The following is a 57,671-nucleotide window of genomic DNA, read 5'->3' on the forward strand; positions in this document are numbered from 1 at the left end:
CTCGATCTGGCGCCAGGCCCCAGGGGTCAGGCAGGTCAGGTCATCCTCTTCGGGGCGCGCGAGGACACCAACTACGTGGTCGCCCCGAGCTGGACTGCGTTCCTCGAGCACGTGCTCTTCCTGCTCGAGTCCGGAAACGTCAACGTCCAGGAGCGGGACGCACACGGCTTCCGGCAGTTCGACACCTGGCATCCGGGCGCCTCTCACTTCCACGACTACATCGCCGGCCTCTACAAGCAGCCAGGAGCGGCGTCAGACGCCATCCCGCCTCCGGGTGACGTGACGGGCATGCTCCTGCCACCCCATGGCCGCCGCGCCTACCCGCTCGGCCGCGAGGAAGAGATCCGCCAGTGGGCCACCGGGCTCCAGCACTTTCGTTTCTACTCTTCGTGTGGAGGGCCGGATGAAGGGTTCGGGTTCCTCATTTCCCTGCGCTGCGCCTGGGAGTCGGAGCTGGAGCAGGTTCAGTGCTCTTTGTCGGCCATCCTGGAGGAGCTGGGGATCGAGCTGGACGAGGGCGCGCGGTTCGAGTCCGCGGACGGTGTGCTCTCCCTCATCCTCTCGGGAGCCGAGGGGGATTCCGTCCACGTCACCGAGGCGGATTATCAGAATGCCCGGCGCCTGGAGGCCGTGCTCCAACCCTATCTGGACCAGCTCATCCAACCTCCCCGGGCCAACGTGGACTGTGTCTGCCCGGAGTACTACGCCGGGTTCTGGGGGTTGACGACCCGCCCGCGCTTCCCACTGCGCAGCGCCTGAGGGCTACGTGGGCCGGTAGGTCGCCACGGAGACGACCGAATCCCGCGTCAGGCCCGCCTTGACCCGCGATTCTCCTCGGGATTCGGCTCGACGCCGTCTCCCTGACGCTCACTCACAACGCGAGGAAGTTCGCGGTCAGGAAGGCGGCGTACCAGTTGATGGGTGTGAGCCCGTTGGTCGTGTAGTCCGCCGTATGATTGTTGGTGGTGAGCTGCCAGGAGGTGAGGTCCCACGGGGACCAGCCGATCCACACGTCGCCGTTGTTATTCATGAACGTGAGCGCGTTCGTTATCTGGGGCTGCGCGAAGGACTCGTGAATCCCGATGCCCATCTCGGACAAGAACAGCTTCTTGCCGTGGGTCCTCGCCCAGTTCGTGACCGCCGTGAGCTGAGCGCCGTAGGACGACTCATCGTTGCTGCCGTAGCCTTCCGGGTAATACGAATGCATGTCGAAGGCGTAGTTGTTGGCGCTGTCCGTGATGGACAGGGCCGCGACCGAGTCGAGCGGACCTCCGCCCGGAGCCCAGGTGTTCCAGTGCCCCACGTCCGATGCGCGCGTGTTGGGGACCAGGATCAACTGGGTCGAACCCGTTGCGCGTACGGCGTTCATGACCGTCTGAATCCCGGAGAACCAGGTGGTCGAAGTCATCGGGAGGTCATGCGGCTCGTTCATGAGGTTCAAGATGACCTTGGGGTTCGTCTTCACCAGATCCGCGAGCTTCGTCCAGACGTCGGCGAGATGGGCCACGGTCAACGTCCCGTCTCCGATGATGCGTTGGACGTAGTTCGGGGTCTGGTTTCCAGCGCCATCGAACGCGCCCGTCGCATATCGGTTGTAGTTGTGCAGGTCGAGCACCAGGGTGAAGCCTTGGGCCGTCGCCAGGTTGATGTAGTTCAGCATGCCGTTCGAATAGGCCGTATTCAGCGGGCCATTGAGCGTGTGCTGGAGGCGCTCCCAGGAGATGGGCAAGCGAATCAGGTTGAAGCCCTTGCCCTTGTAGTATGCGAGCTCCGCGGAGATCTGGGTCGACGAGGGCATCTCGTAGTAGGTCTGGCCGGTCCAGCCATCCCAGTTGTTGCCGTACTCCATCCCCGCGCGGTTGATTCCGCGATAGGCCACGCCCGTGGGATAGGTCTTCCCCAGGCCGCCCGGCGGATTGGAGGGTTTCTCCAGCGCGATTCCATCGACCCCATAGACCACCGGGGAGGCGCTCTGGATCGTGAGCTTGTTGAAGGTCGTCAGCGAACCCTTGAGCGCGCTCATCGGGATTCTGACGCGCGTCCAGTGTCCCGGCGGCAAGGACCCGAGGCTCGGATTGGCGTAGGCGCTGATGGCGACACCCGCATTCCCGTCGACCCCCTCCTGGCTGACGATGACCCTGAGGGCCTGGATCGCCGTGAGGTTTGACGTGCCCGGATTGATGGCGAAGCTCACGGCGACAGAGTTGGCGACCGGAAGGCTGGATCCGGCCGCGCCCAGGGCAAGGGCACTGTTGGCTGGCGCCGTCACCTTCATGGACGTCGTGCCATAGGCCTTGCTCGCCGTGTCGGATGCGGGTGTGGTGCCGCCCCAGCTGTAGCCGGTGCTCCAACCGGACGCGACCGCGTCGTCATACAGGACCATCATGGAGGAGGGGTCGAGCGCGGGCAGCGGCGGAATTTCGATGGCGATGCCATCGATGCCGTAGGTGACCGCGGTCTCGGCCATGAGCGTGAGCTTGTTGAACGTGGTCAGCGAGCCCTTGAGCGCGCTCATCGGGATGGTGACGCGAGTCCATTCACCCGCGCCCAGGGAGTCGAAGCTCGGGTTGGCGTAGTTGCCAATGGCGACGCCCGCGTTTCCATCGGCGCCCTCCTGGCTCACGATGAGCTTGAGGCTCTTGATTGCCGCGAGATTCGCGGTGCCCCGATGGATGGCGAAGCTCACCGCCGTGTAGGTGGTTGTCGAGAACGACTGGCCATCAGCACCCAAGGCAAGGGCGCTATCGGCGGCGGAGGTGACCTGCATCGACGAGGTGCCGTAGGCCTTCGTGCTCGTCGTCGAGCTGTAGGTGATGTTGCCCCAGCTGTAGCCGGCATCCCAACCCGGCGTGACGGAATCGTCATACAGCACCGTCTGATAGGAAGTGTTCAGCGATGGCAGAAGCAACAGGCTGGCTGAGCTTGACGCGGTTGCTTCCGGGAGCAGCTCGCTCATTGTCAGGCCCGCTTCTTCGCTCGAGGGCGGTGCACATGCCGCGCCCAGGGTGAAGATGCTTCCCATCAGAACGTAAAGACACTTCCGCGAAACCGGTGGTCGTCCCATTCGAGCTCCCTGGAGATGGACGCTGATTTAACGACCGCACCTTCAGCGGCAACCGCTCGCTTCCCGTCAATGACAACTATTGCTCTCCAGCGGGCTCACCCTGCGGAACGCGTTCACATCGTCGTCGTTGTCGTTGGCCTCGCGGCAGGGGTGGGTTCCCATGGGTGTGTAAATGGCGAGCAGGGGCGAAGAAGGAAGCTCTTCGGAGGCCACCCCGAGACGCCCATCCTGGGCTCCTGCAATTGCCCGGGAGGGGTGTTCCGGTCGCCAGGATTTCAGTTCGGCGGCGAGGCCGACAGGAAGTCCTCCAGCCGCGAGGACTCGGTGTTCAGCAGGGACTTCGCGAACAGATAGAAGCGATACGCGTCCCGGAAGTTCGAACCGAGTCCGAAGGAGACGCGAACGGCTCCGCAGGTTCCCTTGCTGAGGACCTCGTCATCGAAGGTCTTGCAGTCGAGGATCTTCTTCTTCTTGTCGAGCTCGCAGTGCTCGGAGCCAGCGGTCGTGTAGGTGGCGTGCTGGACCGCGCCCAGGTTGCAGAAGCAGCCGTTGCGGAAGGTGATGCCAAACGACTCCGCGGCTTTCTTGATCAGGGCGTGCGGGAAGAGCGCGTTGTAACAGTCGAACACGTTCAACATGATCGTCGCGCCCTTGTCTTCCGGCGAGGGACCATAGACCCGGCAGAGGGGGCCCTTGGCCTTGACGTCGTGCCGCAGTTGCTGCAGCTGCGTCTCGAGCCAACGCGCCAGCGCGACCGCCCGCTCGCCGATGCGGTCGATTCCAATCCGAGAGATGAACTCGAAGCCATAGGCGATGGCGTGGAAGGACGCGTAGTTGGGCGTGCCGACCTCGAACCGCCTCCCGTTGTCGTGGTGCAACATCCGCTCCGTGGGAGACCACGGTCCGGAGAAGTAGCACACCGCTCCACCGGCGAAGGACGGAGGCGTCAGCTTGCGAAGAGACGACCTCTTCGCGATGAGGCACCCGGCCCCGGTCGGATAGCCGAATATCTTGTAGAAGGACACGGAGATGAAGTCCGGGTGGTACGCGCTGCAGTCGAACCCCGACAACGGAACGAACGCCGCCGCGTCACACAGGACCATCGCGCCGCGCTCTTGAGCGAGCTGAATCCACTTCAGGTCATGCTTCGCGCCCGTGGCGTTGGACTGAGCGGGAAAGGCGAGGAGGTGGGGACGGCTGCTGTCGAGCTTCTCGAGCGACCGCAGCAGCGAGCTCTCCATGATCAACATCTCGTTCGTCAGGGGCACGTACTTCACGGAGACGCCCTTGGACTTCGCGAACTCCCTGATGCCATGAACCGAGGTGTGGTTGTCCTTGGTGAGCAGGAGCTCCGAGCCGTCCTCGAAAGGGAACGACTCCGCGACGATCCGGATGGCGCCGCTGGCGTTCGGCGTGAAGATGATCTCGTACTCCTCCGGCGAGCAGCGGAAGAACCGGTAGATCTCCGACCGGGCCTTCTCATGGGCCGCTTCGGTGGCCTTCGAGCCGGTGTGCGGATTGCCGAGAATGGTGCGCTTCAGGACCTGGTAGTCGTGCTCGATGAGGCTCTCTGGAGCGAGCGTACCGCCCACATGGTCCAGGTAGGCCTCCTGTGAATCATCCAGGCGTGAGAACTCATCCCGCCGCAGGGCTTCGACCTCGCCATCGGGATACTCCGGATGCTCGGCCAGGAAGGCCGCCTTCATCGTTTGATAGCTTCGAACGACGCGCGCTTCGGCACGCGGGTTCAGCAGCTCGCCTCGATTCTCGACGAGCTCCGGCGCCATCGCACGGAACGAGCGCAGCTCCTCGAAGTCAGGCAGCGCGCTCACCCCGACGGTCTCTTTACTGACCTGATCGACCGACCCGCGCAGCAACCAGCTCTTCACCTCGTAGTTGCGAGATGGGACACGGGAGCGAAGCTCCTCGAGGATTGTATCGAGATATCCCTCCCGGGTGGGCGTGTCGCACTGATTGAACTCCTCCAGCAGGACACAGGAATTGAACAGGAACTCCCGCGTGTCCTCGTCGTCCAGGAAGAAGGACATGGGACACGAGCTCGCGACCTCGGCGACGCCACGACAGAGTCCCTCCTGGGTGAACGCGTTCGTGATCGGCGAGTGGTCGCTCAAGCTGAGCGCCCCGTCCAGGATGGCCGAGGGAGCACCAAAGAGCCGCTGGGTCTGTTGCCGAGCGAGGTCGAACAGCTCGTTGTACTGGAAGACGGTGCCGTAGATCTTCCCTCCCGGCCGGAGCACCCGCTTGAACTCCCGCGCGACCCGGGCCTTGTCCGGTGGGAACATCAGGCCGAAACCACAGACGATGATGTCGAAGCTGTCATTGCCGAACGGCAGGTCCGCCATGTCGACGTCGGCATGGAACGCGACGTTCTGCTTCACCTCGTCGCTGACCACGGTCTTGCACACGTCGATCGCGGCCTTGGAGAGGTCCGTCGCGACGAGCTGCAAGTTCAACGGCCTGGCCAGCTCTTCATAGAGATAGGTCGTGATCCGACCCGTCCCGCACGCGACCTCGAGGATGTTCGCGACGGGGGCCTCCGGCCGGAGGTCCTTGCGGATCTCACGGACGAGGAGTTCACCGTAGGGTTCGAAGAGCTTCGGCCCCAAGACACGGTCATAGAACTCCATGAACGTGCTCACGCTCCACTTCCGTTCCGATACCGTCTTGCAGTGACGCTTCGCCGTGTTGTTCATTCGCAGACTCCCCAAGTCAGCCAAGACACAAGCGCAACCGGGGTACACTAGAGTCGGACATGCCTCGCCAGCAATCGGTGCGGGCTCGAGCGCGAGGGCTCGACGCGGAGCGGCAAGCGAGGGATTGACGCTCCGAGTTGAGAACGACTCAAGCGCCGATCAGACCCTGTCCGCAGACTCGCAGCGTGGGCAGGCCCAACGCCGCACGGGGCCGCGCGGGGGCGCGCTACGGGGCGGTGTTCGCCGCTCGAAGCCCCCTGCCCCGGAGGCAGAAGCTCCCGGAGTCGAAAAAAGACCTCAAAGACTCCGGGAGCTTCATCGCATGTCTCGCCGGCGACGCCGCCGGAAGGACCTCCCTCAGTCGCAGCCCTGGGCGTCCTCGGTGACGAAGCCGTTCTTCGTGGAGATACGGTGGTCGTAGCAGGCACCGTTCTCGGTCAGCTGGTAGCGATGCGTGGACGTTCCCACCGCGTTCCGCTGCGCGCGCGGCACGCCCAGGTTGTAGGCGGCCTCGCCGGTGTAGACGTCGGTGAACTTCCGCTTTGCCTGCGCGGAGGACCCTCGCGTGGTGCTCGCGTCCTCCGTGTCGCTGACGGTGATTTTCGTGCTCAGCCGGTTCTCGGCGTTGATGCCGACGAGCCCATCGAGCACGAAGCGCTTCTCGGAGCGGCTCACCGTCGGAAGGCTTCCAGGGCTGTAGGCGATGACGGTGCTGGAGTCGCTCCAGGACGCCGTGAGCTCATCGGGGTTCTCCTGGTCCCCCACCCAGCGGTGCATGCTCGAGTTGGAGACGGACTGCTCCACGGAGGTCACCACCCTCCCCTTCGAGGTATTCACGTAGCCGGAGATCCGCAGGTGATGGCTGCCCCGCGTGTCCACCTGGTTCCAGCCATCCACCACCGAGTGCCCCGACGCATTGGCCACCGGGTCGACTTCGTGCGTCACCAGCCCACCGGTGACGCGCGCGCTGCTCGAGGAGCGCCAGACGAGCACGCTCGTCGGCAGATCCCACCCGGGCCGGCCCTCGGGAACGCCCAGCACCGACACCTTGATCTGGTGCGGCTGGCCGTCGGTCAGCAGACCGGTGAAGGGCGTGAGGTCATAGCGGATGGGGCGGACGTCGAAGGCGCGCGGCGCCGGCAGCGTGTACCAGAGGAACGGGTTGGACCAGCCGCCCGTGTAGACATGCGGGAAGGGCATGGCAATGCCGGCCACCCTGCCGTCCACTTCAATCTGCACCTCGCGGTACGGGCCGTCATCCGCCGGGCACGAGTACGGCACCACCGTCGGCGCGGTGATGTACCAGAACTCCTCGCAGCCTCCGCCCGAGCCCGTCGCATACACCTCGGCCACGAGCCGCTCGGTGTTCCGCGGCACCGTCACCTCACCGAGGAGCGCACTGCCCTCGCGGTGCGGGTTGGACAGCGGCAGCACGTCGCTGGCCGTGTCCGCCGGCTTGTTGCGGCCCTGCGCCTGGTAGAAGGTCAGGTAGACCTGCACGTCCAGCACGCCGGTGTAGGTCTCGTTGACCACGTTGCCAATCAGCATCCACACGGGCTGGGGCTTCGAGAGCAGCGGCGCGTAGTCCGTGACGTCCTTCTCCACCGCCCACTGGATGCCATCGCGGGAAGGCTCCGGCGTGGACGTCTTGAAGATGGCGACCCCACCCACCTCCAGGTGCCCGAGCCGGTCGTACTGCACGCCCTGCACCTTGCCCTCCATGCGCAGCACCACCTTGTTCCACGGCCCGGGGCAGTCCGCGGGCGGGGTGAAGGTGCTGGTGTATGGCGTGAAGTCGTCGAACGGCTCGTCGACGATCTTCACCGTGCACGACGGCGTGGCGGGCTTTTCCACCGGGCGGACGGCGGTGCGCGGGTCGTCCCAGTCGGAGCCGAACTCAGGGGGCGGGTCGGCGGCGTACGCAGGGGACATCGCGCCGAGCGCGAGGCCCGCCGCGGCGAAAACAGCGGTGAGACGTGTCACAGGTATCTCCAGGGAAGCGAGGAGGGCGCGCAGCCTAGCAGCCCCCCGGAGAAGTCACCGTGTCACTGTTGGAACTCGCTGGCGCGCGGCCCGCCGGGGACTCAGCGCCCCTCGAGGAATTCCGTCAGGAGGGCGCGGACTTGCGTGTTCGCGTTTTTCGCCTTCGTGGGCACGTAGCCATTGATGAACTCGAAGCCCTGGAGGCCCTTCAACACCAGGTACTCCCCGAGCTTCTTCCCGGGCCCGTCTCCCTTGTCCGCGTAGCACGTGAGGCGCTGAATCACCGCGAAGGGCTTGCCCTCCTTCAGCTGCCACTCCACCTTGTTGCCGTAGCGGGCCACCGGGCACTCCTTGTTCGTGGGGAGCAGCTGCACGGTGAATTCTGTCCGCTCGCCCTTCTTGAGTTCGATGCTCCGGTGGATGCCGTAGGCGCTGTAGTACTCGTACACCGAGTACTCGCCTCCCGGGCCCGCGCAGCGGATGGGCTCGTCGGAGCCTTCCTCCTCCGCCGCCTCCTCCCTGGCCTTCGCGGCGTCGCGAGCGCAGGTCGTCAGGTCGGTGTACTCGAAGGTGGTGGCCTGCTTCTGCTTCTGCTTCTGCGCCCGCGCCGGACGCGCGGGCAGGAGGCAGAGGGCGGACAGGGCGATGACCAGGGCATGGCGCATGGGCGGGGACTCCGGAAACGTGCGACGAGGCTCGCGGTGGTACTTCTACGCGAAGGATGCCTCGGAGACCTTCTGGGACTCCACCGCCATCAGGACTCACCGGACCTCCCAGAAATCCCGGAAGACAGACACGAGAGGGATTGAGGGACGGAGTCGGACGAGACACCGTGGATTTCAGCGGGAGGCGTCTTCCCTTGCGCCAGCCAGAAATGATGGAGTTCGCGCATGCTCGAAATCCTCGCCATCATCGCGCTGTGCAAGAAGCTCGCGGCCATCGCCAAGGAGAAGGGTCGCTCCGTGGGCTGGGCGGCGCTCGGTGCCCTCTTCTGGTTCATGGGTGAAGTCGTCGGCTTCGTCGTCGGCGAAATCATGGGCCTCGGGCTGGGCGGCTACCTGGTGGCCATTGCCTTCGCCTGCATCGGTGCCTTCGTCGCGCACACCATCGTCAAGGCGCTGCCGGAAGCGCCCGTCGCCGTCACCCCGGGCCTGTAGCCGCTTCGCTCCTCAAGGCGCCGCGGACGCGTCGGCCGCGGCGCGCATGAAGACGACGATGCCCAGCACGATTCCGACCACCGACAACCCAATCGCTATCAGGTCCAGCTTCAACCCGTGACGCCCCCGCTTGTCGTTGACGGCCATGGACACGAGGTCGATGCCCGCCAGCAGGATGGCCACCAGCCCCAGGGGCGCACACGCGAGGGAGACGAAGCTCAGGATGCCCGCGGAGACGGCCAGCCACGAGCCTCCCAGGCCCCCCTTCCGGCGCGCGCAGTCCGGGCACAGCCGCTCGTTCTCCCGAACCACCGTGCACCCCGGACACATGAACGTGCCGCAGCGCTCGCAGACAGCGTCCGCCACGCGATCCGGGTGACGAGGACACTGGGCTTCGGGCGTGGATTCGGTCGACTCGGTCAACTCAAGCTCTCCGGTGCGGCGCGATTCGGGCCATCGTAGCGCCATTGCCGTGCATTGCTTGGGGTCGACTGCTCGCACTCCAGGCCACCTTGGATGGGTGGGTCGCGCACTTCCCACCCGACGAACCCGGGGGCGGTGTTAGAAGTGGCGCATGTCGACGCCCTTCCCCTCCGTCGCCTACCTCACCGACGTGGAGGGACTCTGGAAGAAGCTGACCAGCTTCTGTCAGGACAACCCGCTCGTGTCCCTGGAGGACGGGGACCGCCTGGTGGTGCGCCCGGGCGTGACGTTCGTCTTCGGCGGAGACGCCATCGACCGGGGCCCCGACGGGCGCCGCGTGGTGCGCACGCTCCTGGAGGCCCGGCGCCGGCAGCCCTCCCAGGTGGTGCTGCTCGCGGGCAACCGAGACATCAACAAGCTCCGGCTGGTGCGTGAGCTGCGCGGCCACCCGCTCGCGCGGACGCCTCCCGAGGTGCGGAGCGCTCCCCGCCCCGTGCTCCTCCGTTGGATTTTCGAGAACACCATGGGCGCGCGCGGCGCCTTCGAGTTCCGCAAGGCGGAGCTGGTCCGCTCCGGCGACACCATCAGCGACGAGGACGTCGTCGACAGCTACCTCGAGGACCTCGGGCCCGGAGGCGCGCTGCGCGAGTACCTTTCCGCCTGCCAGCTCACCCACCGCGTCGGCAATACCCTTTTCCTCCACGGCGGGCTGCACGAGGACAGCCTCGGCATGGTGCCCTCCCGGGAGCGCGTGGATGGCGTGGACGCCTGGGGCGAGGCCCTCAACGCGTGGTACCGCGACCAGCTCGCGGCCTTCGCGGAGGAGCGCCTCGACGCGGACGGCAGGCCCGCCTGGGAGCCGGTCATCGCCTATCAGGCCCCCACGCCGGGAAAGCGCCTCAACACCGCCAGCGTCGTGTACGGGCGCATGGCCAACGAGCTCAACCACCCCGGCCTGCCCTCCCCCGCGCTCATCGAGGCTCTCACCCGCGAGGGCATCCACCGGCTCGTGGTGGGGCACACGCCCAGCGGCGACTGCCCCTCGCTGCTGCGTGACGACTCCTTCGAGCTCCTCCTCGCGGACAACTCCTATGGCCGGGTGGAGGGGGCCTCGCGCGTCCTCCTCGGTGACGACCGCGTCCTCGTGGAGGGCGACGTGAAGCTGGACGACGGACGGCTGGAGCGGCTCCGCTTCGAGCAGCCGCTCGGCGACACCTCGAGCCCCATCGGCCGGCAGCTCCTCGACACCGGGCAGTTGGTGAAGGGGCCGCTCCAGAGTGGCGAGTGGCTGCTGTTCCGCGCGCTCCCGGAGTTCCGCGTCGAGCAGCTCGCGGTGGACCCGAGCACCCTCGCGGGACGGGCCCTGGGCCCCGCGCGCGCCGCGCCCTGAGGGCCGGGGCCCGCCGTTCAGTCGCCGGGCCGCCCGTCAGAAGCATGTGCGAGCGACGGACGGGCGGTGTTAGAGCCGTCCCGTCACGCATCACCCCGCCCGCTCCGGCATCCAAGGCCCATGCCCCAGTTCCTCTCCCGTTTCGTCGAATCCACCCCCGGGGACCCGCTCAGCGACCGCCGCCCGAGGCAGGTGCCCAGCGCGCTGTGGTCCAGGGTCGAGCCGACGCCCGTGTCCGCGCCCCGGATGATTGCCTGGTCGCCCGAGGTGGCACGATGGCTGGGGCTGGACGAGGCCACGCTCCAGTCCCCGGAGGCGGCGAAGGTGCTGGCCGGCAACGCGCTCTGGCCCGGCATGGTGCCGTACGCCGCCAACTACGGCGGGCATCAGTTTGGCCGCTGGGCCGGGCAGCTCGGTGACGGCCGCGCCATCGTCCTCGGGGAGCTGCTGACGCCGGACGGCACGCGCCAGGAATTGCAGCTCAAGGGCGCGGGCCCCACGCCCTACTCCCGCCGCGCCGATGGCCGCGCGGTGCTCCGCTCGTCCATCCGCGAGTTCCTCTGCAGCGAGGCGATGTACCACCTCGGCGTGCCCACCACCCGCGCGCTGTCGCTGGTGGCCACCGGCGACTCCGTCATCCGGGACATGTTCTACGACGGCAACCCCGAGGCCGAGCCCGGCGCCATCGTCTGCCGCGTCGCCCCCACCTTCTTGCGCTTCGGCAACTTCGAACTGCCCACGAGCCGCGAGGACCTGGGGCTCTTGAAGCAACTGACCGACTACACGGTGACGCACTTCTTCCCGGAGCTCGGCGCGCCGTCGAAGGAGACGTACGCGGCCTTCTACCGCGAGGTCGCTCGCCGCACGGCGAGGCTCATCGCGCACTGGCAGGCCGTCGGCTTCGTCCACGGCGTGATGAACACCGACAACATGTCCATCCTCGGGCTCACCATCGACTACGGCCCCTATGGCTGGGTGGACGACTTCAACCCCGGCTGGACGCCCAACACCACGGACGCGGAGCAGCGGCGCTACCGGTTCGGCAACCAGCCCGCCATCGGCCTGTGGAACGTGCAGCGGCTGGGCGCCGCGCTGTTCCCGCTCTTCGAGGACGACGAGTCCATCGTCGAAGCGGGCCTGCTCGAATACCAGCGCACCTTCGAGGAGGAGGCCGGGAAGCGCTTCGCGGCGAAGCTGGGGCTGACCTCCCTGAAGGACGAGGCGGACGTCGCGCTGGTGAATGAGTGCTTCGCATGGCTCGCGGCGGAGGAGACAGACATGACGCGCTTCTTCCGCGCCCTCTCCCACGTGGTGACGATGCCGGCGGCGCCCACGGGCCTGCCTCCCGTGGTGCGCGAGACGTTCTACGGCGAGGTGCCCGAGGCGCACGCGGCGAAGGGCATCGAGTGGCTCGCGGCCTGGTGGCACCGCACGCGGCGCGAGGAGGTCCCCCCCGCGGAGCTGGCACGGCGCCTGGACGCGGTGAATCCGAAGTACGTCCTGCGCAACTGGCTCGCCCAGGAGGCCATCGACGCCGCGCACGCGGGCGACGACTCGAAGGTGCTCACGCTGCTCGACGTGATGCGGCGGCCCTTCGAGGACCAGCCCGGGCGCGAGCACTACGCGGAGAAGCGTCCGGACTGGGCGCGCTCGAAGCCGGGGTGCTCGGCACTCTCGTGTAGCTCGTAGCCGACGTGGCATTGTCGCGGGAGCCCATGTCCTCCCGCATGTCCCCCCTCTCCATCCCCGAGCTCGTGCGCATCAAACCCGGCGCGCTGGACCGGCTCGGCGTCTACCTGGCCCGAGCCGGACACCGGCGCATCGCCCTGCTGGTGAGCGCGGGGATGCTCGGTGCGCTGGAGCAGCGCCTGGGCACGAGCCTCGCGCGGGAGGGCATCACCGTCCTCCGGCGTGAGGAGGTGGACGCGGCGAGCTTCGAGCGGGCCACCGCGCTGTTCGCCGGCCTCCCCGGAGGCTGTCAGGCCCTGGTGGGCTTCGGCGGCGGCCGGGCCCTGGACGTCGCCCGGTACGTGGCCTTCCTCGCGGGACTGCCGTACGTCGCGGTGCCGACGTCCCTGTCGAACGACGGGTTCTGCAGTCCCCGGTCGAGCCTCACGCAAGGGGGCCACCGCCGCTCGCTGCGGGCGGCGATGCCTTCCGGCGTCGTCGTGGACACCGACGTCTGCCTTCAGGCGCCAGCGCCACTGTGGTGGTCCGGCGTGGGCGACCTCGTCGCGAAGGTGACGGCCATCGCCGACTGGAAGCGGGCGTTCCATGCCCGGGGCACGCCTGTGAATGACTTCGCGGCCCTGCTCTCGGACGCCACCGTGTTCCAGTTCATGGCGAGGCCCGTGAAGGACCTGGAGGGCGTCCGCCTCCTGGCCACGGCCCTCATGCTCAACGGGGTTGCGATGGAGGTGAGCGGCTCGTCACGTCCGGCGAGCGGCAGCGAGCACCTGCTGTCCCACGCACTCGACACGGTGTCCGCGCGCCCCCGACTCCATGGGTTGCAGGTGGGCGTGGCGACCTATATCGTCAGCCGGCTGCAAGGCCAGGGGACGGAGCGGGTCGCCTCCGTCCTCGAGGCCACCGGTTTCTGGCAGGGCATCCGCGCGGACCCCTTCTCCCGCAGGGAGTGGCTCGACGCGGTGCGCCTCGCTCCGTCGCTCAAAGAAGACTTCTATACCGTGCTCTCGTCACGGGATTGTGCCTCTCAGGTCGAGGAAATCCTGGAAAACGACACGGCATTGGAAGGCTGCTTTGGGGACTGAGCAGGGGGATGTAGGCAAACCTGTCCCAGGATTCTCATGTGGCGGGGAAGACCCATTTACAGAAGCACCCCTGGGAGTCGAGCATTGGACAAAATGGATTCGCCCCGCTCGTTTCGCCGGCTCGCGCACCTTGTCGCGTTGGGCGCCGCGCTGTTCCTGGTGTTTGCCCGTCCTTCCATTGCACAGGCCGCCGAGGCAGGTGCCCCCGTTCCCGTGGTCGAAGGGTGGCGCTTCCGCTGGGGCGACTCGCCCTTGGGTGCGGATGGCGTCCCCACCTGGGTGAAGGACCCGGGCGCGCCAGAGGCGTGGCGCCCGACGCCCGCGCTGACGGAAGTCCCGGGCCGTGGCGACCACACGTTCCTGTGGCTGCGCATCCCGGTGCCCGACGGCGGCTGGGCCGAGCCCGCGCTCTTCCTGGGCGAGGTCTCCAGCGCCGTCGAGGTGTACGCGGAAGGACGGCGCATCTACACGAGCGGGAAGATGAGCCGCTCCGGCCGCGAGGTCTCGGAGAACCTCGCCTGGCACCTGGTGCCGCTGCCGCGCGAGGCGCTCGGGAAGGAAGTGCTGCTGCGCATCCAGTCCAGCGCGCCCAAAATCGGTGCGTCCCAGGACGCGAAGGTGGGCTCGCGCCATGAATTGCTCGCCACCGTGACGCGCGAAGGCCAGGCGCCCTTCGTCATGGGCGTGCTCCTGCTCGCCGTGGGCCTCGGAGCGGGCGGGGCCTTCGCCGTGCACTGGCGGCGGCGGATGCTCGCGGGGCTGGCCGTCTTCTCCTCCAGCGGCGGCACGATCCTGCTGGCATTGAGCGGCCTGCCCACGGCGCTCTGGGCGATGCCCGTCGCCGCGACGCGGGGCATGCTCCTGGGCATCTTCCTGCTGGCGGCCGGCCTGATGGCCTTCGTCTCGGACGCGCTGCTGGAGAACCGGCTGCGGTGGTTCTTCAAGCTCTCGGCGGTCTTCTCCGTCATCTCCGCCCTGTGCGCCTGCGCGGCCATCATCGATCTGGGCCTCGGCCAGCGGGTGCTGGTGACGTTCATGCCCGTCGCGCTGCTGATGCTGCTGGTGAGCTTCGGGGTCGCGGTGCGCGAGGCCTGGCGCGGAAACCCCGATGCCCGCCTCTTCGTCTCCGGGTTGTGCGTCCTCGTCGTGGCGCTCATCGTCACCGTGCTGCCGGTGCTCGGGGTGATGGAGAAGTCGCTCGGCAACGTCTCGCACTGGGGCTACCTCGCGCTGACGCTGTCGCTCATCGCGGTGGTGGTGCGCCGCTCCATGGAGGTGGTCCGCGCGCTGGAGACGCACACCCGCCAGCTCGAGGAGCGCCAGCAGGAAGTGCGGACGCTGGCCGAGCGCATGGGCAGTGGCGCCGGCGAGCTCGCCACCGTGGTACAGCAGCTGCGCTCGTCGAGCGACCAGCAGACCGAGGGCGTCAGCCGTCAGGCCGTCGCGCTGCAGGAGGCGGAGCAGACCGTGAAGGAGATCCGCCGCAGCTCGCAGATGACGGCGGAGAAGGCCGGCGCCCTGGCGGAGGCGTCCGAGAACGCCGAGCAGGTGGGACGCGAGGGCATGGAGGCCCTGGAGCGCACGCTGACGGACCTCGCGGCCATCCGCTCCGAGGTGTCCGAGATGGCGCGGCGCATCCTCGCGTTGGATGACCAGACGCGCGAGGTCTCCACCATCGTGGAGTCCGTGAAGGACCTGGCGGACCAGTCGAACATGCTGGCCATCAACGCGGCCATCGAAGCGGCGCGCAGCGGTGAGAGCGGCAAGGGCTTCGGCGTGGTGGCGCGCGAGATGCGCGGCCTCGCGGACCAGTCCATCCGGGCCACGCACCGCATCCGCGAGGTGCTCGACGGCGTGAGCACCAGCATGCGCGAGGCCGCGCGGAACAGCGAGAAGGGCGACGAGCGCGTCCGGCAGAGCCTCGATGCCGTGCGGACTTCGAGCGCCCAGTTCCAGCAGCTGGCCGTGCTCATCGCGGACACCAGCTCCAGCGTGCGGCAGATCTCCGCCGCCGTCAGCGCGCAGGACGCCGGCACGCACCAGATGGCCACGGCCATCCAGGAGCTGTCCGGACAGATGCAGCGCACGCTGAAGACGGTGCAGGAGACCCAGGAGGCCACCCTCTCCGTCCAGACGCTGGCGGAGAGCATGTCGGGCATGGCGAAGCAGACGCTCCGGGCCGACGGGGCGGCCATTCCCGCTCCCCAGGCGCGCTGAGGCTGGCTCGAGGCGAAGCACCCGGCACGCGGCCGGGTGCAGTCACCGCAGGCACCCGGCGCAAGGCCGGGTGCTCCCACGCGGACGTCACCCGAGGGTGAAGGTCACCCGGATTCCTCCGAGGAGGTACTCGTCCCCGTCCGATACGAGGCGGCGGGAGATGCGGGTGTTGTCGAACCACGTGCCGTTCGACGACGTGAGGTCCTCGATGAAGAACTCCGCGCCCTCTCGCACCACCGCGGCGTGCTCGCGGGAGACGCGCGCCGACTTCACCATCAGGTCGCAGTGCGCCCCACGGCCGATGATGAAGCGCTCGCGGGCGACCCGCACCGGCTCGCCCCCGTCGAGGCGGATGTGAAGCAGCACGCCTGACGTCGTCGGGACGATGATGGTGGTCTCCACGGGAGCGGGAGGCTTCGGCGTAGGAACCGTCGCTCCGCCTGCCGCGGCGGCCGCGCCCCCAGCGGCACCCGGGCGCGCCTCATCGTCCTCGTCGTCCGAAGCCTCCTCATCGTCCGAGGCGTCTTCGTCGTCCGAAGCCTCCTCATCGTCCGAGGCGTCTTCGTCATCCGAGGCGTCTTCGTCATTCGAGGCCTCCTCGTCGTCCGAGGCGTCCTCGTCGTCCGAGGCCTCCTCGTCGTCCGAGGCCTCCTCGTCGTCCGAAGCCTCCTCGTCGTCCGAAGCCTCCTCGTCGTCCAAAGCCTCCTCGTCGTCCGAGTCTTCCGCCTCCGCGCGGAGCCGCTCGTCCACGGGCTCAACCAGACGATCGACGTCCGCGATGATGTCTCGTATCCGCGCCACGGCCCCCTGCCGGAGCGCCGCCACGTCCACCTGGGGGCTCTGAGTGCCAGCCTTCTCGTCCGTCGGCTCCGGCGCGTCCGGCCCAGCGCTCGCAGCCCCTCCCCCTACCGCGAGCACCGTGGGCGGGCCTCCGGTGTCGGCATCTTCCGCGAGGTCGCGACGGGGCTCCGCCACGTCCACGCGTGGCCTTTCTTCGCGCGGCTTCTCCAACTGCTGTACGGCCGGCGCGGACGCAGCCGTGGCCCCATCCAGGAGATTGACCTGGGTCGGGGTGATGAAGCCGAACTGACGCGCCAGCGAGAAGATGGCCTGATTGAGCAGGACGTCGCGGTCCACGCCCATCTCGCGGCTCATCGTCTCCAGGGCGGTCCAGAGCGGATCCGAAACAGCGACCGTGCGGGAAGTGCGATTCATGGCTCAGCTCCCCCTCAGGTTGTCCTGCCAGGGCGACACGTTGGACGGGTTGATCAGCCAGAGGAACATCGCCTGCATGTCGGCGTACTGCTGCTCGGCGATGCCCACCAGGTTGGGGTGGAGCTCGTCGATGTCCACGCCCTCGAACACGAACCCCGGCGAGTTCGACATCTTCGCCCCCCGCCCGCCCGTCACGCGGATGTCCCGGCTGCGCCACAGCCGCTGGCTGGCCATGCCCGCGGCGTGACCGAACTCCCCGGGCGGAGCCACCGCCCTCGGCATGACCACGCCACGCTCACCACAGGCCCACATCAGCCACGTCAGCGCATTCCAGTCCGCACGGGCCGCGCGGGCGAGGTCCGGCAGCCCCATCTCATGAATGGGAAGCGTCTCGTCGATGGAGATCGTCTCCCCCTCCTCGTCGTCGAACTCGTCCACCACCAACTCCAGGGGCCCGCCCGGGAGCAGCGCGGACAGGTCCGGCGGCATCCACGGCAGGGACGCACCAGGCTTGAAGCGCTTCAGCATCGCCGAGCGCACCAGCTGCAACCGGGTGGCGTACTTCTGGACGATGCGATGGATGGCGGTCAGCTCCTGTCCGGGGGCCTCGGGGAGGCCATCATACGTCGAGTGGGGCTTCTCCTCCGCCGGCCAGAAGTCGAGCCGGCGGAAGAGGCACCGCGCGTACGCCTCCAGGAACTTCGCCGTCTTCGGCTCCGTCGCCGTCAGGCCCTCGGCATCGAGCTTCGCGTGCTGGTCGAGCCCGAGGTTCAGCAGGATGAGTCCCCGGGTGAACAGGTACTCCGTGCGCTCCGGATGCAGCAGCAGGGCCGCATTGACGAAGTCGAGCGCCGCGCAGGGACGGTCGGACTGGTCGAGCAGCACCGCGTACCCCCGCAGCAACATGCCCGCATCGCCCCCGCGCACGAGCGTATCGGCCATGGGCGCCCAGGCGTCCCCCGCCCCCTCCAGCGTCTGCCCCGCGACGTCCCGTGCGTTCTCCGGCGTCCGAGGCAGCGCCACCCGGGCCAGCAGCTCCGACAACGCCTCCGCCCGCTGATCACACGCCGCCGCGCGCGCCACCGCCAGCACCGCTTCACGGTACTTCTTCGCCTCGGCGCACGTGGCGGCGTACTCCCGCCAGGCGCTCGCCGTCCGGGGCAGGTTGGAGAAGACGGGCGAGTCCTTCAGCTCCTCCTCGCCCTGCGCCGCGCCCAGGTCTCGCGTCGTCACCACCTTGCCGTCCGCGTCGAGCAGCGACCAGACGCCGCGGGCCATGTCGTCCTCGCACTCGCCCTGGTCGAAGGCGACGCGCGGGTCCAGGTACTCGTCCTCCGAGCGCGAGTGGTAGCGGCCGGAGCGGCTGCCATGGACGTATTCGGCCTCCCACACGAGCTCGCCCTGCGCCGTCCAGAACCGGCACAGCCCATGGCGCTCCCCCTCTGCGTCCAGGTGGACGTGGGCCCACTGGCCCTCGTCCTCGCGGAACTCCGCCTCGGGGGGAACAGCCTTGGGGCGCTCGGGGTACGGCTCGCCGGTGGTGGGCACCACGCGGCGGCCCTGGCCGTCGAAGTGCTGGATGCCCACGACGCGACCCTGGTCGTAGACCATGACCGTCTTGCGCACCTGCTCCGAGACGCCGTTCTCGTGCATGCGCTCGGTGGTGAAGCCCGCGGTGGCGTGCCAGGTGCGCGGCCCGTGCAGCGCCCCCTCCACGAACTGGCCTTCCTGGGACACGCCGCCACTCTCATGGAAGCGCTTGAACGGGCCGTGCGGCTTGCCGTGCTCCATGTGGCACTCGTTGCAGAGCGTGCCGTCCGCGCGCCAGAACCTCCACGGGCCGTGCTTCTCGCCGTCGTCGTCGTGGCCGCCGTGGCCCCACTCCTGGTCGCCCTCGTCCCATCCGGCCTCGGCGGGGACGCCCGGCGGCGCGATGCCCTGCTCCGTCAGCCGCTTGTTCTCCTCCGCCTTCTTCACCAGCGCGGTGTCGAGCGTCTTCAGCGACTGCACCAGCGACTCCAGGCGCGCCCGTGGCAGCGCGCCGCTGGAGCGGTGCACGATGACGCCGTCCTTGAAGCCGATGAGGGTGGGAATCGACTGGACGTCGAACCGGCCTCCGAGGTCCGGGTGCGCCTCGGTGTCGACCTTGCCGAAGACGACGTCCGGGTGCGCCGTCGCGACGGCTTCGTACGTGGGTGCGAAGGCCCGGCAAGGTCCGCACCAGGCTGCCCAGAAGTCCACCAGGACCAGGCTCGGTTTGCTCGTGGTCTGCTGGAAGTTCTCTTCCGTCAGCTCAAGGGTGTGCTCGCTCAAGGGGGCTCCTCTGACGTGGAAGCCGCCGCTTCTAGTGGAAGCCCTGTCGGCAGGCCAGACGCAACCGACACTGAAAAGAAGGGCCTACACCTCGAAATCTCGGAGTGCGAGAGAGCGGCACACAGGTAAGGCGAACCTGTACTCCCCGTGAGGAAGGGGGCCCGGGCCACTCACGCGACGACGCGCGCGAGGAACGGTGCCGTGCGGCTCACGGAGGACCGGGCGACCTGGGCGGGCGTGCCGGCGGCAACCACCCTGCCACCCTCGTCACCCGCGCCCGGCCCCATGTCGATGACCCAGTCGCTCTCCGCGATGACGCGCATGTCATGCTCGACGAGGATGACGGTGTTGCCCGCCTCGACCAGGCCCTTCAGTTGCGTCATCAGCTTGTCCACGTCGGCGGGGTGCAGGCCCGTGGTGGGCTCGTCCAGGACATAGAGCGTGTTGCCACGCTGCATCCGCTGCAACTCGGTGGCGAGTTTGATTCGCTGGGCCTCGCCGCCGGACAGCTCGGTGGCGGGCTGGCCCAGGCGCAGGTAGCCCAGGCCCACTTCGCGCAGGACGGCCAGTGAGCGGAGCACCTGCGGCTCGTCGGCGAAGAACTCGTGCGCCCCGTCGACCGTCATGCCCAGCACCTCGGCGATGTTCTTTCCGCGGTAGCGAATCTCCAGCGTCTTCGCGTTGTAGCGGGCCCCGTGGCACGTGGGGCACGGCGCGTAGACGCTGGGGAGGAAGAGCAATTCGACGCTCACGAAGCCCTCGCCCTCGCACGTCTCGCAGCGGCCCTTGGCCACGTTGAACGAGAAGCGCCCCACGTCGTAGCGCCGGGCCTTCGCGGCGGGCGTCGCGGCGAAGAGCTTGCGGACGCTGTCGAACAGGCCCGTGTACGTCGCCAGGTTGGAGCGCGGCGTGCGTCCGATGGGCTTCTGGTCCACGCGCACCAGGCGTTTGATTCCCTCCATCCCCTCGGCAATCCGGCCGCCGGTGGTGAGCACCACGGTGCGCTCCAGCTCCTCGCCCTCTTCCTCGTCCAGGGGGGCTTCATGGCCGAGCTCCTCGGCGACCAGCTCCACCAGGACCTGGCTGACGAGGCTCGACTTGCCCGAGCCGGAGACGCCCGTCACCGTGGTGAAGACGCCCAGCGGGAAGTCCACGTCGAGGGAGTGCAGGTTGTTGCGGGTGACGCCTTCGAGCCGGAGCCAGCCCCTGGGCGCGCGGGGTGCGTGGCGAAGGCGCAGGTCCGTGCCGAAGAGGTAGCGCCGCGTCTTGGACGACTCCACGTGCTGGAGCCCTTCCAGCGGCCCGCTGTAGAGGATGCGCCCGCCCTTCTCGCCCGCCTCCGGGCCCACGTCGACCACCCAGTCGGCGTGCCGGATGACGTCCACCTCGTGCTCCACCACGAACAGCGAGTTGCCCGAGCCCTTGAGCTGGTCCAACGCCTTCAGCAGCGCCTCGGTGTCCGCCGGATGGAGGCCGGCGGAGGGCTCGTCGAGCACGTACACCACGCCGAACAGGTTGGAGCGCACCTGGGTGGCGAGCCGCAGCCGCTGCAGCTCCCCGGGCGAGAGCGTCGGCGTGCTCCGCTCCAGCGAGAGATAGCCCAGGCCCAGCTCGGTGAGGACGCTGATGCGCGCGAGCAAATCCTTGGCGATGCGCGCGGCGACCAGCGCCTGCTCCGGGTGCTCGCGCGCCAGCTTCGCCGCCCCCGGGCCCGTGCCGTCCGCGGCGGGGCGCAGGATTTCCGCCACGCGCTTCAGCGGCAGCCGGGACAGCTCACCGATGTCGAGCCCCGCGAAGGTGACGGACAGGGACTCGCGGCGCAGCCGCTTCCCCTGACAGACGGAGCACTGCCCGCCCACCATGTACTGCGACACGCGCTTCTTCATCAGCGCGCTCTGCGTGGTGGCGAAGGTCTGCAGCACGTACTTCCGGGCGCCGGTGAAGGTGCCCATGTAGCTGGGCGCCTCCTTGCGCTTGAGCGCGCGGCGCGTCTCCGCCGGGGTGAAGCCCGCGTAGACGGGGACGGTGGGCTGCTCGTCCGTGAAGAGAATCCACTCCCGGTCCTTCTTCGGGAGGTCCTTCCAGGGCGTGTCCACGTCGTAGCCGAGCGTCACCAGGATGTCGCGCAGGTTCTGGCCGTGCCACGCGGGCGGCCACGCGGCGATGGCCCGCTCGCGAAGGGTGAGCGAGTCGTCCGGCACCATGGACTTCTCGGTGACTTCGTACACGCGGCCCAGGCCGTGGCAGTTGGGGCAGGCGCCCGCCGGCGTGTTGGGAGAGAACGCGTCCGAGTCGAGGTGCGGCTGGTGCGGCGGATACGTCCCCGCACGCGAGTACAGGAGGCGCAGCGAGTTGGCGATGGTCGTCACGCTGCCCACCGACGAACGGGACGTAGGCGAGCCCCGGTGCTGCTGGAGAGCCACCGCCGGAGGCAGGCCGTCGATGGAGTCGACCTCGGGGACGCCGGCCTGGTCGATGAGCCGTCTCGCGTAGGGCGCGACGGACTCGAAGTAGCGCCGCTGCGCCTCCGCGTAGAGCGTCCCGAAGGCCAGCGAGGACTTGCCCGAGCCGGAGACACCCGTGAACACGACGAGCGCGTCCCGGGGAAGCTCCACGTCGATGTTCTTCAGGTTGTGCTCGCGGGCACCCCGGACGCGGACGTATCCCGTTCGCGTGCGGCCGGACGGCTCGTGAGGATGCTGGGGGTCGCGGAGTTTGCGCATACGCGGTCTGATGAAGGGTGGTGTCGGAGGAGGCGAAGGAACAGGGGACGTCCGTGCGCCCGGGCAGCGAGCAGGCAGGCCCGCACCTCTGGTAGATGGGCGCGGCTGTTCCACTTCTGACCGGAGTTCCAAGATGACCAAGGTTTCCAGCCGCGTGCTCGTGCTCGCCCTGATGCTCACCTCGACCAGCGCCCTCGCGGGGGAGCAGTGGGTGCAGGCCCGTGCGGTGCTCAACTCGTGCGGCTACTTCAATAACGCGCAGGTGGAGGTGACGCTCTCCTACCGCAACCTGGACCTGCCCTGGGGCACGTCCGTGTACCTCATCTACGGCTGGGGCGGCGGCACCACCACGACGTCGTTCGACTGGGCGCCGCAGCCGACGACCGTGCAGGCGCCCGCGACGGCGCCGTACCACTGGGGCACGAAGGTAACGAGCATCATGTGGGCGCGGAGCTCGACGACGTACTCGAGCATCAACTACGTCTGGAAGGTCGTCCTCCCGGACGGCACCGAGTTCTACGAGAAGGGCAATGCTCCACGTATGGCTACTACGCCGCGAACTTCTCGGCGGTGCCCGTGCCGTGCGTGAATGATGGGCAGTTCATCGGCCCCCCGCAGCCGCTGGCCATCACCACCGTCGTGAAGAACTGACGGGGCTTCCGCCCCCTTTCTCGGAGTGGCTGTTCCCGACCGGCCTCATGGCGGATGCTGTGGGGCCGTGTCGGCTTTCCGGCCGTCGAAAAGGGGGTTCCCATTTTCCGGCGGTCGGGCGGTCTTCTCTCCAAATGGAGTGCACCGCCGTGAGTTCCCATGGATGACACGCAGCTGGGCCAGCTCTACGAGCGCTATGGCTTCCTCGTGCACCGGCGCTGCCTCCAGCTCGTCCGCCGGCCCGAGGACGCCGAGGACGCGCTCCAGGAGACCTTCCTCCGCGTGAAGCGCTATGGCCCCCCGCGTGACGGCGGGGCCACGCTCGCCTGGCTCTACACGGTGGCGGCCCGCTGCTGCTTCGACCTGATGGAGAAGCGGGGCCGCGAGCCCGTGGCCGAGGAGTCGCAACTCGCGGCCCTGGAGGAGCGTGGCGGCGGCTCGACGGAGGACGCGGACCGGCGCGCTCTGCTCGGCGCCGCGCTGCGCACGCTCGACGGCAAGACGCGCACCATCGGCGTGCTCCACTACCTGGACGGCTACACCCAGGAAGAGGTGGCCGAGCAGACGGGCTTCTCGCGGAAGACTGTCGGCAAGAAGCTCAAGACATTCGAGGACCGCATCCGCCAGCTCTTCGGTGGACGCGGCAACGAGGCCCCACGATGACCGCTCCCCTTCCCCCCTCCCCTCGCGGCCCCGAGTGTCCTCCCGCCGCCGTGCTCGAAGCGCTCTCGGCCGGCGAGCCCACGCCGGACGCGACGCGGGCCCACGTGAAGTCCTGCGCCGCGTGTGGCGCGCAGCTCGACGCGCTCACTGGTGGACGGGAGGCGTTCCTCAAGGCCCGGCCGGCGGACCGCTTCCTGCGCCAGCTCGAGCGCCGCGAGGAGACCGCTGCCCGCGCACCCGCTCCGTGGCGCCGCTTCCTTCCGGTGCTAGCCGCCGTGGTGCCCGTGCTCGTGCTGGTGCTCGTGGTCGGGCCGAAGCTGCTCCAGGACAACCCCGGCGTCACCTGGAAGGGCGAGGCCTTCCGCGTGGTGGCCGCACGTCCGGGTGCGGAGCCCACGCCGCTCGCTCCGGACAGCGTGGTGAAGGCGGGAGACCGGCTGCGCTTCGCCTACGAGTCGCCCGAGGCCGGACACCTGCTGGTGCTGGAGCTGGACGGCCGTGGCGGCGCGAGCGTCTTCCACCCGTTCAACGGGACGACGTCCGCGCCTCATGCCGCCGCGCAGCGCGACTTCCTGCCAGGCAGCGTGGAGCTGGATGACGCGCCGGGGGCGGAGTGGCTGTTCGCCGTCTTCTCCCCTCGCCCGCTCCAGGCGGACCCGCTCCTCGCGCAATTGCGTGAGCAGGCGGGCCGCGCGGAGCCCACCCTCACCTGCGACGGCTGCCGCGTCTCCTCGCTGCGCCTGCGCAAGACGCCCTGACCATGCGGCTGCTGCCCCTGCTGTTGCTCGTGTTCCTGTGGCCGTCCCTCGCCCCGGCGGAGACGGTGCGCCTGCTCGTCTCCATCGGCGCCAACGTGGGCGACCCGGACGACGCGGTGCTGCGCTTCGCGGATGACGATGCGGCACGCGTGCGTCAGCTCTTCGTGGAGCTGGGCGGCGTGCGCGCGGACCGCGCCTCGGTGCTGGTGGACGCCCCGGCGCAGGACGTGCGCCAGAAGCTCGCGGAAGTGGCGGGCCGCGTCGCCGAGCTGCGTGGCGAGGGGCATGACCCCGTGCTGGTGGTCTACGTCTCCTCGCACGCGAAGGCGGGAGTGCTGCACCTCGCCGGCACGCACCTGCCGCTCGCCGAGCTGCGCGACACCGCGCGCAAGGCCGGTGCGCGACTCACCGTCGTGGTGGTGGATGCGTGCGAGAGCGGCACGCTGGCGCAGAAGAAGGGGGGCCGCGCGGCGCCCGCGTACGACGTCGCGCTGGAGAAGCTGCCGCTGCACGGCCAGGTGGTCATCTCGTCGAGCGGACCGGCGGAGCTGAGCGAGGAGTGGGACTCACTGCAGGGCTCGCTCTTCACGCACCATCTGCTCACGGGCCTTCGTGGCGACGCGGACGCGGACTCGGATGGCAAGGTGTCCCTCTCCGAGGCGTATGCGTATTCCTACCGGCGCACCGTGGCGGGCGCGGCGGGCGCGGGGCAGCACCCCGCCTACGCATTGGAGCTGGCCGGCACGGGCGAGTTGGTGCTCACCGAGCCCGCGGGTGCGAGGAGCGCGCTCGTCTTCCCCGCCGCCGCGTCGGGACGCTACGTGGTGTCCAGCCGCCCGCGTCCGGACGTCGTCGCCGAGGTGGAGAAGGAGCCCGGCCGCCCGCTGCGGCTCGCGGTGCCTCCGGGGCGCTACCTCGTGCGCAAGCGCGCGGGCGCGAGCACGGGCCTGCTGGAGGTGGAGCTTCCCTTCGGCGGCGAGCGGCAGGTGAACGAGGCCGCGCTGGAGTGGCGCCGCTACCAGGAGGTCGCCGTGAAGGGCGGCGCACTGGAGCTGCGCAATGCGGCGGTACTCGCGCTCGGACGCTGGGAAGCTGCGCCCATCCCCGGCACGGGCTCGCGCGTGTCGGCCGCGCTGGGCTACCGACACACGTGGGGCGCGTGGTGGGCGCTGGGCACGCTGTCGGGCACGCGTGCCTCCTACCGGGGCGTGGGACTCGGCATCACCGAGGGCGCGCTGGGGCTGGGCGCGTCCGCGGGCTACCGCTGGCTCGAATGGGCCCTGGTGCCCCACGTGGGCCTGTCCGTGGAGCTCATGGGGCTGCGGCAGTCCTTCCGGAGGGACCGGGAGGAGGACATCCAGGACACGATGGGGCTGCCCGGGCTGGCGCCTCGGAGTGCGCTGGGCGTCGCGGCCGGGCCGGTGGTGGGCGTGGAGGTGCCGCTGCCAGGGCCGGCCTTCGCGCTCGTGCAGGGACAGGTGCTGGTGCGCTACCTGCCGCCCGCGAGCGACGGCGTGGCGCCCTTGCGCCTCGTGCCGCTCGCCAGCGCGGGTGCGGGCTTCCGCTTCTGAGAGGACATGCCGTGATGCGCCGAACGATGGGGCCACTCCTTCTCCTGCTCATCCTCGTCACCGCGTGTGGCCACCCCGTGGACACGACGTACGCGGGCGAGCCGCTCGTCACGCTGCGGGGTGAGGCGAGCCTCTCCGCCACCGACCGGCCCGACGGCCCGGTGCGCCTGACGCTCGCGTGGTACTCCGGCCTGGTGGACGACACCGCGGCGCTGCCGAGCGCCCCCGCGTCCATCCTCACCGAGGACATCGCGTTCCAGGCCACCTTCCCCGCGGACTTCGCGCTGCCCCTCACCCAGCCTCCACCCGAGGGCGCTCGCGTGGCGGTGGGAGGCCGTATCCGCGGACGCGCCGCGACAGGCTTCCTGCTCGCGTACCGCGACGTGAATGACAACCACCGGCTCGACCCGCTCCCGGCCAGCGGTGGCGGGCCCTCGAGGGACAGGGTGGTGGGCTCGTCATGGGGCGGGATGGAGTCGTACGTGCTGCTGTACCTCGAAGAGTCCCAGGACGCGGACACGGGCCTACGGCGTGGCTTCAACCTCCTGCACGTCACCGTCGAGGGCGCCAGCGTCGTGCCACTCGGCACGACCCTTCCGCTCGCACTGAGCGCGGGCAGCGCACAGCTGGACCTGCTCGCGTGCGAGGTCGCCTGGGACAGCGCTCCGGAGTCGGAGCCTCCGTGCGGCCTGTCCTTCGAGCCACCGCCACCGCCTCCGGGAACGTTGCGGGTGGAGGGTGTGGTGTCCCTCGCGGGCCGCGCGGTGACGGTCCGTCTCGCCGTCGTGAAGGATGATGAGTACCTCGATGACGCCACCGTCACCCTGGCCGGGCGCCCGGTGCCCTACGTGCGCGAGCGCTTCGCCTATTACCTCGAAGAGGCGGATTCCACGCTGCTCACCGAGGGCGGCACCGTGGAGCTGGTGGTCCGCAGGGAGGACTCCGTCACCCGCCGCCTCCTCACCATCCCCGACGGCTTTTCCATCACCTCGCCAGCGGCAGGAGCCCAGGTGAAGAGCGGCACGGAGCTGGACGTGGCATGGACGAAGGCCCCCGGTGCCGCCGCCTACGCCGTGACGTTGGAGGCGCCGGAGGAGGATGGCTCACTGACCCGCGCCTACACGTCCGAGACGCTCACGACGCTGCTGCCCTTCTCGTACGTGGGGGAGGTCACCCTCCGCGTCGCCGCCGCAACGCAGGCCCCGGACCGTGAGCGGCTGGGGTGGATTGAAGTCGAGAACGTGCGCACGCGGCCGCTCACCTTCGTGCCCTGAAGAAAAAAGCGGTTCCCAAAAATAATGGGTCGCCCGGTCTTCAAGACGTGAGCGCCTCGCAGCCGCGGGGCCTCTCTCTCGAACCGGAGTCCCGAATGTTCGCTGCACGCCGCGGTTTCCGCAGTCTCTCGCTCCTCGCCCTCCTCTCCCTCTCCGCCTGCGAACCCACGGAGCCGGGCCCCATCCAGACCCCGCCCCCGGCGAAAGCACCCGAAGCCAGGCTCGAAGGCGAGCTCATGCTGACGCCGGGCACCGAGCTGGGCGGCCCCGTCCGCCTCGCGCTCGCGTGGTACCCCACCCTGCTCGCCGGGGACTCCGGCACGATGACCCGACCCGCCGGCATCGTCACCGAGGACATCGCCTACTCGGGCGGCTTCCCCGCGCGCTACACCTTCGACGTGAAGCACGCGCCGCCCGCGGAGGCGCTGGTGCAGCTCGGCGACGGGATGCAGGGCAAGGGCGCGGTGGGAATCCTCCTCGCGTACAACGACGGCAACGGCAACGCCGCGCTGGACACCATCCCCGCGGACGGCACCCCGGTGGACCACGTGCTGGGGGCCTCGCTCGTGTGGACACGTCCTCCCGCCTTCATGGTGGTCTACCTCGACTCCGCGCAGGCGCCCGCGACGGGGCTGAAGCAGGGCTTCAACCTGGTGCGCATCAGCGACAACCTCACGTCCGACGTGGTGCCGCTCACCACCCCCATCCCGCTGGCGCTGCACGACGACCCGCTGCTCGACGCGTTCGTCTGCGAGGCGGCGTGGGACGACACCGCGGAGCAGGCCCCTTGCGGCCTGCCCGGCCATGAGGAGCCCGTCGAGGGCGTGCTCTCGCTCACCGGTGGGGCCGTCATCGACGGCAACCGGCTCGACGTGTCGCTCGCCGTGCACCGGGACGAAGAGGCGGTGACGGACGCGGAGGTGACGGTGGGTGACTTCGTCGCCACGTACGACGCGGCGCGGGGCCGCTACACGCTCCACCTGGACGACGCCTCGGCGGTGGTCGAGAGCGGCCTTGTCACGCTGGTTGCCCGCCAGGGTGACGCCGCGGTGGGGCGGACGGTGGTGGTGCCCTCGGACTTCCGGGTGACCTGGCCGACAACGCCAGCGAGCTACAGCCCCGGCGCCGAAGTGCAGGCGGCGTGGTCGAAGTCGCAGGGTGCGTCGGACTACTCGGTGCGGGTGGTCGCCGGGGACCAGGTGCTCGCGTCCGAGCTGACGCAGAAGCAGTCGCTGAAGCTCGCGACCGAGTCGTACGCGGGCGCCGCGGTGCTGCGCATCGAAGCCGTCGACGCGAGCGACGGGCTGGTGATGCGCCGGGTGCGCGAGGTGCCCATCGCCTTCACCCCGTGCGACACCGTGACGGACGGCAGCGGCCTGACGGCGGACGGCTACTTCCTGCAGTACGTCCGGAACATCTTCGGCGAGGAGTCGAGCGAGGTGTTCGCCGACGTGAAGGACGACGGAGTGTCAGTGACGGACGCCAGGGTGACGCTCAGCGGGTGGGACGTGCCGTATGTGCGGGAGGTGGGCGGCTTCCAGAACGGCTTCGTCACGCTGGGCGGCGGCGTGGGGCTCGGTGACACGGTGGAGCTGCGGGTGATGCGCCAGGGCGAGGTGCTGTGCCGCACCCTCACCCTGCCGGGGGACTTCGCCCTGGACCTGAAGGGCGCCTCGTCCCGTCCTTCAGGCTCGCCCCTGAGCATGAATTGGACCCGCTCCGAGGGCGCCGTGCAGTACGAGCTGTGGCTCGGCAAGACGTTCCACGAGCCCATCTACTCGGCGAGCACCAACGAGCTCGAATACACCTTCGAGCAGATCGACTACGTCGGTGAGCTCAACCTGCGCTTCTCCGCCGTCGCGCACCCGGCGCACAACGACACCCTGGGCTGGATGGATGTGAAGCGGACGCGCCTGGGCGGCGCCACCTTCACGGAGTGACGACTCCCACCTGGAGCCGCCAGGCGGGTGGCGGAGCCTGTTCCGGGGCTCCGCCACCCGCGGCCATTTGTAGCGCCCGAAGTCACAGCGGGGCCCGGCGTGTGGCATGTGGCGCTACCTGGCCCGTGAAAGGCCCCTGCCCTCCCTTCCCGGCCGGGCTGCTCCCGAGGGTGGCACCCGGGCTGCACGGAGGGCGCCCGTGGTGCGTCCCGGTCCCCAAGAAAAGAGAACACGGGCAGGAACCCCGGGGTTTTCTGACCCGCCATCGTCCCTGGTAGCTTCGGCGGGCGTGAGCGAGCCCCGTCACATCCCATTCGGCAAGTACGAGCTCCAGGAGCGCCTGGGGAGCGGCGGCATGGCCGTCGTGTATCGGGCGCTCTACACGGCGGCTCCTGGCGTCACGAAGCCCGTGGTCATCAAGCGCGTGCTGGGCACCTACGCGGAGGACCCGGCCTTCGTGGAGATGTTCCTCAACGAGGCCCGCATTTCGGTCGGGCTGAGCCACGGCAACATCGTGCAGGTGTTCGACTTCGGGAAGGTCGACGGCGAGTACTTCCTGGCCATGGAGTTGGTGGACGGGCACACGCTGGGGCGGGTGCTCAAGGCGGCGAAGGTGAAGGGCCTGGCCTGCCTCCCCGCGCCGCTGGCGGTGGGCATCGCCCTGGAGATGTGCCGGGGCCTGCACCACGCCCACACCCGCCTGGACGCGCGCGGCGAGCCGCTTGGCGTGGTGCACCGGGACCTCTCTCCGGACAACGTCCTCCTGAGCTACGAGGGCGAGGTGAAGCTCACCGACTTCGGCATCGCCAAGGCGCGACTCAAGGGCCGGCCGGAGACGGAGGTGGGCATCGTCAAGGGCAAGTACCTGTACTTCTCGCCGGAGCAGGCACGGGGCGAGGCGCTGGACGCCCGCTCCGACGTGTACACGGTGGGTTCGGTGCTGTACCAGATGCTCTGCGGCCAGCGCCCGGCGGATGGCAGCGAGTTCGAGGTGATGCGCAAGATCTCCGAGGGAGAGCTCACCCCCGCGCTGTCCCTCAACCCCACGCTGGACTCCGACCTGCAGGGCATCCTCCGGCTCGCGTTGGCCACCTCGCGCGAGAAGCGCTACCTGAGCGCGGAGGCCCTGCAGCAGTCACTGTCCGACTGGATGGGGTTCCGCGCGCCGCGCTTCCCGGCCAACGCGCGCAAGCACTTCATGGGCTGGTTGTTCCAGGAGGAGCTCACCGCGCTGAAGCGGGCACCGCAGATTCCGGCGGACTTCCTGTCGCAGCTCCAGGCCTGGCGCGGCAGGAGCGCCGCGATGCCCGTGCAGGACGGCGCCCCCCGGTCGATGACGCCCATGAGCCCGCCCCGGGCATCTCCGCTGGGCAGGCCCGCGCTCGCGGTGGACGGAGTCTCCGCGACCCAGGTTGCGAAAGAGGCCGCGCGCCCGCCCGTGCCGCCCGCATCCGCGAGCACTCCGGATGCGCCGGGCACGGGGCCCACCCACGCGAACCTGCGCTCGCGCTTCCGTGCGCACCTGCTGCGCCGCCCGGCCATGGTGAAGGGAGTCCTGGGCGCACTGGCCGTGGGCATCGTGAGCCTGGTGGGAACGACGGTGGTCCGGGGCGCGCGGGAAGAGCAGCGGCCGGATTCGCCTCCGGTGGTTGCTACGCCGCCCCGCTCGCCGGAGCCTTCCACCGCGACACCCTCTACCGCGACGCCCGGGGGCGCAACGGCGGCCACCGCGACGCCCCCCACCGCGACGGGCGTCGAGGCGATGCCCACGGGTGCGACCAGCGCCACGGGGACGCCCTCCGACGCGATGCCCGCGGGTGCAACCACCGACACCGGGACGCCCTCCGACGCGCCCCCTTCCACGGCAACCGCGCCCGACCCCGCTCCTGGCGCCACCGAGCCCTCCTCCCCCGAGGACGAGACGCGTCTCGCGCTGGAGAACGGGCTGTATTGGACCTCGCGCGCTGACGACAACCGGGCCCTGGGGTGGTTCCAGCAATGCCTGCGGTTCGACAAATCCCAGGCGCGGTGTCACCTCGAATTGGCTCGCATCTACTCGCGCCGGGGCGCGATACGGGATGCAATGAAACACTTCACCTCTCACCTCGCCCTGGAGTCCGAAGGACCCTCGGCGGACGAGGCGCGCAGGTACCTGAAGCTGTACGCAGGCTCGGACCCTCCGTAATGCCTTTCGGCCACACTGGAGTCGCACTTTTGTCTGACGCGCTTCGTGTGGTGCAAGCCAAAGGGATTGCGATACACAGACGGCATGTCCCCATCCATTTCGCGTGTCGTGACCGCTGTCGCGTGCTCCCTCTTCCTGTCCGCGAGCCTGACGGCCTGTGGTGATGACGAGATCAGCTCCGACGAGCAGGCCCGGCGTGCCTACCTGGGTCTCGACAAATCGGTGAGCAAGGCCCTGCAGCTCGGCTTCTCCGGCTTCAACGCCGCGTCGAGCGCGAACATCCCGGCCCAGTCGGCGTCCGGCGACGAGACCGGGACGCTGGTCATCACCGGGCAGGTGGACCAGGGCTCCTCGGCCAACAAGGGGATGCGGCTGCGCGAGGGAATGACCAGCTACTCCGACGGGGAGATTGACGTGGGCGAGGACGAGGACCCGGTGAACATCACCTACGCGTCCACCACCGACCAGACGGCCCAGCCGGAGCTGACCCTCCAGCTGCGGAACATCCCCAACGGCACCTTCACCGGGACGCTCGTGGGCACCTTCCAGATGACCGGAGACCTGGAGGGCGACGTCACCCTGAACCTGAACCTGACCGGTGAAATCGAGGACGACGGCACCGGCAACGTCCAGCGCAAGGCGGGCAGCACCCGGGTGACGGGCACCGCCACCTCCGGTGACGGCACCTATAACGTCGACGTCACGCGGTAGCCGCCGCGCGACGCCTCACGGGTAGCGCGCGACGCCGGAGGGCTCGGGCTCCGGGAGCGGGATGAAGTCCGTCTCGCCGGGGACCGCGGCCATGCGGCCGGACTTCCAGTCCTCCTTCGCCTGCTCGATTCGCTCACGCGAGCTGGAGACGAAGTTCCACCAGATGTGGCGCGGCCCATCCATGGGCTCGCCGCCGAAGAGAAGCACGCGACCTCCCGCCTGCGCCGAGGCGGTGACCACCACCTCCGCGCCGGGCCGGAAGATGAGCAACTGCCCCGGCCCGTACGTCTGTCCCTCGAGCTCGACCAGGCCCTCCGCCACGTACGCCGCGCGCTCCTCGTGGCTCGCACGGACCTGAAGCCGCGCGCCGGCCGCGAGCACCGCGTCCGCGTAGAACAGCTCCGACAGCGTGCTCACGGGAGAGCGTGCGCCATACAGGCCTCCGGCAATCACCCGCACGCGCGCCCCGGCGTCCTCCACCACGGGCAGCGCCTCCGCGGGCGTGTGGGCGAAGCCGGGCGCAATCTCCTCGTGCGTCTTCGGCGCGGCCACCCATATCTGGATGCCGTAGAGCTTCCCGCCCGACGCGCGCAGCCCCGGGGGCGTGCGCTCGGAGTGGGTGATGCCGCGTCCGGCCACCATCCAGTTCACCGCGCCGGGCTGGATGGTCTGCACCGTCCCCAGACTGTCCCGGTGGAGGACCTGACCCTCGAAGAGGTACGTCACGGTGGCCAGGCCGATGTGCGGATGCGGCCGCACGTCCAGCCCGTGCCCGGAGCGGAACACCGCCGGCCCCATCTGGTCGAAGAAGATGAAGGGGCCCACCATGCGGCGCCGCATCGAGGGCAGCGCCCGGCGCACCTCGAAGCCGTCACCGAGGTCGCGCGTGCGCGGCATGATGATGGTCTCCAGCGCGGAGCTGGGATCCGGGTCGACAAAGGGCTCGTCGGGCATCTGCCAGGCCATGGGCTCGCGTCTCCACGAAGGTCGGTGCGTCCGTGCCGGAGGGCACGTCGGGACTGTTATCGCCCGTTGCCCTCCTTCCTGCACGAGGAACGCTCAAGGCACCTGCGAGGAAGTCCCATCCACGCCAGAGACGCTCTTCCACTCCGTCAAGTCGCGAACTTCCTTCGGGTCCGCCTTGAGCAACCCACCCTTGGCGTAGCGGTTCCGGTCCATGCGCAGCCCGGGCCGGTGCTTGCCGAGCCTCACCAGGTTCCGGCCCCGGACGACATTCTCGCGGACCGTCACATTCTCGCTGGGCGCGTTGTTGGCCCCCAGGCCGACCATCAGCCCGTAGCCCTCCGTCTTGTCGATGCTGTTGCCCACCACCGCCACGTCCTTCGCGTTCTCCACCCGGATGCCGGTGCCGTCACCGCCGCCCTGCTTCGAGATGTCGGTGATGCGGTTGTCCTTCACCTCCACCGCGCTCGGGCTCGGCTGGTTCCCATCCTTCACGCCACCGACGGAGATGCCCCGCCCCGCGTCGGAGATGCGGTTGTCCTCCACGCGGACATTCTTCGCGGAGTAGTGGACCACCACCGCCTCACCCGCGGACGTGGCCGACTTCCGGAAGCCGTGCATGTCGTTGTCGCGGATGACCACGTTGCTGCACGTCTTGATGTCCACCGCGTTCTCGTCGTTCGAATAGAGCCGGTTCTTCTCGACGAGCAGCCCGCGCGCGGGCGCCTGCCCGGCCCGGTCCGGCTTGAGGCACTGCACCGAATCACCCGAGTTGTCGTGGATGTCGTTGTCGCGGACGGTGATGTCGCGCGACGTCGCCTGGACGACCACGCCGTGCGAGTCGCCCCGGGGCTTCTTCCGGAAGTCGTGGATGTTGTTGCCCTCGATGGTGACGTCATGCGCGCCGCCGAACGTGGTGACGCCGCCGCCCAGGGTGCCGTCATGGACGTGCGAGCCCGCCAACACGGAGCCCTCGGTGTTCCCCTCGAAGATGACGGCGAAGCGCGGCTGGCCCTTCACGTCGATGTCGAAGCCATCCACAATCCAGTAGGGCTTGCGGAACTGCACGAGCGCCCCACCCTTGCCCGGGACGATTCTCGCGTGCCCCACGGCCTTCACGGTGATGGGCGCGTCCTTGCGTCCCGGCTTCACGTCGCCGTCGATGACGACGCTCTCCGCGTAGGCGCCCGGGAGGACCTTGATGGCCTCACCGGGCCCCACCGCACGCATGGCCCGGCGGATGGTGCGGAACGGCTTCGCCTTCGAGCCCTCCGCCGTGTCCGAGCCCGAGGTGCTCACGTACCACTCGCGGGAGAAGTGCTCCGGGCGCGAAGTGGAGGTGCCCGAGGGCATCCCCGACCCGCCCGTTCCCCGACTCGCCTCCTCGGCGCCCTGTTCCTGTCCGGTCTCGGGGAGCTGGACCCCTGCTTCGTCCGCGGTCTTCTGCACCTCGCTGCACGCGCCCAGCACCACGGTGAGGAGCCCCACCCCCATCCACATCGCTCGCTTCATCGTGCGTCCCTCCTGTCCTGGAGGAGGGAGACCCCTTCCGGCGATTGTGAGCAGGGGGCACGACGTGCGCTCGCCTGTCCGTGAGGAGGGCGGCATTGGCGAGCAAGCGGCTCGATGAAAGCACTGCGCCCACCCGTCCGTGAGGAGGGTGGGCGCGGGTGAGCAGGCGGGCCGACGGGCGACATGCGCCCGCAGGCCCGCTCCCTTGGAGGCTACGGCTTCGCGGCGATGGAGACCTTCACGCCCTCGCTCCACGTCTTGTGCTCGTCCGCGTAGTACAGGTACGCGCGGCTGGCCGGGCCCGTGTACGTGCCGGGCACCGCGGCCACCAGGGACACCGGCACGTCGATGCGCTTGCGGGGCTCCATGCCGCGCCAGTACAGGACGACGTCGCGCCCGAGCACCTCGTACGCATCCACCACCTGCCGCTTCACCAGCTCCTTGAGCTGGTCATGCCGCACCTCCAGCCCGCCCGGCACGCCGAAGATGGCCACCGCCGTGGGCAGCTTCTGGCCCGTCCGGTTGGCAATCACCACCCGCGCCTCGGTGGGCTCGCCCTCGGTGAGGTCCGTCTTCGCCAGCACCACCTCCAGCGCCACCGGCGTCTCCTTCGAGCTGTCCGGCACCAGCGCGTTGTAGGTGACTTCCACCGAGTACGGCAGCTCCGCGCCGCCCTCCATCCGCAGCTCCACGCGGCGCTCACCCGCGCCGAGCAGCGCGCCCACGTCGGGCAGCTTGAGCGCTTCCTGCGTGGAGCCGTCGAAGCGGACCGGCTCGCCCACCGGACGGCCCTCCACGTAGACGCGCACCAGGCCCGGGGTGAGCTTGGAGGCGCGCGCCTTGTCGTAGGCGATGATGGCGCGCAGCGCGAGCACCGTGCTCTGCGTCGTCCCGTAGCGGCCGCCGTCGCTGGACTCCGCGAGGAACTTCATCGCGCGCTCCACGTTGCCCACGTAGGAGGAGTCACGCATCCAGGCCAGCGCCGCCAGCGCGGTGGTCTCGATGTTCAGCGTCTCCCCCGAGCTGCCCACGATGGACTGCGTCGAGCCGCCCACCACGCCGTCCTTGCCCTGCAGGGACGAGAGCCGACCCATCAGCGTCCGGGCCTCGGAGGTGTCACCAGCGAGCGCCATGGCGTTGGCCGCCAGCGCCACCACGTAGCTGTTGGTGCTCTTCGCCGCCGCGGCCTTCAGCGAGGCCACCTCCTTCGCCAGCTCCTTCGCCTGCGCGGCCGGCTTGCCCGCGCTCTCCAGCAGCGTCCAGAGGATGTACGCGTTCGACGTGTCCGGGTCCTCCACCCACACGTGCAGCGCGCGGCGCTTGCGGTTGAAGCCGCCCTGCCCGTCCCGCTGCTGGAGGAGCCACTCGCGCGTGCGCTCCAGCATCGCCGTGTCCACTTCGCGCACCTGGAGCATGTCCGTGAAGTGCAGCAGGCCGAACGCGGTCAGCGCCTCGTGGCCCGGGTTCTGCCCGAACCACTCGTAGCCCCTCTCGGACGTCTCGTAGCCCACCAGTCGCTGGTAGCCCCGCTCCAGCTTCTCGCGGGCGCTCGCCACCAGCTCCGGATTCACGCCGGTGTGCGTCTGGAAGTACTGCTGCGCCATCGTCATCGGGTACGTCGTGGAGCTGGTCTGCTCGAAGCAGCCGTAGGGCTCCTGGATGAGGCGGGCCAGAGACTCCGTCATGTTCGCCAGCGGGCCGGGGTAGATGGCGATGGACGTGCGCACGCTGCCGGGCACCACGCTCTCCGGGAGCACCACCCGGTGCGCGGCAGGGGCCTTCGGCGACAGCAGCCCGCCGAAGGACACGCGGCCCGGGAAACCCCGGGGCTTGATGGACAGCGTGCGGGTGACGACGTCCGTGTACTCACCGGCGCTCGCGGTGAGCTTCACGTCCACCGGCTGCGCCTCCTGGCCAATCTCCAGCGAGAAGAGCTGCCGGGCCCGCTCCTGCGAGGCCAGGTCCAGGTTGCGGCTGCCGGTGACCTTCACGTTCCCCTTCACCTCCACCTTCACCCCCGCCCCCGCCAGCTTCGCCTCCGTCCCGTTCACCAACGCCACCGGCAGCCGCACCACGTCTCCCGACGTGACTTCGAGGGGCAGCTTGGGCTCCGCGTAGAACGGCTGCACCGACTCCAGCTCCGCCACCGCCGAGCCGAGTGCACCGTCACCGCCCACCGCTCCCGCGAAGGCCTTGAACGTCGTCACCGAGTCGCTCATCGCGAAAGACACCCGCGCCTCGCCGGTGCGGGCATCCGTGCGCACCCCGGCGTTCCAGTAGAGCGTCTCCGCGAAGTCCACCCGGTCGCCCGCCTTGCGGTTCGGCCGCACCGTGTGCGCGAACTCGCGGAGGTAGACCAGCTGCCCCATGAGGACCTGCCGCTCATCGGCGCTCAGGTCCCGCTTCGCGCGCCGGGCCACCTTCTCCCTCGGTGCTTCCTCTTCCTTCAACTCGATCACGGGAGCCGGGCCGTCCGCGTCAGGCGGGGCAAAGGCAGCCGGAGCCCCGGGCGCCTGGGCCGGGGGCGGCACGGCAACCGCGTCGGCGACAGGCGCCATCTCCGGTTGCACGGCACCGAGGGCCATGCCGGCCCCCTCGTCGGCGAGCTCCGCGTCCTCCACCATCTCCTCCCGCTCCATCCGGGCCGCCGCCGGCCGCTGGGACGCCAGCCCGGCCATGGCCTTCCGGTCATCCATGGCGCCGCGTCCGATGCCCCTGCCGGTGGAAGGCCTGGGCCTGCGGACGGGCTCCTGCGGCCAGCGCACCGCGAGCACACGCATCGCCGCGTCACCGTGCCGGGCGAGGAAGCCCTGCGTGTCGGTCAGCGCGAAGCGCCGCCAGCCCTGCGTCCCCAGCAGCAGGTCCACCGCCAGCTTCGACTTCGGATTCTTCGCGTCGAGGTAGAGCTGCGCGTCGGCCAGCTCCTTCACCTCGGACTCCAGCAGCACCATCACCGGAAGCTGCGGCGCCTGGTCTCGCTTCTCCTGGAGCTCCAGCACCGCGTCATCCGTGACGGTGAGCATCACCAGCGCGGAGACGGGCTTGCCGTCGCGCGTGGTGCGGGCCGTGAGCTGCACCGGGCCGCCGGGCACGTAGCGCTTGCGGTCCGCCTTCAGCTCGACGGTGACTTCCTTCGAGGGCTGGCGGAACACCAGTCGCTCCGCGAGCGGCCGACCGTCGTGGTCCCACACCGTGGCGACGAGCACGCCGTCCGCCTCGCCCGGGTCCAACGTCACCGGCCCGCCCTGCTCGTCCCCGAGCACCGCCGAGGCGACGCGCACCTCGCGCTGGCTCAGCGTCACCGTCGCGCGGCCCACGCCGGACAGGCCCACCGCGAGCTGCACCAGCCGGCCCGCGGGCACCACGTCCTCGCGCGTGCGGATGATGGCGCCCCTGGGCTTCACCTCCGGCAGCGGGAAGCTCTTCTTGATGCCCGACGGCGCGTCGATGCGCAGCGCGTACTTCACGCCGGCCTGCGGGGTCAGCTCGAAGCGGCCACGGCCCTCGTGCTCCGAGCGCACCCTGGCGACCACGCGGCCGGTGCCCACCTCCACCACCCGGCCCGAGAGGTCCGCCGGCTTCTTCGCGGGCGTGCGCGCCTCGAAGTAGACGCGCGAGGTGAGGCCCGCCACCAGGTCGCCGCCCTCCGGGTACACGACCAGGTCCAGCGTCTGGAGGAGGATGGGAATCGTCTTCGCCGCGGACTCCACCACGCCCCCGTCCTCGATGGTGAAGGCCAGCGTGCCCTCACCGCGCTCCATCGCCGCCGGCAGCGGGAAGCGCACCGTGCAACGCCCCTTCCCGTCCACCGTGCACGGCACCTGCGCCGCGGTGACGCCGTCGACGAGCGCGGTGGCCGTCACCTTCGCGCCCTCGGGCACGCCGCCCTCCGCGCGCTTCACGTCCAGCGTGGCGGTGACGGTGTCACCCGGCCCGTAGCCGTCGCGGAGGAACTCAATCTGCGACTTGAGCCGGGGGGCCCGGTACGCGCGCACGTCGAACTTCCGCTCCGCGGGGGCCGCGCCCGTCCACGGGTAGGTGACGCGCAGGGTGTACTCGCCACCGGGCTGGCCGGCGGGAATGGGCCACCCGTACCCCCAGACGGCGTCCGCCGTGGACACCGTGCTGGTGGTGACGACGTCCCCCTTGGGCCCCCGCACCTCCAGTTGCGCCTGGAGCGAGCCCGCGTACGGCTTGCGGCTCAGCGCCTCCAGCACCAGGCCGCGCGCCAGCACCTGCTCTCCGGGGCGGTAGAGCGGCTTGTCGGTGGTGACGTGCGTCACATACCGGTTCGCACCGCCAAGCGAGCGTGTGGTGGCCCGGGCTGCGAGGACACGGGGTGACAGCAACGCGAGGAGGGCGACAAAGCCCAGGGACAGGAGAGCGCGCAAGGCGCGCGGGACTTGGAAGGTCATGGGGTCACTCAACGGGCGAGCGTGCCATAAGTTCTGGGCTCCCTGCTGAAGCACCCGGGCGGCCGGACGCGTCACGGCGGGCGGGCACCGGAGTCACACGCCGCCACGCCGCCATCTACCCAGGGGACCCCTCTGGAGGTGCGCCGTGCCAAACCCTCATTCCATCCTGAGCAACCCCAGCCTGCTTGCGCGTCACATCATCGAGTATGGAGCCCTGGAGGACGAACAGCCGCTGGAAGCCCTGGCCGTTCCGCGAGACAGGGCCCCGCTGGAGAAGGTGAACCTGGGGCTGAGCTATCCCGAAGGGCTGGCACCCACGCCCCAACCCCTTGCGCAGACCCCGGACCCCGGGGCGCCCCTGCCCGAGGCGGACTACCTGGTCGTCACCTGGACGGTGGCCGAGGTCGAGGCCCTGGCGGACACCCTCACCCCGGGCAGGCGGCGCGAGCGCTGGTACAACTACGACCGCGACTTCACGACGAAGTACCAGCCGAACATCCGCAAGGGTGCCCCATCGCAGCGGGTGAAGCGCCTGGGGAGCTATTTCCTCACGCGCATCGGCGACAAGCGGGTGCTGTGCTTCAAGTCGGAGCTGCACCTCAACCAGGACGGCGTCCGCACGGGCCAGGGCACCGCGACGCTGCCGGTGAAGGACCTGTTCCACCAGCTCATCCGCGAGGTGAAGCCGCGCATGGTGATTACCGTGGGCACCGCGGGCGCGACGTTTCCGGACCATGAACTGGGTGACGTCATCATCACCCGCGCCGCGAAGTTCCGACTGTCGATGGAGTTCCGCAACGAGCCCTTCAACGGGAAGACCTACCGCTGCGACTTCCCCATCCCCACCCAGCACTTCGAAGACGCGCACCGGTTGATGGCCCGCCACGCGGACCAGCTCCGCGAGCCTGACTTCGGGCCTCCCACCAAGCGCTACGCCTTCACCGGCCCCCTGTTGCCAGGCATCCGCAACACGCCCGACTTCAAGGTCGACGGGCGCGACATGCCCGCCTTCCACCCCATCCTCACCACCGACTTCTTCGAGTTCGGCACCTCGCGCAACGGGCTGGAGGCCGCTGGCGCGGGCGTGGAGATGGGAGACGCGGTGCTGGGCCTGGTGGCCGAGGAGCTGGGAGACCAGGCGCCCCTGTGGCTCGTCATCCGCAACGCGTCCGACCCGCAGATCAACGGCGACCTGCCCGACACGCCACGCGCGCTCAACATGCAGGCCCACTGGGCCGTCTGGTACTACGAGGCCTACGGCTACTGGACCAGCGTCAACAGCGCCCTCGCCACCTGGGCCATCATCGCGGGCCATGGCAATGACGCGTGAGCGCGCCCGTTCCCGGTTGGGTGTAACAATTCAGTAAACGAGACTAATCTGATTTAACTGTCAGACGCGTGTGCTTCCCTGCCGCCCTCACCTGGAGGAACGCAGATGAAGCCACGCAGCTCGTTTCCCGTTTCACGTCTCGGGGGTCTGGCCCTCGGGCTGGGCATGCTCGCCGCTCCGTTCGCGGACGCGGCTCCCGGCGCATTGCAGGAGCGCGCCCTCGCCAACAAGGCCCAGGCCCGGCGGCTGGTGGTGGATGCCCCGCTGGAGCGCCTGGTGGTGAAGTTCCACGAGGGCACGCGCGTGCGCCTGCGCGGCGGCCGCATGGTGGCGCTCACGCAGGAGCGCGGGCAGGACGAGCGCGCGCTGCTGTCACGACAGGGCCTGACGGATGCGCGGCTGGAGTCGGACGTGGCCTCGGTGCTCGCGCTGGTGGAGCGGGCGCCCCGCATCGGCGGCGTCGCGCGGCTGTTCAAGGAGGACGAGTCGCTCCTGGCCGAGCGCAAGCGCACCGGTGAGGAGCGCGGAGGCCGGCAGCTCGCGGACCTGGACCTGTACTTCGAGGTGCCGTTGCTGCCGGGCACCCGGGCCGAGGACGTGACCGCGCTGGTGGAGCGCCTCAACGCGCTGGACAGCGTGGAGGTGGCCTACGCCGAGCCCCGCCCCGAGCCCGCGATGGTGGACTTCGGGATGAGCGCGGCGGTGCGCAGCCTGCTGGCCGCGGCCGACCTGCCTCCCACCACCCCGCTGTACGAGGGCAATCAGGGCTACCTGAACGCGGCGCCCTCCGGCATCGACGCGCGGTATGCGTGGACGGTGGCGGGCGGCGCGGGCGCGGGCGTTCGCATCGTGGACGTGGAGGGCGGCTGGCGCACCACGCACGAGGACATGCCGGCCCTCTTCTTCCAGGGCGGTACCCAGGTCAACGACATCGGCTGGCGCAACCACGGCACCGCCGTGCTCGGTGAGATGGTCGGTGTCGCCAACGGCTACGGCGTGACGGGCATCGCCCACCAGGCCCAGGCCGGCGTGCAGAGCTACGCCGTGGGCACGGCGAGCGCCATCTCCTCCGCGGCGACCGCGGCTGGCAGCGGCGGCGTGGTGCTCATCGAGTTGCACTCCCAGGGCCCCTCGGACGGCACGGCGTGCACGTGCAACACCGGCCAGTGCAACTACATCGCGATGGAGTACTGGCAGGCCAACTACGACGCCATCGCCACGGCCACCGCCAACGGCGTCACCGTGGTGGAGGCGGCGGGCAACGGCAGCGCCAACCTGGACGCGGCCGCGTACGGCAATGCGTTCAACCGCACTGTGCGTGACTCGGGCGCCATCGTCGTGGGCGCCAGCACCGCCACCACCCGCGTGCCCATGTGCTGGACGAACTACGGCAGCCGCGTGGACGTCCACGGCTGGGGCGAGCAGGTGGTGTCGATGGGCTATGGCGACCTGTTCGCCAGCGGCGAGGACCAGTACTACACCGCCAGCTTCAGCGGCACGTCGAGCGCCTCGCCCATCGTGACGGGCGCCGCCGCGAGCCTCCAGGGTGTCGCCCGCGCCAGCGGCCGGGGCGCTCTCTCCCCGCTCACGGTGCGGCAGATTCTCGCGGAGACGGGGACGCCGCAGGCCGCGTCCAGCCAGAACATCGGGCGCCTGCCCGACCTGCGTCAGGCCATCACCCGCGTGCTCAACAGCGGCTCCTCGGTCTGCAAGGGTTCGACGCCGCAGGGCGCGACGAACTGGCAGGTCTACAGCCCGGACGACCTGTACCTGGATGTGAATACGGCGGGCTGCGGCTTCACGTCGACGCCGCTGTACTTCACGTCGCTGGGAGGGGCGAGCAGCCATTGGACGTCCTCCGGCGCCACGGCCATCTACACCCCGACGGCCACCGGCTTCCGCGTCTATGTCCGCAGCCCCGGCATCACCCCCGCCCAGGCCAACGCGTGGGGCTGGTACCTCAACTGGCAGGCCACGCCGAACAACCTGCATCAGCCTTCGCTCTGCACGGGGCAGACGGCGCAGGGCGCCACCAACTGGCAGGTCTACACCGCGGATGACGTGTACCTGGATGTGAATACGGCGGCCTGCGGCTTCGCGTCGACGCCGCTGTACTTCACGTCGTTGGGAGGGACGAGCAGCCACTGGGTGGCCTTGGGCGCCACGGCCATCTACATCCCGACGGCCACCGGCTTCCGCGTCTATGTCCGCAGCCCCGGCATCACCCCCGCCCTGGCCAATCAGTTGGGCTGGCACCTCAACTGGCAGGCCACGCCGAACAACCTGAACCAGCCCTCGCTCTGCACGGGGCAGACGACGCAGGGCGCCACCAACTGGCAGGTCTACAGCCCGAATGACGTGTTCCTGGATGTGAACACGGCGGGCTGCGGCTTCGCGTCGACACCGCAGTACGTCACGTCGCTGGGAGGGACGAGCAGCCACTGGGTGGCCTCCGGCGCCACGGCCATCTACACCCCGACGGCCACCGGCTTCCGGGTCTACGTCCAGCAGTCCGGCATCACCCCCGCCCTGGCCAACCAGCTGGGCTGGCACCTCAACTGGAGCGCGAGGTAGGCGAAGCCTCCGGGAGTGGGGAGCCATTCGTTGGCCACATGGCATGCGGGACGGGATGAAAACGCCCGTCCCGCTGTTCGCTCCCCCACTGCATGCGCCAGACCGTCTATATCCCCAGGTCTCGAAGGCTCCGGGGGCCCTGCCCCCGGGCCGGCGCTGTGGTCTCTCGTTCAGGAGCTTCACCTTGAAACATCCCCATCGACGTTTCCCGGTCGCGACGCGCGGCGTTGTGGCCGTGTGCGCCTCTGCTCTGATGACCTCGTGCGCGTCCTCCGCTCCGGCGGAGAAGACGCCGCCGCCCTCCACCCCCGCGGAGAGCCCCGCTCCCGCTCAGGCCCCCGCGGCTGCCGCTCCCGCCGCGCCGAAGCCGATGTACGGCACCTTCGGCTACGACTTCGCCGGCATGGACAAGGCCGTCAAGCCCGGGGACAGCTTCTACCGGTACGCCAACGGCACGTGGCTGGACAAGACGGAGATTCCCGCCGACCGCTCCAGCTACGGCATGTTCACGCGGTTGTCGGAGCAGGCCGACCAGCGCACCCGCGAGCTGATTGAAGCGCAGGTCCAGGCCACCGAGGGCAGCGAGGGCCGCAAGATCGGCGACGTCTTCGCCAGCTACCTCGACGAGGCCGGCATCGAGGCCAAGGGCACCGCCCCGCTGAAGCCCGAGTTGGACCGCATCGCGGCCATCTCCAACAAGAAGCAGCTGTCCACCGAGCTGGGCCAGAGCCTGCGCCCTGACGTGGACGCGCTCAACACGGGCAACGTCACCACGAGCCGCATCTTCGGCCTCTGGATTGCCGAGGACCTGAACGACCCGTCCCGCTACGCCCCGTACCTCCTCCAGGGCGGCCTGGGCCTGCCGGACCGCGACTACTACCTGGCCGACAACCCCCGCTTCAAGGAGGTGCGCCAGTCGTACCAGCAGCACATCGCCAACATGCTGAAGCTGGCGGGCCTGTCCGAGCCCGAGGCCCGCGCCGCCCGCGTGGTGGACCTCGAGACGAAGATTGCGAAGACGCACTGGGCCCAGGTCGACACGCGCGACATCACCAAGACGAACAACCCCTGGCCGCGCGAGCAGTTCGCGAAGAAGGCCCCGGGCTTCGACTGGAACGCGTTCTTCACCGCCGCCGGCCTCGCACAGCAGCCGCAGGTCATGGTGTGGCAGCCGAGCGCGCTGGTGGGCATCTCCAAGCTCGTCGGCGGCGAGCCGCTCCAGGCCTGGAAGGACTACCTGGCCTTCCGCGCCATCGCGCGCAACGCGGGCGTCCTGCCCAAGGCCTTCGTCGACGAGAGCTTCAACTTCAACGGCAAGACGCTGGCCGGTGCGAAGGAGCTGAGGGCCCGCTGGAAGCGCGCCATCGACTTCACCAACGGCACCATGGGCATGGCCGTGGGCAAGCTGTACGTGGAGAAGTACTTCCCGCCCGAGGTGAAGGCGGAGGCGGACACCATGGTCCGCAACATCGTCGCCGCGTTCGGCAAGCGCGTGGAAGCGCTGGCCTGGATGTCCCCCGAGACGAAGGCCCGCGCACAGGAGAAGGTCGGCACCCTCCAGACGAGCATCGGCAACCCGACGACGTGGCGGGACTACTCGACGCTGAAGATTGCCCGTGACGACGCGTACGGCAACGCCGAGCGCGCGTCGCTCTTCGAGCTCAAGCGCAACCTGGCCAAGCTGGGTCAGCCGGTGGACCGCACCGAGTGGTTCATGGTGCCGCAGCTGGTGAATGCGCTGAACTCGCCGCAGCAGAACTCCATCATCTTCCCCGCCGCCATCCTCCAGCCGCCCTTCTTCGATGCGAACGCGGACCCGGCGGTGAACTACGGCGGCATCGGCGCCGTCATCGGCCACGAGATTTCCCACAGCTTCGACGACACCGGCGCGAAGTTCGACGCGCGCGGCAAGCTGTCCAACTGGTGGACGAAGGAGGACGAGGCGCGCTTCCAGGCCGCCGGCAAGGCGCTCACCGAGCAGTACAACGCCTACCAGCCGCTGCCGGACCTGCACGTCAACGGCGACCTGACGCTCGGCGAGAACATCGCGGACGTGGCGGGCATGGCCGTGGCGTATGACGCCTACAAGCTGTCGCTCGGCGGCAAGCCGGCGCCGGTGATTGACGGCTTCACCGGCGACCAGCGCTTCTTCCTCGGCTTCGCCCAGGTGTGGCGCAACAAGTACCGCGAGCCGCTGCTGCGCCGCATCCTGCTGACGGACGGGCACTCGCCCGGCGAGTACCGCGCGTCCACGGTGCGCAACAACGACGCCTGGTACCAGGCCTTCGACGTCCAGCCCGGCCAGAAGCTGTTCCTCACGCCTGACCAGCGCGTCCGCATCTGGTAGCCCGCAGGTACTGATGGACCCGCCCGAGGAAGGCGGGACGGAGCCCCCGTCCCCCGCCTCGGGCGGTTCTGTTTTCAACTGAACACCTCCGCCTACGCTCGGGGCGCGCAACCCGCGCTGCTTCGTGCCTCCGTATTCCGGTTGGCACGACGTCCGACATCTCGAGCGAGGCACCATGAAAGTCCAAGGCACGGCCCTCCGCCGTGGCATTTCGACAGCAGTGCTCGCGGCGACGCTCCTCGTGAGCGCCACCGCTTCCGCCGCACACTTCACCCTCTTCGAGAGTGGCCAGGTCCGGCCCCTGGCGCTCTCTCCCAATGGCAGGCTCCTCTTCGCCGCCAACACGCCGGACAACCGCCTGGAGATCTTCCAGGTGGAGACCAGCGGCCTCGTCCACAAGGGCTCGGTGCCCGTGGGCCTGGAGCCCGTCGCCGTCGCGGCGCGCACCAATGACGAGGTCTGGGTCGTCAACCACCTCTCCGACAGCATCAGCGTCGTGCGCATCGACACGAGCGGGAGCAGCGGCGCGGTGACGCGAACGCTGCTCGTGGGTGACGAGCCCCGCGACATCGTCTTCGCGGGCACGGGCCGCAAGCGCGCCTTCATCACCGCCGCGCACCGGGGGCAGAACGTCCCGTTCGACCCGCAGCTCACCACGGAGGGCGTCGGCCGCGCCGACGTCTGGGTGTTCGACTCGGACAACCTGGGCGCGTCGCTGGGCGGCAACCCGCTCACCATCATCCCCCTCTTCGGCGACACGCCCCGCGCGCTCGCGGTGACGCCGGACGGCTCGCGCGTCTATGCGGCGGTGTTCCACTCCGGCAACCGCACGTCGGTGGTGCACGAGAGCCTGGTGCCCAACGGCGGCGAGGCGGCGGGCGGCGTCCCCGGCCCCAACGTCAACGTCCAGGGGCTGCCGGCCCCGGAGACGTCCGTCATCGTCAAGTACAACGGACAGGACTGGCTGGACGTGCTGGGCCGTCCGTGGACGCAGCAGATGCCCTTCTCACTGCCGGACAAGGACGTGTTCGCCATCTCCGCCACGGCCAACCCGCCCGCGCAGGTGTCCGGCACCGCGGGCTTCTACACGGGCGTGGGCAGCATCCTGTTCAACATGGCCGTCAACCCCGTGAGCAGGAAGGTCTACGTCAGCAACACCGAAGCGCGGAATGACCTGCGCTTCGAGGGCCCCGGCACCTTCGCCGGCAGCACCCTCCGCGGGCACCTGCACGAGAGCCGCATCACCGTGCTGGGCACGGGCAGCGTCGCGCCCCGGCACCTCAACAAGCACATCAACTACGCCGTCTGCTGCGCGCCGGTGCCCAACGCGGAGAGCGAGAAGAGCCTCGCGCAGCCGCTGGGCATGACGGTGACGTCCGACGGCGCCACGCTGTACGTCGCGGCGTTCGGTTCATCCAAGCTGGGCGTGTACTCCACGGCCGCGCTTGAGGCGGACAGCTTCGTGCCGAGCACGGCGAACCAGATTCCGCTCACCGGCGGCGGCCCCACGGGCGTGGTGCTGGACGAGGCGCGCGGGCGCCTCTACGTGCTCACGCGCTTCGACAACGCCATCTCCGTGGTCAACACCACCACGCACCAGGAGGTGGCCCACCTGCCCATGTTCAACCCGGAGCCGGCGAGCATCGTGGAGGGGCGCCCGTTCCTCTACGACGCGCGCAACAGCTCCAGCCATGGCGACGCGTCCTGCGCGAGCTGCCACATCTTCGGTGACTTCGACAGCCTCACCTGGGACCTGGGCAACCCGGACGGCGTCGTGAAGGCCAACTTCAACCCCGTGGTGCCCGTGCTGCCGGAGTTCGGCCCGGACGCCACCTTCGGACAGGACCCGTCCTTCCACCCGATGAAGGGCCCCCTGGCCACGCAGAGCCTGCGCGGCATGGCCAACCACGGCGCCATGCACTGGCGCGGTGACCGCACCGCCGGCGCCGAGGCCCCCAGCATCCAGCCCAACAGCGGCGCCTTCGACGAGGCGGCGGCGTTCAAGCAGTTCAACCCGGCGTTCATGGACCTGCTCGGGCGCAGCTCGCAGCTCCCCGCGGAGGACATGCAGAAATTCACCAACTTCATCCTCCAGGTGACGTACCCGCCCAACCCCATCCGCAACCTGGACAACGCGCTCACGCCGCAGCAGCAGGCGGGCCGCGACTTCTTCGTCGGCACCACCAGCTTCTTCCACGGCTCGTGCGAGTCCTGCCACCGGGTGGACGTGAATGCGAATCCGGGCGAGGGCCCCTTCAAGGGCTTCTTCGGCACGGACGGCAAGTCGTCCTTCGACGCGGAGCCGCTGTTCCCCAAGGTTCCGCACCTGCGGAACATGTACCAGAAGGTCGGCATGTTCGGCGCCGGCTTCGCCTTCGGCAACTCGCCGGCGGATTCGTTCCTCGGTGACCAGGTGCGCGGCATCGGCTTCAACAGCGACGGCGCCATTCCCACGCTGTTCCACTTCAACAGCGGGTTCGACTTCCACCCCATCTTCAACTCCGTCGGCATCCCCGACACGCCGGAGGGCTTCGCGGCGAAGAAGAACATGGAGCTGTACATGTTCGCCTTCGAGAGCAACCTGGCGCCCATCGTCGGACAGCAGGTGACGCTCACCGCGAGCAACCCGTCCGTGGCGGGCCCGCGCATCGACCTGCTGCGCCAGCGCGCGGACGCGGGCGAGTGCGACCTGGTGGCGAAGGGACGCGTCTCGGGCCACGACGTGGGCCTGCTGTACCTGGGCGGCGCGCAGTTCAAGGCAGACCGGGCGGCGCTGCCCCTGGTCTCCGACGCGCTCCTGCGGCAGGGCATCGTCCAGGCCAACGGCGTGCTGACGTACACGTGCACGCCGCCGGGCTCGGGCCAGCGCATCGGCATCGACCGGGACCTGGATGGCGTCCTCGACGGCGACGAGTAGCGAGAGCGCGGCGATGAGCGCTCCCGACGCACTCTGAGGGAAGGAAAGAGGCGGGAAGGCGGTATACGGTCCGCCTTCCCGCCCATCCGGCACCTCGGAGAACGAACATGATTGCCCCCGGACCGACGCTCGAGACCGCACGCCTCATCCTCCGCCCCACGGCGCTGGAGGACCTGGACGGCTACTCGGCGCTCATCGCGGACCCGGAGTCCGCGCGCTTCATCGGGGGCGTGCAGCCGCGTGCCATGGCCTGGCGGGCGATGAGCGCCATGGCGGGCTCGTGGGCGCTGCAGGGCTTCGGCATGTTCTCCGTGCTGGAGAAGTCCACGGGCCAGTGGCTGGGACGCATCGGCCCGTGGAAGCCGGAGGGCTGGCCGGGCACGGAAGTGGGCTGGGGCCTGCTGCGCAGCGCCTGGGGCAAGGGCTACGCCACCGAGGCGGCGGCGGCGGCCATCGACTGGGCCTTCGACACTCTCGGGTGGACGCAGGTCATCCACTGCATCGTGCCCGAGAACACCCCGTCCGCGGAGGTCGCCCGGAAGCTGGGCTCGAAGAAGATCGGGCCGGTGACGCTGCCGCCGCCGCATGACACCACGTTCATCGAGGCGTGGGGTCAGAGCCGCGAGGAGTGGCGGGCCCGGCGGAAGTGAGCCCTCAGGGCGTGGGCCGCGCGGGCAGGGGCAGCGGCCCCACCTCGGCGAACTTCTGCCGGGTGATGGCGGGCCCGAAGCTCGGGTAGCGGCACGGGCGGCCCACGTCGTCCTTCGACTCGTGGAGCTCCAGTTCCGGCACGTCCGGCAGGTAGCCGATCCGCAGCGTCACCGAGCGCAGCGTGGCCAGGTCGAGAGGGCGCGGGTCGCGGTACGGCATGTCCTGACGCGGCGGCAGGCGTACGCGAATCTCCCCCGAGAGCGACTCCCCCGGCGACAGCTTGCGCACGCAGGGCACCTCGGGCGCCTCCACCTCGATGTCGTCCGGCACGGGCAGCAGCGCCCGCGTCAGGACGAGCACGCCGTCCCGGGCCTCCACGTACGCGCGCTCCGGCTCCAGGTGATGGTAGCCGGCGGGGCTGGTGCTGAAGAGCTGATCCACCACCCACACGGGGGCCTCCCCGTGAAGCGAGTAGCGCACCACGAGCGCGTCCTGCGTGAAGCGCACCTCGGTGACGCGCAGCATGCCGCTCGACTCCTGGACCGCCGCCATGGGCTTCTTCCCTTCCGCCTGCGCCGTGGCGGGCTGGCTCCGTGCACAGGCCCCGAGCATGACCAGGATGCAGGGGAGGATACACGCCGCGGCACGGGCCGGATGTCTCAAGTTGCCCTCCTCGAAACGGTTGTGGCGTGCCCTGCCATGGAGGATTCCCGATGGGCACGAGCGCGGGGCTTCCGCCGAGGCCGAGCGGCCCACGAGGGACGTGCCGCCACGCGACTGCCGGCGGGCGGTGGGGCTCGTTCATGACGCGGTCGGCGCCAGCGCGCATCCCCCTTCGGGCGGCGACTGGCGGAAGGAATGTTCCTTCCGCCGTCGCCGGCCGCCGGGGACCGCACCTTCACGTCATCCTGGAATCAGTACCGGGGCCGCGTGGGCAGGTTCAGCTCGTCGCGGTAGTCGTTCTCGTTGATGTGGCCGGGGTGCTGGTTCGGCGTGGTCGCATTGGCGTCGTGGTCGTACGGCAGGCCCACCGCCGCCAGCTCGCGGTTGTTCACCCCGCCCGTCTGGCCCGGGGCCAGCGTGCCAGTGGTGTAGTTGTAGGCGTGCACCATCTCGTGGAAGAGGCCGACGACGGGCGGGCGGTTCTGCCAATCCTCACCGCCCAGCGAGATGCGCTCGGGGTAGTAGTTGATGACCGCGTCCGAGCCACTCCCCGGGGTACCATCCGGCTTCAGCCAGGCGTTGGTGCCGTCCGTCGCGCCCGCGGTGTTGCCCGCGGCCGGATTCGTCTGGAGGCGGATGGTGGTGGTGTGGCCGCTGTTGTCGAGCGCCGTGAGCATCTCCCGGCCCTGAGGGGTGGAGCGCAGCGCGTCCAGGTCGGACTGCACACGCGCCTGGAAGGCGGCATCGCCCTCGATGACGATGGAGCTGCCGGGGACATTGCCGGCGGCGTTATTCGTGTTCAGGTCCACCGTCGTCACGGTGTCGCCCGCCCGCTGCGCCCTCGACCCGTACCGGACGTCGTCCGTCTGGGTGAAGAGCGTGTCGCGGCCGGTGCCTCCGTTGACCCGGTCCCTGCCCTCGCCCGCGGCGACCACGTCGTCGCCAGCGCCGCCGTTCAGCGTGTCGTTGCCACGGCCGCCCATCACCTGGTCATTGCCGGTGCCGCCGCTGATGGTGTCATTGCCCTCGCCACCGTCGACGTAGTCGCGGTCCGCCCCGCCCGTAATCGTGTCGTTGCCGCCCAGGCCGTACACGACGTCGCGGCCCGCGCCACCCTGGATGCGGTCGTTGCCCGCCCCGCCCTGGATGTAGTCATCCCCGGCCCCGCCCACGAGCGTGTTCCGGCCAGCGCCGCCGATGAGCGTGTCGTTGCCGTCGCCGCCCTCGATGCGGAGGTTCGCCGTCACGTCGCCGTCCACCGCGATGCGGTCATTGCCGTTGCCGCCGCGGATGGTGACGTTCCGCGCCTGCTCCGCGGTCAGGTTGACGCTGGTGCCGTCGGAGGTGATGGTCAGCCCGCCGTCACGACCGCGGGACACCGTGGCCTGCTTGCCACCATCCCCCAGGTCCACCACCGTCTGCCCGGCACGGTTCGTGGTCACCTGCGGCCCGACGGGAGTCGGAGTCGTCGGGGTCGGGGGCGGGGTCGCTTCACGGGCACCGCCGGTCAGGTCCAGCCTGCCCGTCTGGCGCGACGTGGCCTCGAAGCTGTCGGTGGCGAGCCGGTTGCGCACCTGCTGGCCCACCGGGTCCTGCCTGGGGGCGGCGTTCGTGGGCCTCGCGGTCTCGACGCGCGGCTCGACCCGGGGCTGGGTGCGCTGCGTCGAAGGAGCTCCGCCACCACCGATGCGATTCGTGCTCATGGAATTCCTCTTGCGAAGGCCTGTTTCGAATTATCGGTGGGTGTGGGTAGGAGTTGCGTCTCCACGAAAATCCCCTAGCGCCGCTTCGTCTTCTGGGCGGCCGCCTTCGCGGCGAGGGCGTCGTAGAGCTTCTTGTCCTGCTCGAGCGTGTCCACCGCGGCCTTCGACAGGTACATGACCTCCGTCCTCGCGTCGAAGGTCAGCGCCGTGGGCATCTTGTAGACGAAGTCCTGGTCCTTCCGCGTCACGCTCACGGGCCCGTCCGGCGGGGTGCCGAAGCCGGTGAGCACGACGAGCCCGTCGTCGTGGCGGAAGGCCACTCCGGACTGGAAGCGCGACGCGGTCATGGTGTTGAACTCGACCGTGAGCCCCTCGATGCCCAGCTCCCGGGGCGCACCCTGCTTCCCGACCCACTCCTGCCGCAGCTTCGGCAATTCCGTGGGGACGAACTTCGAGTAGGCGCCCACGACGCCATCCAGGCAGAGGAGTCGTCCGTCCCGGGGGACCAGCGCGGCCGCGCTGAGGAAGTTGGAGCCGTAGGGGCACTTCTTCACGCCCAGGGCCGCGACGTCGACCTGCACGGGAGCGGTGAGGTTCAGCGCTCGGGAGACCATGTCGTGCGTCCCCAGATAGCTGAACGGGTTGCACTCCTCCGTGTTGAGCCCGCGCGGTACGGGGCCCTTCGCCGCGGCCTCGAGGTCCGCCTGCTCGTCGTGCTTGGACTCCTCCACGTAGAGGACCTTGTAGGGAGTCTTGTCACCCTTGGGCTTCTGGAGCAGGGCCCTCAGCCCGTTCATCGCCATGGAGCCCTCCGCGGGCACCTCCGTCGCCGCCTGGACGCGCTCGCGATCCCTCGCGTACAGGGCGCGGATGGCTTCGTCGCACCGCGTCTTGCCGATGATGAGGCCATCCACCGCCTGCTCGGAGGCGAGCGCGGGGCCGGCGAGACCCACGAGCAGGATGGCGACACGGACGACCCGGGCACGGCGGTTCATGGCCAGTCTCCCCTCTCGCCGGGACGGGCGCCCGTCTCGGCTGGCTGGTGGCGAAGCAGGCGCATGCTAGCACCCGCCCGCAGGCGCCCTCCCCGGCCAGGGCCGCCTGCCCGCCTCCTGGGGGTCCTGGCACCCAAATCGTCAGGAAAGTCGGGAAGTTGAGAGACCGGCCGAGCGCGTGTTACGACCGCAGCCGGCCAAGTCGCCCCTCTCCCGCATTGGCCATTCGGAGCCGGCTTTCATGAGTGAGCGCAACGACGTCCCGCGGCCCGCTGTCCCCGTGGCCTCTCCGCCCATGTCTGGAGCGTCCGCGACGCCCGCGGCAACGGCCACCGAGACGCTTGCCCAGGCCGCCAGCCAGCTTCCCGCGCCTCCCAACACCAGCGCCGAGGATGAGGCCCGCGAGCGCATCGCCTCGCTGGAGCGCGAGGCGAAGGCCCTGAGCACCACCGAGCCGCAGGCCGCCGCCCTCCTCTTCCACGAGGTGGGCCTCCTCTGGGAGGAGCCGCTGAAGAATCCGCGCAACGCCGCGGTGGCCTTCCAGAGCGCGTACAAGCTGGCGCCCCGGTACCTCGTCAACATCCGCGCCGCGCGCCGCCTCTTCGCGGACGTGGGCAACTGGCAGATGGTCCTGCAACTGCTGGACGCCGAGCTGGCCGCCACCGGGGACGTGCGCCATCAGGCCGCGCTGCTCTTCGAGAAGGGCATCGTCCTCCAGGAGCGCCTGTCCCGCGACGAGGAGTCCACCGCCTGCCTCAAGCTGTGCCTGGAGCGCCGGCCCACGGACGTCGTCGTCCTCACGCAGCTCGAGTCCGTCTACGCCGCGCGCAACGACTCGCACGCGCTGGTGGAGGTGTACCGGCTGCTCTCCGCCGCCGTGCAGCAACCGTCGCTGCGCGCGCACTACCTCACCGCCGCGGGCCTGCTGATGGAGGAGCGGCTGAAGCAGAGAGACCCGGCCGCCGTCCTCTTCCGCCAGGCCTTCGCCCTGGACCGCACGGACCTGCAATTGCTGGCGGCGATGAAGCGGCTGTCCGAGCGCGAGGGCAAGACGGACGAATTGCTCGAGGTGCTGGCCGCCGAGGCCGCCGCCCTGGGCCCGCAGGCAGCGCCCGCGTATCTGCAGATCGCCAAGGTGTGTGAGCGCGCGGACCGCAAGGGCGAGGCGCTGGCGGCGCTGCTGGACGCGCGCAGCGTGGCGCCCAACGAGCCGCTGGTGCTGAGCGAGCTGGCCGGCATCTACGAGACGCAGGGCCGCTTCGAGGAGCTGGCGGACGTGCTGCTGGCGCGCGTGGGCTCGCTCAACGACGAGAGCGAGCTGGTGGCCACCAACCTCCGGCTGGCCGCGCTCTACGAGGAGACGCTCAAGCGCGAGGCGGACGCGGCCGCGCGCTACCAGGCGATTGTCGCGCGCATCCCCGGCCATGCGGCGGCGCTCGCGGGCCTGGGCAAGCTCTACTACCGCATGCAGAACTGGGAGGGGCTGGTCTCCGTGTTCGACGCGGAGGTGGCCGCCGCCGAGGACGCGAAGCAGAAGGCCGCCCGCATGTACAAGGCGGCGGAGATCCTGGAAGAGCGGTTGGGCCGTCAGGAAGACGCCATCACCCGCTACAACACCTGCCTCCAGCTCCAGCCCGGCTACCTCCCCGCGCAGAAGGCCCTCACCCGCCTCTACGAGCGCCAGGGCCGCTTCGCGGAGCTGGTGGCCATGTACGAGCAGGACCTGCTCCAGACGTCGGACCGCGACCAGCTCATCACCACGCTGAACAAGATGGCGGTGGTGTACGAGGACCGCCTGGGTGATTTGGACCACGCCATCGAGTGCATGAAGCGCATCCTCGACCTGGCGTCGGACCACCTGCCCACCATCCGCAACCTGGCGCGACTGTACGAGCGGGCCTCGCGCTTCCGCGAGCTGCTGGAGACGAACGACCTGGAGGCGTCGCTCGCCGGTGACACCAAGCAGGTGCTGTCTCTGCTGCACCGCAACGCGGAGATCCTCGACGAGCACCTGAAGGACCGCGCGGGCGCCATCTCCGCCTACGAGCGCGTGCTGGCGCTGTCGCCGTCGTACCTGCCCGCGCTCAAGGCGCTGGGCCGGCTGTACGCGCAGGACGGCCGCTGGGCGAAGCTCATCGACATGTACCGGGCGGAGTCGGAGGCCTCTCCCTCCACCGAGCAGGCCGCGGCGCTCATCTACAAGATTGGCGAGCTGTACGAGCAGAAGCTGCAGATGGAGAGCGAGGCCATCGCCTCGTTCAACGAAGCGCTGATGCTGGCCCCCAGCTACTTCCCCGCGCTGCGCGCGCTGGCCCGCATCTACCGCTCCGCCGGTGCGTGGGAGAGCCTGGTCGAGGTGCTGCGCGCCGAGGCCGCCAACCGCACGGACCCGATGGAGCGCGCCAACGCGCTCTACCAGGCGGCGACCATCTGGGAGGACCAGCTCCAGCGGCCGCAGCTCGCCATCGACACGTACCAGGAGGTGCTGCGCCTGACGCCCGGCCACGCCGCCACGCTGCGCGCGCTGGAGCGGCTGTACCTGGCCCAGGACAACGTGAAGGAGTTGGTGTCCATCCTGGACCGCGAGACGCAGGTGGGCGGTACGCCCTCGGCCAAGGTGACGGCGTACCTGAAGCTGGCGCGGCTGTACCTGGACCGCTTCCAGGAGCCGTCGCGCGCGGCCCAGTGCAGCGAGGCCGTGCTTGGGCTGGACCCCGGCAACCTCACCGCACTCACGCTGCTGGAGCGCATCCGCGCCTCCGACCGCCCCCGCCGCGCCGAGCTGCGCCAGCGCATCGCCGAGCGCGTGAATGACCCGCGCCTGGCCACCGCGCTGCGCCTGTCCGCCGCGCTCGACCTGGACAAGACGCCCGCCGAGGGGACGCTGGAGGCGTACAAGCGCGCCTTCGAGGCGGACCCGGGCGACGCGCGGCTCGCCTTCGTGCTGGAGCGCGGGCTGCGCCAGGCGGGTGATGCCGCGGGCCTCGCGCGCCTCTACACCATGCGGCTGGCGGCGGCGCAGGACGCCGACGAGGCGCTGGAGATGCTGCTGCGCACCGCCGAGCTGGCGGACGCGCGCTTCAACGACGTGGAGCGCGCGACGGCCCTCTACCGCCAGGCGCTGGAGTTGCAGCCGACGTGCCTGCCCGCGCTGCAAGGGGCGCGGCGCGTGGCGCTCAAGCGCGGGGATTTCTCCGGGGCACGGACCGCCCTGGAGGCCGAGGCCCGCGTGAGCCGGGACCCACGCGGCGCCATCGAAGCCCTCCTCGCAGCGGCGAGGCTGGCCGCGGGCAAGCTGGGGGACTCGGACGGGGCGACGGCGCTGTACCGGCAGGCGCTGGAGAAGGACCCGCTGCACCCGGCCGCGCAGGCGGGCTTGGAAGAATTGCTCGCGCAGCGTGGCGGCTCGGCGGACCTGGCGGCGCTGCAGGAGCGGCGTGCCGAGGCGAAGCTGGCGCTGAAGGACGGCGCGGCGGCGGCCACGGCCTTCGTCGGCGCGGCGCGGCTGTACCACACGGCGCTGAATGACAGGCCCCGCGCACTGGCTCATCTGGAAAAAGCGCTGGCCGCACAGCCGGGCTTCCCCGAGGCGCTGGAGCTGCGAGGCACGCTGCTGCTGGAGGCACAGCAGTACCCCGAGGCCGCGGCCATGCTGAGCCAGCGCGTGCAGCAGGGCGGAGACCCGCGGGCCATGGCGCAGCTCCACCTGACGCTGGGCACCCTGTACGCGACGCATTTGAACGACCCGGGCCGCGCGGCGGCTCATCTCCAAACGGTGCTGGCCACCATGCCCCGCAACCTGGAGGCGCTGGAGCGGCTGGCCGCGCTGCACGCGCAGGGCCGCAACTGGGCGGGCGCGGTGGACTGCCTGCACAAGCTGTTGCAGCAGGAGCTGTCCGTGGACGTGCGGGCGCGCTTCACGCTGGAGCTGGCACGCACCTACGACGAGGGCCTGGGCGACGCGGCGGCGGCCACCCCGCTCTACCGTCGCGCGCTCGAACTGACGCCGGGCAACCCGGCGCTGGTGGAGCGGCTGGTGGTGCTCTACGAGCGCGCGCGCAACCTGCCGGAGCTGGCGCAGATGCTGGATGCGCAGGCCCAGGCGCAGATGGCGGTGGACCCGAAGCGCGCGGCGACGATGCGGATGCGGGTGGCGGACCTCTACTCGGGCCCGCTGTCCGAGCCGGCCCGTGCCACGGCGCTGTACCGGCAGGTGGTGGACTCGGACGGCACCAACCTGACGGCGCGGGCGGCGCTCGCGGAGCTGTACGCACGCGACACCACGTCCGTGCCCATGGCGATCGAGGAGCACCGGCAGATCCTCCGCCAGGACCCGACGCGGGTGGACAGCGTGCACGCGCTGTTCAAGCTGTGGGAGGGCATGAAGCAGCTCGACAAGGCGTTCTGCGCGGCGTCGGTGTTGCAGTTCATGCGCTCGACGAACGAGGTGGAGATGGCCTTCTACACGGAGGCCCGCACCCGGCTGGCGACGGAGGCGCGCGAGGCGCTGGGCTCCGCGGACGTGGACGCGGTGCTGATGCACCCGGCGGCGCGCGGGCCCATGCTGGAGGTGCTGCGCGCGGTGGGAGACCAGTTGGAGAAGGTCTACCCGCCGAGCTTCGACATCGTCGGCGTCAACCCCAAGGCCGACAAGCTGAAGCCGGACTCCGCGGTGTTCAAGGCCATGCGCACGGTGGCGCAGATCTTCGGCGTGGAGGAGTTCGAGGCGTACCAGGCGCGGCGCGGGCTGACGGTGCTGGAGACGACGGAGCCGCTGGCGGTGTGCATCGGCCAGGACGTGGTGCGCCGCTTCAACGCACGTGAGCAGAAGTTCCTGCTGGGGCGCGCGGCGCTGGGCCTGCTGAACAAGACGGCGGTGCTGGAGAAGCTGTCGCAGGGCGAGACGGCGGACCTGTTCGGCAACTCCATCCGCATCCACGCGCCGCAGTTCACCACGCTGGGCCGGCGCAACGACGAGTCGGTGAAGCAGCTGCGCAAGGCGTATTCGCGCAAGGCGCTCAAGGCGCTGGAGATTCCGGCGATGGCGGTGGGCGAGCTCCAGAAGGTGGACCTGCCGATGTGGCTGGACGCGCTGGACTACTCGGCGGACCGGGCGGGCCACCTCATCTGCGGCGACGTGTCCGTGGGCCTGAGCATGGTGCTGCGCGAGGACCCGAACTTCGCCGGCGCGCGCCTGGACAGCCCGGAGCCCGTGCTCCAGGCCATCCGCGAGGGCGAGCGGCTGCGCACCCTGCTGGCCTGGTCCTTCACCGATGACTTCTTCCGGCTGCGCCAGCGGCTGGGGCTGTCGCTGTAGCTACTCCCGCCGCAACACCGCACCCTCGGGCAGGCCCTTGACGATGCGCTCCAGCGCGTCGTCCACGGGGCCGCGCTCGAGGGACTCCACCGTCACCTTCACCCGGTAGTCCTTGCCCGGGTCGAACTCTGGATACGAGCCGATGGCCACGTGCGGCATGTCCAGCGCCACGCGGTCCAGCACCGCGGCAATCTCGCTCTCACCCAGGCGCAGGTAGAGGCTGTTCAGCACCACCGGCGTCCCGCTCAGGCGCCCGAGCACCGTCTCCAGCTGCATCCGGAAGAGCTGCGGTACTCCGGGCAGCAGGTACACGTCCTCCACCGTCAGCACCGGGTACCAGGTGCCCGCCTGGGGCAGCAGCACGGCGCCCTCGGGGGCGTCCGCCAGCCGCATGCCCTCGGGCGTCACCTGGCCGCCGGGCGCCCGCGCGGTGATGAGCTCCACCATCTCCGGCAGCCGGACCACCGGCTTGCCCATGGCCAGCGCCACCGCGCGCACCGTGACGTCGTCGTGCGTGGGACCGATGCCGCCGCTGGTGAAGACGTGGCGCGCCTTCTGGCG

At 69.8% G+C, this 57,671-nt stretch carries 35 protein-coding genes (1 of these 35 running past the window's edge); 20 read left to right on the forward strand and 15 right to left on the reverse strand.

Going from position 1 to position 57,671, the window contains the following annotated elements; all coding sequences use genetic code 11:
• A partial coding sequence (locus tag OV427_RS00005) for a hypothetical protein (protein WP_267854062.1) occupies positions 1-759 on the forward strand: 759 nt, incomplete at its 5' end.
• Between the two features lie 112 nt (positions 760-871).
• On the opposite strand, the gene OV427_RS00010 is transcribed toward OV427_RS00005, so the two are convergent.
• The 4 genes from OV427_RS00010 to OV427_RS00025 form a co-directional block, all read right to left on the reverse strand.
• Positions 872-2,956 carry a glycoside hydrolase family 5 protein gene (locus OV427_RS00010; RefSeq protein ID WP_267854063.1) on the reverse strand — a complete coding sequence of 695 codons (2,085 nt, stop codon included), beginning with the start codon at positions 2,954-2,956 and terminating at the stop codon, positions 872-874.
• Positions 2,957-3,339: 383 nt separating this feature from the next.
• The gene (locus OV427_RS00015; protein WP_267854064.1) at positions 3,340-5,724 is read right to left on the reverse strand and encodes an aminotransferase class V-fold PLP-dependent enzyme; all 2,385 of its coding nucleotides are present in this window, start codon (positions 5,722-5,724) and stop codon (positions 3,340-3,342) included.
• A 411-nt stretch (positions 5,725-6,135) separates the two neighbouring features.
• The gene (locus tag OV427_RS00020) at positions 6,136-7,761 is read right to left on the reverse strand and encodes a peptide-N4-asparagine amidase (protein WP_267854065.1); all 1,626 of its coding nucleotides are present in this window, start codon (positions 7,759-7,761) and stop codon (positions 6,136-6,138) included.
• Between the two features lie 101 nt (positions 7,762-7,862).
• Positions 7,863-8,426 (reverse strand): hypothetical protein, encoded by a 564-nt coding sequence (locus OV427_RS00025; RefSeq protein ID WP_267854066.1) that lies wholly within the window; start codon positions 8,424-8,426, stop codon positions 7,863-7,865.
• Between the two features lie 225 nt (positions 8,427-8,651).
• On the opposite strand from OV427_RS00025, the gene OV427_RS00030 reads away from it, so the two are divergent.
• Positions 8,652-8,918, forward strand: a complete 267-nt coding sequence (locus OV427_RS00030; RefSeq protein ID WP_267854067.1) for a hypothetical protein — start codon at positions 8,652-8,654, stop codon at positions 8,916-8,918.
• A gap of 12 nt (positions 8,919-8,930) precedes the next feature.
• Here OV427_RS00030 and OV427_RS00035 read toward each other — a convergent pair whose 3' ends face one another.
• On the reverse strand, positions 8,931-9,284 hold the full coding sequence (locus tag OV427_RS00035; protein WP_267854068.1) for a hypothetical protein: 354 nt from the start codon (positions 9,282-9,284) through the stop codon (positions 8,931-8,933).
• A gap of 208 nt (positions 9,285-9,492) precedes the next feature.
• Between OV427_RS00035 and OV427_RS00040 the strand changes: the two genes are divergently transcribed.
• From OV427_RS00040 to OV427_RS00055, 4 genes are all read left to right on the forward strand, one after another.
• A complete protein-coding gene (locus OV427_RS00040; protein ID WP_267854069.1) occupies positions 9,493-10,731 on the forward strand; it encodes a metallophosphoesterase in 1,239 nt (412 codons plus the stop codon).
• Positions 10,732-10,851: 120 nt separating this feature from the next.
• Positions 10,852-12,420: a protein adenylyltransferase SelO gene (locus OV427_RS00045; protein ID WP_267854070.1), complete on the forward strand. Its 1,569-nt coding sequence runs from the start codon at positions 10,852-10,854 to the stop codon at positions 12,418-12,420.
• 38 nt (positions 12,421-12,458) lie between these two features.
• Positions 12,459-13,502: an iron-containing alcohol dehydrogenase family protein gene (locus OV427_RS00050; protein ID WP_267854071.1), complete on the forward strand. Its 1,044-nt coding sequence runs from the start codon at positions 12,459-12,461 to the stop codon at positions 13,500-13,502.
• A 93-nt stretch (positions 13,503-13,595) separates the two neighbouring features.
• On the forward strand, positions 13,596-15,719 hold the full coding sequence (locus OV427_RS00055; RefSeq protein ID WP_267854072.1) for a methyl-accepting chemotaxis protein: 2,124 nt from the start codon (positions 13,596-13,598) through the stop codon (positions 15,717-15,719).
• Between the two features lie 87 nt (positions 15,720-15,806).
• On the opposite strand, the gene OV427_RS00060 is transcribed toward OV427_RS00055, so the two are convergent.
• The 3 genes from OV427_RS00060 to uvrA form a co-directional block, all read right to left on the reverse strand.
• Positions 15,807-16,934: an FHA domain-containing protein gene (locus OV427_RS00060; RefSeq protein ID WP_267854073.1), complete on the reverse strand. Its 1,128-nt coding sequence runs from the start codon at positions 16,932-16,934 to the stop codon at positions 15,807-15,809.
• 3 nt (positions 16,935-16,937) lie between these two features.
• Positions 16,938-19,247 carry a thioredoxin domain-containing protein gene (locus tag OV427_RS00065; RefSeq protein WP_267854074.1) on the reverse strand — a complete coding sequence of 770 codons (2,310 nt, stop codon included), beginning with the start codon at positions 19,245-19,247 and terminating at the stop codon, positions 16,938-16,940.
• A 170-nt stretch (positions 19,248-19,417) separates the two neighbouring features.
• Positions 19,418-21,970, reverse strand: a complete 2,553-nt coding sequence (uvrA, locus tag OV427_RS00070) for an excinuclease ABC subunit UvrA (RefSeq protein WP_267854075.1) — start codon at positions 21,968-21,970, stop codon at positions 19,418-19,420.
• Between the two features lie 133 nt (positions 21,971-22,103).
• Between uvrA and OV427_RS00075 the strand changes: the two genes are divergently transcribed.
• The 8 genes from OV427_RS00075 (at position 22,104) to OV427_RS00110 (ending at position 31,723) form a co-directional block, all read left to right on the forward strand.
• Entirely contained in the window at positions 22,104-22,559 is a 456-nt protein-coding gene (locus OV427_RS00075; protein ID WP_267854076.1) for a hypothetical protein, read from the forward strand.
• A 221-nt stretch (positions 22,560-22,780) separates the two neighbouring features.
• Positions 22,781-23,284 (forward strand): RNA polymerase sigma factor, encoded by a 504-nt coding sequence (locus tag OV427_RS00080; RefSeq protein ID WP_267854077.1) that lies wholly within the window; start codon positions 22,781-22,783, stop codon positions 23,282-23,284.
• Positions 23,281-24,042 carry a hypothetical protein gene (locus tag OV427_RS00085; RefSeq protein ID WP_267854078.1) on the forward strand — a complete coding sequence of 254 codons (762 nt, stop codon included), beginning with the start codon at positions 23,281-23,283 and terminating at the stop codon, positions 24,040-24,042. Before OV427_RS00080 ends, OV427_RS00085 begins: the two co-directional genes overlap by 4 nt.
• Before the next feature lie 2 nt (positions 24,043-24,044).
• Positions 24,045-25,613, forward strand: coding sequence for a caspase family protein (locus OV427_RS00090; RefSeq protein ID WP_267854079.1), 1,569 nt, complete (start codon positions 24,045-24,047; stop codon positions 25,611-25,613).
• A gap of 26 nt (positions 25,614-25,639) precedes the next feature.
• A complete protein-coding gene (locus OV427_RS00095) occupies positions 25,640-26,887 on the forward strand; it encodes a hypothetical protein (RefSeq protein ID WP_267854080.1) in 1,248 nt (415 codons plus the stop codon).
• Between the two features lie 95 nt (positions 26,888-26,982).
• On the forward strand, positions 26,983-28,827 hold the full coding sequence (locus OV427_RS00100; RefSeq protein ID WP_267854081.1) for a hypothetical protein: 1,845 nt from the start codon (positions 26,983-26,985) through the stop codon (positions 28,825-28,827).
• A gap of 289 nt (positions 28,828-29,116) precedes the next feature.
• Positions 29,117-31,012 carry a protein kinase domain-containing protein gene (locus tag OV427_RS00105; protein WP_267854082.1) on the forward strand — a complete coding sequence of 632 codons (1,896 nt, stop codon included), beginning with the start codon at positions 29,117-29,119 and terminating at the stop codon, positions 31,010-31,012.
• 84 nt (positions 31,013-31,096) lie between these two features.
• The gene (locus tag OV427_RS00110) at positions 31,097-31,723 is read left to right on the forward strand and encodes a hypothetical protein (protein WP_267854083.1); all 627 of its coding nucleotides are present in this window, start codon (positions 31,097-31,099) and stop codon (positions 31,721-31,723) included.
• Between the two features lie 15 nt (positions 31,724-31,738).
• Here the strand turns inward: OV427_RS00110 and OV427_RS00115 are convergent, their stop codons facing one another.
• The 3 genes from OV427_RS00115 to OV427_RS00125 form a co-directional block, all read right to left on the reverse strand.
• Positions 31,739-32,689, reverse strand: coding sequence for a pirin family protein (locus tag OV427_RS00115; RefSeq protein WP_267854084.1), 951 nt, complete (start codon positions 32,687-32,689; stop codon positions 31,739-31,741).
• Positions 32,690-32,782: 93 nt separating this feature from the next.
• Positions 32,783-34,198 (reverse strand): right-handed parallel beta-helix repeat-containing protein, encoded by a 1,416-nt coding sequence (locus OV427_RS00120; RefSeq protein WP_267854085.1) that lies wholly within the window; start codon positions 34,196-34,198, stop codon positions 32,783-32,785.
• A gap of 212 nt (positions 34,199-34,410) precedes the next feature.
• Positions 34,411-38,613, reverse strand: coding sequence for an MG2 domain-containing protein (locus tag OV427_RS00125; protein ID WP_267854086.1), 4,203 nt, complete (start codon positions 38,611-38,613; stop codon positions 34,411-34,413).
• Positions 38,614-38,758: 145 nt separating this feature from the next.
• Between OV427_RS00125 and OV427_RS00130 the strand changes: the two genes are divergently transcribed.
• The 5 genes from OV427_RS00130 to OV427_RS00150 all read left to right on the forward strand — a co-directional run bounded on the left by OV427_RS00130 (position 38,759) and on the right by OV427_RS00150 (position 48,431).
• On the forward strand, positions 38,759-39,943 hold the full coding sequence (locus OV427_RS00130) for a hypothetical protein (RefSeq protein WP_267854087.1): 1,185 nt from the start codon (positions 38,759-38,761) through the stop codon (positions 39,941-39,943).
• A gap of 105 nt (positions 39,944-40,048) precedes the next feature.
• Positions 40,049-42,517 carry a S8 family peptidase gene (locus OV427_RS00135; RefSeq protein ID WP_267854088.1) on the forward strand — a complete coding sequence of 823 codons (2,469 nt, stop codon included), beginning with the start codon at positions 40,049-40,051 and terminating at the stop codon, positions 42,515-42,517.
• Between the two features lie 184 nt (positions 42,518-42,701).
• On the forward strand, positions 42,702-44,864 hold the full coding sequence (locus OV427_RS00140; RefSeq protein WP_267854089.1) for a M13 family metallopeptidase: 2,163 nt from the start codon (positions 42,702-42,704) through the stop codon (positions 44,862-44,864).
• A 175-nt stretch (positions 44,865-45,039) separates the two neighbouring features.
• Positions 45,040-47,781, forward strand: coding sequence for a YncE family protein (locus OV427_RS00145; protein ID WP_267854090.1), 2,742 nt, complete (start codon positions 45,040-45,042; stop codon positions 47,779-47,781).
• 107 nt (positions 47,782-47,888) lie between these two features.
• Entirely contained in the window at positions 47,889-48,431 is a 543-nt protein-coding gene (locus OV427_RS00150; RefSeq protein ID WP_267854091.1) for a GNAT family N-acetyltransferase, read from the forward strand.
• A 4-nt stretch (positions 48,432-48,435) separates the two neighbouring features.
• Here OV427_RS00150 and OV427_RS00155 read toward each other — a convergent pair whose 3' ends face one another.
• The 3 genes from OV427_RS00155 to OV427_RS00165 all read right to left on the reverse strand — a co-directional run bounded on the left by OV427_RS00155 (position 48,436) and on the right by OV427_RS00165 (position 51,793).
• Entirely contained in the window at positions 48,436-49,095 is a 660-nt protein-coding gene (locus OV427_RS00155; protein WP_267854092.1) for a hypothetical protein, read from the reverse strand.
• Between the two features lie 251 nt (positions 49,096-49,346).
• Complete coding sequence (locus tag OV427_RS00160) at positions 49,347-50,798, reverse strand: M91 family zinc metallopeptidase (RefSeq protein ID WP_267854093.1); 1,452 nt, start codon at positions 50,796-50,798, stop codon at positions 49,347-49,349.
• Positions 50,799-50,872: 74 nt separating this feature from the next.
• Entirely contained in the window at positions 50,873-51,793 is a 921-nt protein-coding gene (locus tag OV427_RS00165) for a hypothetical protein (protein ID WP_267854094.1), read from the reverse strand.
• Positions 51,794-52,034: 241 nt separating this feature from the next.
• On the opposite strand from OV427_RS00165, the gene OV427_RS00170 reads away from it, so the two are divergent.
• Positions 52,035-57,110 (forward strand): tetratricopeptide repeat protein, encoded by a 5,076-nt coding sequence (locus tag OV427_RS00170; RefSeq protein ID WP_267854095.1) that lies wholly within the window; start codon positions 52,035-52,037, stop codon positions 57,108-57,110.
• On the opposite strand, the gene OV427_RS00175 is transcribed toward OV427_RS00170, so the two are convergent.
• Positions 57,111-57,671, reverse strand: the 3' portion of a protein-coding gene (locus OV427_RS00175; RefSeq protein ID WP_267854096.1) for a competence/damage-inducible protein A. 177 nt of this gene lie beyond the right edge of the window; the window shows 561 of its 738 coding nt (coding positions 178-738); its start codon lies off the right edge, out of view — the gene reads right to left on this strand; it ends in the stop codon at positions 57,111-57,113.

It is taken from the genome of Pyxidicoccus sp. MSG2 (genome assembly GCF_026626705.1).
Classification (GTDB): domain Bacteria; phylum Myxococcota; class Myxococcia; order Myxococcales; family Myxococcaceae; genus Myxococcus.

Excerpts from the sequence above, each read along its gene's own strand:
- OV427_RS00050 (WP_267854071.1), top strand. The coding sequence starts at position 12,459 with ATGTCCCCCCTCTCCATCCCCGAGCTCGTGCGCATCAAACCCGGCGCG.
- OV427_RS00115 (WP_267854084.1), bottom strand. The coding sequence starts at position 32,689 with ATGGCCTGGCAGATGCCCGACGAGCCCTTTGTCGACCCGGATCCCAGC.
- OV427_RS00095 (WP_267854080.1), top strand. The coding sequence starts at position 25,640 with ATGGGGCCACTCCTTCTCCTGCTCATCCTCGTCACCGCGTGTGGCCAC.
- OV427_RS00075 (WP_267854076.1), top strand. The coding sequence starts at position 22,104 with ATGACCAAGGTTTCCAGCCGCGTGCTCGTGCTCGCCCTGATGCTCACC.
- OV427_RS00045 (WP_267854070.1), top strand. The coding sequence starts at position 10,852 with ATGCCCCAGTTCCTCTCCCGTTTCGTCGAATCCACCCCCGGGGACCCG.
- OV427_RS00135 (WP_267854088.1), top strand. The coding sequence starts at position 40,049 with ATGAAGCCACGCAGCTCGTTTCCCGTTTCACGTCTCGGGGGTCTGGCC.
- OV427_RS00110 (WP_267854083.1), top strand. The coding sequence starts at position 31,097 with ATGTCCCCATCCATTTCGCGTGTCGTGACCGCTGTCGCGTGCTCCCTC.
- OV427_RS00165 (WP_267854094.1), bottom strand. The coding sequence starts at position 51,793 with ATGAACCGCCGTGCCCGGGTCGTCCGTGTCGCCATCCTGCTCGTGGGT.
- OV427_RS00125 (WP_267854086.1), bottom strand. The coding sequence starts at position 38,613 with ATGACCTTCCAAGTCCCGCGCGCCTTGCGCGCTCTCCTGTCCCTGGGC.
- uvrA (WP_267854075.1), bottom strand. The coding sequence starts at position 21,970 with ATGCGCAAACTCCGCGACCCCCAGCATCCTCACGAGCCGTCCGGCCGC.
- OV427_RS00090 (WP_267854079.1), top strand. The coding sequence starts at position 24,045 with ATGCGGCTGCTGCCCCTGCTGTTGCTCGTGTTCCTGTGGCCGTCCCTC.
- OV427_RS00040 (WP_267854069.1), top strand. The coding sequence starts at position 9,493 with ATGTCGACGCCCTTCCCCTCCGTCGCCTACCTCACCGACGTGGAGGGA.
- OV427_RS00145 (WP_267854090.1), top strand. The coding sequence starts at position 45,040 with ATGAAAGTCCAAGGCACGGCCCTCCGCCGTGGCATTTCGACAGCAGTG.
- OV427_RS00010 (WP_267854063.1), bottom strand. The coding sequence starts at position 2,956 with ATGAGCGAGCTGCTCCCGGAAGCAACCGCGTCAAGCTCAGCCAGCCTG.
- OV427_RS00150 (WP_267854091.1), top strand. The coding sequence starts at position 47,889 with ATGATTGCCCCCGGACCGACGCTCGAGACCGCACGCCTCATCCTCCGC.
- OV427_RS00160 (WP_267854093.1), bottom strand. The coding sequence starts at position 50,798 with ATGAGCACGAATCGCATCGGTGGTGGCGGAGCTCCTTCGACGCAGCGC.
- OV427_RS00080 (WP_267854077.1), top strand. The coding sequence starts at position 22,781 with ATGGATGACACGCAGCTGGGCCAGCTCTACGAGCGCTATGGCTTCCTC.
- OV427_RS00100 (WP_267854081.1), top strand. The coding sequence starts at position 26,983 with ATGTTCGCTGCACGCCGCGGTTTCCGCAGTCTCTCGCTCCTCGCCCTC.
- OV427_RS00025 (WP_267854066.1), bottom strand. The coding sequence starts at position 8,426 with ATGCGCCATGCCCTGGTCATCGCCCTGTCCGCCCTCTGCCTCCTGCCC.
- OV427_RS00085 (WP_267854078.1), top strand. The coding sequence starts at position 23,281 with ATGACCGCTCCCCTTCCCCCCTCCCCTCGCGGCCCCGAGTGTCCTCCC.
- OV427_RS00060 (WP_267854073.1), bottom strand. The coding sequence starts at position 16,934 with ATGAATCGCACTTCCCGCACGGTCGCTGTTTCGGATCCGCTCTGGACC.
- OV427_RS00120 (WP_267854085.1), bottom strand. The coding sequence starts at position 34,198 with ATGAAGCGAGCGATGTGGATGGGGGTGGGGCTCCTCACCGTGGTGCTG.
- OV427_RS00030 (WP_267854067.1), top strand. The coding sequence starts at position 8,652 with ATGCTCGAAATCCTCGCCATCATCGCGCTGTGCAAGAAGCTCGCGGCC.
- OV427_RS00055 (WP_267854072.1), top strand. The coding sequence starts at position 13,596 with ATGGATTCGCCCCGCTCGTTTCGCCGGCTCGCGCACCTTGTCGCGTTG.
- OV427_RS00170 (WP_267854095.1), top strand. The coding sequence starts at position 52,035 with ATGAGTGAGCGCAACGACGTCCCGCGGCCCGCTGTCCCCGTGGCCTCT.